Below are 54,468 nucleotides of genomic sequence, written 5' to 3'. Positions count from 1 at the left end.
ACGGCGACGCCAACGGCCGCGTGCTGGCCTCGGTCGTCACGTTCGACGGGAACAACGGGCTCGGCGCCATCCACGAGAGCACGGACGGGGGCGCGTCGTTCATCGAGGTCGGCACCGTGCGCGATCCCGAGGCCGCGGGCGGGCAGGGGCTTTGCTGCTCGACGCTGTACGAACTTCCGCAGCGCATCGGCAAGTTGCCCGCGGGGACGCTGCTGTGGGCGGCGTCGGTCGGGCAGGACGAGCCGAATCGGCGCATGGCCCTGCGGGTCTTCAAGAGCAACGACGTGGGCCGCAGCTGGAGCTACCTGTCCACCATCGCCACGGCGTCCAACGACAAGGGGCTGTGGGAGCCGGAGTTCTCCGTCGACGCCTCCGGGCAGCTCGTGGCGCACTACTCCGATGAGACGGATGCCGCGCACAGCCAGAAGCTGGTGGCCGCGCGCACTGCGAACGGGGTGAACTGGACCGGCCACCACGACACCGTCGCGAGCACGCTCGCCTCGGACCGGCCGGGCATGGCGGTGGTGCGCAAGATGGGCGACGGGACCTACTTCATGTCGTTCGAGATCTGCGCGGCCGCGGGCCAGTTCCAGTGCGTCGTGCACTACCGGACCTCGTCCGACGGCTGGAACTGGGGCTCCACCACATCCCTGGGCATCCGCCCGGAGACCGCCGACGGCAAGTACTTCAAGCACGCGCCGAACCTGGCGTGGGCGCCGCAGGCGGGCAACCCGAAGGGCAGACTCTTCCTCGTCGGCCAGGTCATGTACAACCGCGACGGCAGCAAGGCGGCCGGGAGCGGGCGCACCGTCTGGGTCAACAGTGCGGGTGGCGCCGGAAGTTGGCGGGAGATCCCCGCGCCGGTCGCCGTGGAGTCGACGACCGTCGACTACTGCCCCAACTACAGCTCGAGCCTGCTGCCGTCGGCCGACGGGAACAGGCTCCTTGAGATCGCCACGGACTGGTCGGGCTCGGTCTGCAAGCCGTACTTCGCCACCGGGGCGGTACCCGCCGCCTGAACGTGGACCTGCCGCGCACACCCCGCATCCAGCGGGGTGTGCGCGGCGAGGCGTCGGCCCCGCCGGTGTGCGGCCACACGGGGGAGCCCGCAGCGAGCCTGCGCCGCGCCGGCCTCGGCAGCCGTTACCGAGAGATCATGACCTACGACCCACTCGACGTGATGTTCCGGCGGATCGACCTGACGCAGGCCATGGAAGAGCAATTCGGCATCAGCCGTGACTGGCCCCTGCGCCTGCGTGCCGCTCACGCCCAGCTCGAGCAGTTGCGCGGACTGCTCGGCGACGCCCACTACGAGACGTTCACGCAGAGCGCCGTCGAGGCCGTCCGGCGACACGCGGAGAGCCAGGGCCCCCGCGACCTCCACAGCCAGTACCTCGGTCAAGAGCTCCACGAGCAGGAACAGTTCCTCGGAGAGGACGCCGCACACGTCGCCTGGGGCATCGCCTGCGGGCTCACGGTCCTGCTGGACGACGAGTTGTACGAACAGGTCATCGAGACAGCGGCAGCGGCATGCCGCACCGGCGTGCGGAGGGAGGGAGCACTCACATGAGTGCTCCCTCCCTCCACCGTCAGGTGCCCTGGTTCAGGGCGTTCTGAGGTGCGTCAGTGGCGCGGGCCCTGCTTCCGGTCGCGCCAGCCTTCGCCCTTCGCGCCGCGCTCGCCCTTGGCGTCGTCGAACTCGATCTGTTCCTTGCGCACGGTGTCCGAGACCTCCTGGGTCTCGGTGACCTTCTCGGTCTCCAGGCGGACACGCTCGACCGGCACGGATTCCTTGCTGACCACTGCCTTCTCGGCGTGCAGGGTCACCTCGGTCTGCTCCTCGCCGATGTTGGCGCGGGTGCGGTCGCCGTCGCGGATGGGCTCGCGTACGACACGAACCTCCTCGTGCGAGACGGGGACGGAGGTCTTCACGTCTTCGGTGACGACCACCTTGCGCAGTCGGGCCTGCCCGACCTCCTGCTCTTCCGTCCCGACACGCAGTCGCTCCTCCGAGCGGATCATCTCGTCCCGCTTGGAGTCGTCGCCGACGCCGGAGCGCGTCGCGAACTCGCGCGCGCCCGCGTTGCGCCCGTCGCCCGCGCCCATGCCCATTCCGGCGCCCGCGCCGGCTCCGGCCATGCCCGCGGCACCGCGGTTACCCGCGGCCGGGGCGGAGCGCGGCGTGCCGGTCCGCTTCAGCCCGTAGTGGGTGTAGAGGTCCTGCTCCTCGCTCGGGTCGAGGTGCTGGTCGGCGTCCACGCGCGGAGCGTCCTTGACGGCCTCCTTGGTGGCCGTCACGTGAAGCTCGTCCTGCTGACGGCGGGCTCCGGCGAGCGGCACGAAGCTCTGCTTCATGCCGAAGAGACCGGTCTTGACGGTCACCCACTCGGGACGCCCAGTTCGGTCGTCGAGATACACCTGCTCGACGCTGCCGATCTTCTCGCCGGTCCGGTCGTAGGCCGTAAGGCCCGCGAGCCCATCGGCGCTGGTGAAGGCCTCGCCCTGAGTCATGGGTGATCACTCCCTCGCAGCGCGCGACGGGCGAATCGAATCTCGCCACGGACGCCGCACGCGTCCTCTCCATCCCGCTCCGGACCGGTGGCCGACGCAACCAGGAGAGTCACTGAGCGTGCACGGACGGCGAAGATGAGGACCGTCGGCGGGCTGTTTACGGCGATCGGGGCGATTTGACCCGCTGCTCGCGGGATTAGCCCGTACGAGTGAACCGCTCCGGGGCGGAGCAGGCTAGGGCAGGGCTGCCCGTACCAGGACCTGTTCCGTCTCGGACGGGAAGAAGCCGGTGATTCCCTGCAACAGGCGCAGCGCCGTGTTCACGCGTCGGGGGAGAGGCCGCGGCAGACCCGCCGGAGCGAGGGCCGCCACGCACGGCTGGGTCCGCGCCTGGTCCAGTTCGTGCTGGGCGCGCTGGTCCTCGCCGTTGCGGATGTGGACGAGCGCGCGCCGGACGCTGCCCGATGCCTCTTCCGAGACGCTCAGGAGCGCGGTGATGCCGGACGCGTCAGGATCGGCGGCCGGCCGGGTCAGGGTGGCTGTCGCGGTCTCGGCGAGGGCGGACTCGCGGGCGGCCAGCCGCAGGTGGATGCTTGCCTGGTCCAGGATTTTGACGATCGCGCACAACCGTCCCGTGTCGAACGAGGCCATGGGATGACTCCTCTTCGATGCCGCGTGGGCGAACACGCGCACGAGTAGTTTGTCCTTCAGGCCTATCACCGGTGCGAGCCGTGCCCGAACCCCTACGGGGGGAGCGCACGCGGCGCGCAGGGAGGAACGGACTCGGGCGCGTCGGCCGGTATTTCCGCCCGGGGGCGCACACCCCGCCCACGCCCCACCCCGCTCGCAACCCGCCCTGTCCGTGACCCGGCGCGCCCTGGCCGGGCGGGCCTCAGGACTCGGGCGCGGTGACCGGCACGCGGGCCATCTCCACCGTGAACTGGGCTCCGGCCAGCAGCGCCAGATTCGACATCCAGAGCCACACCAGGAAGACGACCACCCCGGCCAGCGAGCCGTAGAGCTTGCCGTAGCTTCCGAATCCGCTGGCGTACAAGGTGAACAGGCCCGAGGACAGGAGCCACAGCAGCGCGGCGAGGAAACCGCCAGACAGGCTGCGGCGCCATCCGCGCTCCGAGGGCGGCGCGTTGCGGAAGAGCACGAGGACGAGCAGGACCGCCAGACAGACCAGAGCGGGCCATTTCATGACATTCCATACGGTCTGTCCCGCGTCGCCGACCCCGATGCGCCGTCCGACGGCCGGGACGAGAGAGCCGCTCAGCACGAGCAGAAGCGCGCTGGCGGCCAACAGTGCGAGCAGCGCGACGGCGGTCATCAACACGCGGTGCGCCTTGCGCCACACGGGCCGGGTGTCCTTGACGCCGTGCATCGCGTGCAGCGCGCGCCGGAAGACGGCCGCGTAACTGGAGGCGGACCACAGCGCGCTGACCCCGCCGGCGATCACCACCGTCACGGCGGCGGACCGTGCGTCGGCCATCTCGGTGAGCGCCTCGTGCAAGGCGCTGCCCGACTGTGCGGGCGCCCAGTCGGAGACCTCGGCGATGAGCGTCTGGGTGGTGCCGGGACTGACCAGGCTGATCAGGCTGACCGTGACCAGGAGGGCGGGGAGCAGGGCGAGAATCGCGTAGTACGTCAGTGCCGCGGCCCAGTCCGACACGTCGTCGTTCCACATCGCCACCGGCGTGCGGCGCAGCGCGGCGCCCCGCCGCGCCCACGCCGAGGAGGCCCCGGCCCGCCCCGCGGGGGCGCACAGTGCGCCCGACCCGTCCGATACGCGGGCGGAAGCCGCACGCGCAGGCGTCGCGGAACTGTCCATGGGCTACTCCTCGTTGTCTCTGTTGTCGACGGCGCACCGCGCCGTCCTCCCCGCTCGATTCCTTGGACTCCGGTTGCCCGGGCCCGTTACGCGGAAGCGAGCGGAATTCAATCTTCCACTGCCCTCCGCTGCTCTCCCGCAGCCGCCCCGGCATGCGGGCGCCGGGCGGTACACCTCCTGGAGGTGCGTCTTCCCGCGCAGGGCGGATGCAAGGGTGCGCACGGGCCGGGCACCGCCGTTGCCATGCGGTGACATTGCGGACAGGGCTGTGACGGGGGAGAGGGCAACGGACGCGGGGTGTCGCAGGTCGTATGTGGTGTGAGGGTCGGGCAAGCTGACCTTTCGACAACGGGGAGTTGACGATGATGAGCGTTCGCATGAGCCGAGGACTGTGTGCTCTGGGTGCAGCGGTGGCCGTGGCGGGTGTGGTGGCCGGCACGAGCCCGGCGTCCGCCGCCGGATCGCCCCGGTTCCTCGCTCCGGCCGAACTGCCGCCGCACGCGTCGTCGGCGTGGACCGCGGGTCCGGTGACCTCCGGACAGCCCGACCCGCTGCCGATGTGCGTGGGGGAGGCCCTGCCCTCGATCTCCGTGCACCGCGCCTATCGCACGGACCTCGACACCAGCGCCCTCCAGGTGACGGTGGTCGAGCGCAGCGAGCAGCGCGCCAAGGACTTCGCGGCCCTGCTGCGCAAGGACCTGGACGGCTGCGCGAAGAAGGTGATGCAGGAGAATCCCGACATCACCGCGACGCAGAAGTACTACGGCAAGCTGAACGTCGAGGAAGGCGCCCACGTCTACGGCGTCCACACCGAGTCCACCGGGGGATCCTCCGACATCAACATGTTCTCCGTCGGCCGGGACGGCACCACGGTGACGCTCGTCAAGTGGGGACAGATGGGCAACTTCGCCAACGCCCAGGTGGCCGACTTCAAGACCACGACCATCAAGGCGGTCAACAAGCTGTACTGACGGTCCAGCTCCACCGGTGCCGCCCATCGTCTCGGACGATGGGCGGCACTCGTGCGTAACGGGGCTGCTGTGGAGGGTGGTTGAGGGGAAGCGGAGCTGATCGCCGGGGGAGTGGCGTACGCGCTTTCCTCCCGGGTCCGGACCCCTTACTTCCAGCCAGACTAAGGTTAGGCTAACCTTCACGCCGTGAGATCAGGTGAACGCGCAGGTAGCGCAACACGTCCGCGCGGTCACGAACTGTCCGCCGAGCACATGACGGTGTCGTACGACGGCGTCGACGTCGTCCACGACGCCGCCATCCAGCTCAGGCCCGGCGAAGTGACCGCTCTCGTCGGCCCCAACGGGAGCGGGAAGTCGACGCTGCTGCGGTCCGTAGCCCGCCTCCAGGGCGCCCGGCACGGCACGCTGACCCTCGATTCCGGCACGGCCGAGGCCGCCGACGGCTTCGACCTCACCGCCCGCCAGTTCGCACGCCGCGTCGCGCTCCTGACCCAAGGGCGCCCCACACCGGGCGGCCTGACCGTCCGTGACGTCGTGGAGTTCGGCCGCTACCCCTACCGGAGCCGCTGGGGTCAGGCCGACGCGGGAGGCGCCGCCGTGGTCGAGCGGGTGCTCACCATGACCGGCGTCGACGGCTTCGCCGACCGCGCCGTCGACCAGCTCTCCGGCGGACAGCTGCAGCGGGTGTGGCTCGCCAGCTGCCTCGCCCAGGAGACCGGCGTACTCCTCCTCGACGAGCCGACCACCTACCTCGACCTGCGCTACCAGATCGAACTCCTCGACCTGATGCGTGACCTCGCGGACGACGGCGGCATCGCCGTCGGCGTCGTTCTGCACGACCTCGACCAGGCCGCCGCCGTCGCCGACCGGATCGCCCTGCTCGACGCCGGGCGCATCGTCGCCGACGGCGCCCCCGAGGACGTACTGCTGCCGGAGCGCCTCTCCGCCACGTACGGCATCCGCATCGAGGTCGACACCGACCCCCTCACCGGCCGGCTGCGCACCCGCGCGATAGGCCGCCACCACAGCAGAAGCGAAAGGCTCCACACCTCCTCATGAGACGCCCCCTCATCGCCGCGACGGCCGCCACCGCCGTGGCTCTCATCCTGGCCGGCTGCGGCTCCTCCGAGCCCGCGAAGACCAGTGCGGAAAAGAAGTCCGAGCCGATCACCCTCACCGACGCCAACGGCAAGACGGTGAAGCTCGACGGCCCGGCCAAGAAGGTCGTGGGAACCGAGTGGAACGTCGTCGATTCCCTGGTGACCCTCGGCGTCGACCCCGTCGGTGTCGCGGACGTCAAGGGCTACAAGGCGTGGGACTCGGCCGTTCCGCTGAAGAACGACCCCAAGGACATCGGCACCCGCGGTGAGCCGAGCATGGACACCCTCGCCGGTCTCACCCCCGACCTCATCGTCACCACGACCGACATGTCGGCCTCCGCCGTGAAGCAGATGAAGAGGGTCGGCCCCGTCCTCCAGGTCAAGGCCGCCGACGCCTCCGACCAGGTGGGCCAGATGTTCGACACCCTGGACGTCATAGCCAAGGCCACCGGCACGACGGACGAGGCCAAGAAGGCCAAGGAGTCGTACGACGCGAAGGTCGCCGAAGGCAAGAAGGCGCTGAAGGAGGCCAAGCTCGACGGCTCGAAGATCGCCTTCGCCGACGGCTACGCCGCCTCCAACCAGGTCTCCCTGCGCGGCTACACCAGCACCTCCCTGCTCGGCGCCGTCAACGAGGACCTCGGTCTGAAGAACGCCTGGAAGATCAAGGGCGACAAGGACTACGGCCTCGCCACCACCGACGTCGAGGGCCTCACCGCGCTCGGCGACGACGTGCGGTTCGTCTACATCGGCAACAAGGGCGACGACAGCTCCGACGTGTTCACCGACGAACTCGCCGACAACTCCGTCTGGAAGTCGCTGCCGTTCGTCAAGGACGACGAGGTCCACCGACTGGACGACGGCATCTGGATGTTCGGCGGCCCCGGGGCGATGGAGGCGTACATCGACGCCCTCGTCGACACCCTGACGAAGTAGGAGACCGTGGTCGTCACCGCAACGCCCTCAGCCACGCCCGAGCGCGCGGTCGCGTCCCCATCGGGCGCGGTCGCGGTGACGGCCGGTCTCGTTCTTCTGGTCGCCGTCCTCGCCGTCGTCGACATCACGCAAGGCACCGCGTCCGTCGGCCCGGGCGAGGTGTGGCGGGCCCTCACCGGCCAGGCCGAGCGGGGCGACTCCTCCGTCGTCATCGCCTCACGCATGCCGCGCATGGTCGCCGGGATCCTCGTCGGCGTCGCCCTCGGCGCGGCCGGCGCCGCACTCCAGGCCGTCAGCCGCAACGTGCTCGCGGCACCGGACACCCTCGCCGTCAACGCCGGTTCGTACCTCGCGCTGACCCTCCTGGTCGCCAGTGGCGCCACGGCGCCGCTGTTCGCCTCGTCGGGAGTGGCCTTCATCGGCGGCCTCGGCGCCGCCGCCATCGTCCTCGCGCTCGCCGGACGCGGCGGCGGCACCGTCCGCCTCGTCCTCGCCGGCAGCGCGCTCGCCCTGGGGCTCAACGCCATCACCGAGGCGCTGCTCCTGCTGTTCCCCGAACAGACACAGGGGATGTACCAGTGGGGCCAGGGAAGCATCAGCCAGAACGGCTTCGACGGAGTGGCCGAGATGGCACCGGTCGTCCTGGTCGCGCTGGCGGGCCTGCTGCTCATCGCCCGCCGCATCGACGCCCTGGCCCTGGGCGACGACGCCGCGCGCGGCCTCGGCATCCCGGTCCGCGGCACCCGCGTCGCGGCCGTCGTCCTCGCCTCACTGCTCTCGGCGGGGTCGGTGACGCTGGCCGGGCCGATCGCCTTCGTCGGGCTGTGCGCACCGGCCCTGGTACGGCCGGTCGCCGGCCGCGTCCGCGGCCTCCTGCGCCACCGGACCCGCATCCCGGTGGCGGGACTCGTGGGCGCCGCCCTCGTGCTGGGCTCCGACGTGCTGCTGCGCGCCGTGACGTCCTCCCAGGTCGCGGTCACCGTGCCCACGGGCGTCATCACCAGCGTCGTCGGCGCCGTGTTCCTCGTCGTCATGGCGATGCGCACCCGCGACGGCGCCGGTGCCGCGGCGCCGGACAAGCTGCGCATCCCGAGCCGGGCCGCCTACCTCATCACGGTGGTACTCCTCGTGGGCGCACTGGTCGGCGTCACGATCGCCGCGGTGCTCGTCGGCGACAGCACGTTCCTGCTCGGCGACGTGGTCAACTGGGCCCGGGGCCAGTCGGGTCAGGCCATCACCTTCGTCCTCGACACCCGCGTGCCACGGGTGCTCGCCGCGCTCCTCGCGGGTGCCGCACTCGCCCTGTCGGGCACGCTCGTGCAGTCGGTGACCCGCAATCCGCTCGCGGAACCCGGCGTCCTCGGCGTCTCCGGCGGGGCGGCGCTCGGCGCCATCATCCTCGTCACCTCGGCGCCGGGCGCCGGATCGTGGAGCATCGCGGGTGCCGCGTTCGCCGGCGCCGCGGTCAGCTCCGTGGTCGTCTTCGGACTCGCGGCGAAGGGCGGCTTCCAGAACACCCGGCTCGTCCTCGTCGGCATCGGTGTGTCCTCGGGAACGATGGCGCTCATCAGCCTGCTGATCGTGCTCACCGACCGGTTCAGCGCGACCAAGGCGCTGATCTGGCTCTCGGGTTCCACCTACGGGCGGACCGGCACCGACATCCTGCCGGTCGCGGCCGTGCTCGTGGCCGGGGCGGTCGTGGCCCTTTCCCGCCGCAAGGAACTCGACCTCGTGTCGCTCGACGAGGACACCCCGCGCCTCCTGGGCCTCGACCTGGCCCGCGGACGCCTCGGCTTCCTCGTCGTGAGCGTGCTGCTCAGCGCCACCGCGGTGGCCGCGGCCGGCACGATCGGCTTCGTGGGACTCGTGGCACCGCACGCGGCACGCGCGCTGGTGGGCCGACGCCACGTACGGGTCGTCCCGGTGGCGATGCTGCTCGGCGCGTCCCTCGTCTGCCTCGCCGATCTGCTGGGCCGCACGGTGATAGCCCCGGCCCAACTGGGTGCGGGCCTCATGACGGCGGTCGTCGGTACGCCGTACTTCGTGTACCTGCTCGTACGCAGCCGCCGATAGCGACGGTCCCGCCGCGACGGGGGGACGCGGCGGGACCAAGTAGTCGGGTGCCCCGGAAAACGCGGGTCACGCCTAAGAGTTTCGCCGGGGATCCCGGGCCGGAGTCACTGATCGGCGGTATAGATGCATACAGCCCCGTCTCCATACAGCCCCGTCCGCCGGCACCGCGCACGAAGGGACATCGGTCTTGGCCATCGTCGTCACCACCCCGACCGGACACGTCGGCACGCGTGTCGTCCGGCTCCTGCTGCAGGCAGGGGTCCGCCCGCGTGTCATCGTCCGCGACCCCGCCCGACTGGATGCCGCCACCCGTGCCCTGGTCGACGTACGCCAGGGCGATCTGACGGACGCCGACTTCGTCCGCCAGGCGACGGAAGGCGCGCGCACCGTCTTCTGGGTCGACCCCACACCGCACACGGACCCCGAACCGGTGGAGGCCTCACGCGCGGTCGGTGCCGGATACGCGCGGGCGATGCGGGACAACGGCATTGCCCGGGCCGTCCTGCTGAGCAGCATCGGCGCCGAGCGGCGCGACGGAGTGGGGCACATCGACGGCCTGGCAAGGATCGAGGAACAACTGGACGCCACGGGCGCCGATGTCCTCCACCTGCGTTGCGGCTACTTCTTCACGAACCTCCTGTTCGACCTGGATGACCTGGCCCGAGGGGTGCTGGCCAGCACCGCCGACCCGCACGCCGTCATGCCGTGGGTCGACCCCCGCGACATCGGGGACGTGGTCGCCGCCCGACTCCTGAGCGACAGCTGGCGGGGCCGCGTCGTCCAGGCCGTCCATGGCCCGGAGGACCTCACGTACCCGCGCGTCACCGAGATCCTCTCCGGGGTCCTGGACTATCCGGTCAGGCTGGAGACCCGCACCGACGACGATGTACGCGACGCACTCCGCGCGGCGGGGCTGCCGCCCGGCGCGGTGGAGGGGATCGTCGGCATGACCGCCGGATCGCGCGATCTCGTCCCCGAGCAAACACGCGACCTGACGACAACGACCCCCACGACTCTGGGGAGTTGGGCCTACCAGTACGTGCGCCCGAAGCTCCTCGCCGCAGCGGACGAGCCGACCGTCTGACGACGGCGAAGACAGCGACGAGCGATGGCGGTCATTCTCCCGTGCCCACCTCGTTGAAGCGCACGATCTCCTCGATCGTCTTCTGCAGTTCCAGCTCGTCCGGGTCGGAGACAATCGCGTGCCCCACCTTCCCGTACGGCCCGAGCGGCGTATCGGGTGACGAGGAATATTCGATGTCGTCGAAGCGGAAGCGGCGTTCGAAGTCTTCCCGCGTCAGTGTCCCGCCGTCGGATCTGCGGAGAAGTATGTATCCATGCAGTCGCTCCGGTGTGGCGTGCTCCAGGGGCTGAGTGATGTCCTCCCCGAGCGCGAGACTGATCTCCGCATCGAAGAGGTCGACGCCGAAGGTCAGTTGATTGATCTGCGGGGACAGTGCGCCGGGAAGGCGGATGGCGCACTCGCCGAAGGTCAGCCCTGCTTCTTCCGTGAAAGCCTCCATGTGGAAGACGCAGTCGGGTGCGCCGAGACTTCCGAGCACCTGATCGGCGAGTGTCTCCATCTGGTCGAACAGTTCCGGATGCCGCCCTCTGTCCAATAGGTGCGCGGCCAGGATGCTTCCTTGTGCTGCGCTGAGCGGTGACAGGTGATAGCGGGTCATGGACGACCAGCGAAGAGATCCGTCCTGCCAGATGCCGTCCATATAGACTTCCGGCGCATCGATGAAGGACTCGGCGACGATCTCGACATCCGACCGGCCGGAGAACAACTCCAGCGCTCGTGCGTACTCTTGGGGAGAACGGACGATGTTCGTGCGAAGGGATCCGGCTCCGGTGGCCGGCTTGACGACGAAAACCTCCCCCAGATCTCCGGCGAGATCTGTGAAGGATGTGTCGTGTGACGCGTACCGGCAACGCGCGCGCCTCACTTGAGACGGCAGTCGGCTCTTCTGGAGGAACTTGTCCCGGAAGTAGAGCGCCGCCCGGGAATCCGTATTGCCGGGGAGACCGAGTTGCTGCCGCAGGTACGTCGCCCCGAACACGCCCATCTCATGGACGGTGAGGACGCCTGCCGCATCGCCGGTGCGGGCGGCCAGCACGGCACGCAATATCTCCTGGGCGTTCTCCATGTCGGCGACGTGCGTGAATCCACGATCCGCGGGTGGGGCCGATGGTGCCTGCACGATGTAGTGAGGGCTGATGCCCCGGCGTTGCAGTGCCTGGTCGAGATCCGGTCTGTATCCAATGACAACCATGGTCGGCATGCTGTGTCTCCATGAGTTACGGCTTGGATGTGCGCCACCCGCCTCGGGGTCCGTCGTCCGTTGCGGTGATCGAGGTCAACTCGGTGGCATGGTTGCACAACTGCCGTCACGCCAGGGGGACATGACTGCGGATTCGGAGATTGCAGGTTTGATTCCTGCCGAGTGCGCAGCAGAGAATCCCGGGCAGGCCACGTCATCCCCAGCCGCTGTGTCGATGCATCGCTCGGAGCAGGTGAGGCACTGGCCCACGTGGCGCACGGTCGCTTCCCTGTCGGATCTGGGCGTCCACTCGGCAAAGCGGTAGATGCCGCGCGAGGGTCCGCCCGCGCTCATCCGAATGCCTCAGCCGGTAGTTGTGGACCATCCCCGTCGTCGGGATCGTCGTCCTCCGCTTCGTGTCGGGCAGTGCCTGGCTCATGCAGGCCAGGGCGAATCGGAGTTGCTCAGAGTGGCCTTGCCGTCGGTGACCAGCTCACCGACATGGTCGAGCAGGTCGCCCGCCATGCCGAACTGCTCATCGGCGCACACCCGAAGCGCCCCGGAGGGCCACCGCCGGGATCACCGCGACGGCCAACGTGCCCGCGGCCATCGCCAGAAGCGGATAGCCGCCGCCCGCCACCACCAGGCCCGAGGCCATGCCGCCCGTCGCGCCCGCCAAGGACATGCCCACGTCGGCCAGGCCCTGCACCGAGGCACGGCTGTCGGCGGGGGCGGCATCCGTGATCAGGGCCGTGCCGCTGACCAGGGCCAGGTTCCAGCCCACGCCGAGCAGGACCAGTGCACAAGCCAGCAGCGGCACGCTGTCCGGCGGGGCCAGCCCGGCGAGCACACCCGCGCTCAGCAGGACGGCCCCGGACGCAGCCGCCACGGGCAGCCGGCCGATCCGGTCGGCGAGCAGACCACTCAGCGGTGAGGGCAGGAACATCGCGCCCACGTGCAGCGCGATGACGAACCCCGCGGCCTGAGTGCTGTGGCCGTGCCCGGTCATGTGCAGGGGAGTCATCGTCATCACGGCGATCATCACCAGCTGGGCGGTGATCATCACGGTGGCGCCCGTGACGACGCCGGGGGAGAAGCGCTCCGGCGGCCGGGGTGCGCTTGAGGTGGGCGTCGCCGTGTCCTCCGGCACTGGTACGGGTGCGGCCGTGGCGTCGTGCGGCGGCTGGAGGCGGGCCAGGAACAGGGGGTCGGGGCGCAGCCACACGAGCAGCACAAGACCCGCGGCCGTGTAGGCGAGTGCCGCCAGCAGGAAGGGCCCGGCCAGCCGCGGGATGCCGTAGGCGTGTGCGAGCACGCCGGTCGGGCCGACGAGGTTGGGGCCCGCGACCGCGCCCAGCGTCGTCGCCAGCAGTACCGTGCCGGTGGCGCGGCCCCGCCGCTCGGGCGGTGCGAGGTCGGCGCCCGCGTACCGGGCGAGCAGCCCGGTGGCCGTACCCGCCCCGTACACGAAGAGCGACACCAGCAGCAGACCCGCCCACTGCCCTGCGGCCGCCGCCACGACCCCGGTGCTGCCGAGCGCGGCGATGCCATGGCCGAGCGCAAGGCCGGGGCGTCGCCCCAGGCGTTGCGAGACCCGCCCGATGAGCGCGGCGCCCAGGGCCGCGCCCGCGGTGAACAGCGCGGTCGGCAGTCCGGCCAGGCCCGTGGAGCCGAGCAGATCCTCGGCGAGCAGCGCGCCGACCGTGATGCCGGCCGCCATGCCCGCGCCGCCGAGTGCCTGCGAGAGGACGAGTACGGTCAACACACGCCGCAGTACGCGGGGCGACGCCCCCTCTCCGGGCCGCGTAACGGTTGCGGTCATGCCGCTCCCGGCACGGGCGCCTGCTCGCCGACGTCGAGAGCCGCGATCTGCGCCAGGGACAGGTCGAGTTCCTCGTGCAGGAACCGTACGACCGTCCAGTGCGGCAGGGCGTCCTCGTCGAACGGCCCGAATGCGGCGGTGTAGAGGGGGATCCACCGCAGGGCCTCCTCGGCGGCCGTCTCACGCCCCGGGTCCGCCTGGTACGCGTCGTACGAGATGCTGCGGTGGTGGATGAAGTGGCCGCCGGGCAGCCGCTGTTCGCACAGTTCGCGGTACTCGTGGGTCTGCAGGATGAGGTAGTGCCAGATCTCGTCGATGTCCTGCTCGACAGGGAGGAAGAGGCCGCCGAGCCGGTCGGGATGGCGCGAGACCAGGTAGAGATAGCGCAGACACTCACGGACCTGGTGGGTGACGACGGAGGCGGCCGGAGCGCCGGGCTTCGCCGCGAAATGCGCCACCACCTCATCGTGCAGAGCACTGCCGAGCAGCTCGTGGGCGATGGGGGCGGGTGTGGGTGCGGCAGATGTGTGCATGGCGTTGTCCTGTCGGCGCTGCGGGCGGGAATGAGGCAGGAGTCGGACCGGTCCGGTGTCAGGCAGGGCCTGGCGTCGAGAGCCAGGCGTACTTGCCCGAGTGTCCGATCGGCACGTGGGTGCGGTGCTCGACGTGGCACGTGCGGCCCGTCAGGACGCCGACCGATGCCGCCAACTCGCTCCGCTCGCCGGGCGTCAGTGGCGCGCCGTCGAACGTCGTGCACCACAGGCGGCACTCGTTCTCGCCGGTCAGCCGCAGTTGGTGCAGGAAGACGCGGGGGCAGACGGCGGCGATGCGGGCGTCGAGGTCGGCCTGGGCGACGGGGCCGCCGGGCGTGGACAGCAGTTCCTTCTCACGGCCGCAGAAGGAGACGATCTCCTGCGGGTCGGTGGAGCCGTCGCGGGTACGGACGCAGTCGCCGGACCGGTAGCGCACGAGCGGCATATAGGGATTGCGGATGCTGGTGACGATGAGGCTGTGGATGCCACTGCCCGGCTCCACCGGAATCAACTCCACGCTCATGCCGTGCAGATAGGGCTGGTAGCGGCCCTCGGCATCGCTGTAGAAAAGGTAGCCCAGCTCCGTGCTGCCGAAGAGGTCGACCACCGGGCAGTCGAAGTGGGCGCGCAGATGGGCGCGGACGTTCAACGGCGTGTACTCATACGCATGGACGATGCCGGCCGGTTGCGGAAAGCCGTCCCACAGGTCCCACTCGGTGACTTTGCGGACCAGATGCGCCAGGTGATAGCCGGAGCAGTCCAGGAGATACGTGCCGTCGGGGTGTGCGGCGCTGACCTCCCGGATCTCGGCGAGCATCCGCTCGACCTCCGGACGCTCCCAACCGGCAGGGTCCAGGCGCTGGTTGAGGTACAGGGTGCGCTCGTCGAGCCAGCGTTCGCCCGGAGTCCCGCCGGGCTTGCGCGCGTTGACCCGCGCGACGTGCTCGGTGGCCAGGACGGTGGTCAGTGAGATCCGCCGGGCGCCCGCGTGCCAGGTGGCGCCGAGGTCGGGGTGTTCGCTCCACAGGCGGTAGTAGGAGCGGAGCAGGAAGTACGGCGGCCGGATGATCTGCATGCGGGCGTGGTTCGTCCCGGTGGAGAGCACGAACTCGGCCTCGCCCGTCTCCAGGGCGCGGGCCAGCTCGGGGGTCATCCAATTGTCGGGGAAACCCCGGGCGATGTCCGGCTTCTCCAGGACGGGGAAGTCGCCGCGCTCGGCGGAGGCGCGGTAGAGGGGGATGTCGCGTACGCGGTCCAGGACGTCGGCGCTGGGCAGGCGGTTCACGGCGGCTCCGGTGCAGGCGGGGGTGGGGAGCGGGGCGGGGCCGCCACCGCGAAGGGTGCGGCGGCGGCCCCGTGGCATCAGCGGGTCAGGAGATACAGCCGCTCTTGCCGGTGGCGCTGATGCAGCCGCTCTTGGGCGCCGAGCTGATGCAGCCGTCCTTCGCGCCCTGCTCGGCGCCTGTCTGGGCCGAGTTGGTGGCGACCCACTTCTGCCACACGGACTCTTTGGTCATGCGCTTGATGAGCTGCTCCATGCTGGAACCTCCCTATTGGTTCGCTATTTCGAAATAGCTGAGGATTCAGTGAAATCGACAGGAACGAATGGATTACTCAGCTTTCGTCCCCATCCCCTTGAACGTAAAGAGATAGTCAAGAGAGTGTCAAGGGGGGCGGACTGGATGGCGTAAACCGCGTGCGAGTACCCGGCTGTTGCCCGGATGCGGGCATGCCGACGGACCCCGCACCGTCTGCCGCCGGGGCGGGCGGCAGACGGCGATCAGGGGTGGACGCCGGGCGTCCGTGCGGTCAGTGCCAAAGGATCCTCGGCGTTTGTGCAGTCAGTGCCGGAGGATGCCCGGCGTCAGTGCGGTGACCGCGCCTGTTCCTTCGCGGCGGGGCTCTCGGCCCCGGAGGCGGCGACCGGAGACGTCTTCATCCGGACGGCCTCCGTACCGCTGTCGTTGTGCCGCAGCGCCCAGTTCTCCAGCGTCGTACGGCAGGCGTGGTCCAAGTGGCGCACGACGGTCAGGTCCAGCTCTATGGGCCGGTCCTTGGGCAGGGCCTCCAGCGTCTCCAGGATGCGGGGCAGCCGCAGGAACGTCGCGTTGCCCGTGAGGGTCACGACCAGCCGGCCGCCGGTCAGTTCCCGGACGTCCACGTTGATGTGGGAGGTTTCCCAGGCGGACTTGACCACGGCGAGGATCAGGCCGAGTACGACGCCCTCGAACATGTTGGTCACCACGATGGCGATCGCGGTGACGGTCAGGACGACGGCCTCGCCCCGGTGGGCGCGGGCGAGCGGGACGATCTCCTTGGCGGGGATCAGTTTGCAGCCCGCGTGCACCAGGACACCGGCGAGTGCCGCCAGCGGGATGATGCCGAGCGCGGTCGGCAGCAGCACGGCGAACAGCAGCAGCCACGCGCCGTGCAGGATGCGCGAGAGCGGGGTGCGGGCACCGGCCTCGACGTTGGCCGAGCTGCGGACGATGACCGCCGTCATCGGCAGCGCGCCGAGCACACCGCACACCGTGTTGCCGACGCCCTGGGCGACGAGCTCCTTGTCGTACTGCGTGCGGGGTCCGTCGTGCATGCGGTCGACGGCTGCTGCGCTGAACAGCGATTCGGCGGAGGCGATCAGGGTGAACGCCAGGACCGTGCCGAGCACGGCCACACTGCCGAGCGCGGCCAGGTCACCGAACCCCGGCGGCTGAATGGCGTCGACCAGGCCGCGCACCGTCACGTTCGCGACGTCCAGGCCAAGACCGGCGGTCACGGCGGTGGCCAGCGCGACGGCCGCCAGCGGGGCGGGCACCACGCGTGCGGCGGCGGGCAGCTTCGGCCAGAGCATGAGCACGGCGATGGTGCCGAGGCCCACGACCGTGGCGGTCAGCGCCGTGGTGTCGCCCAGCATGTCGACCAGCAGTCCGGGGAGCCCGGCTATCTTGTCGACGCCGGAGCGCGGCTGCTCGGCCCCGGCCATGGTGTAGAGCTGACCGAGGATCAGCACGAGGCCGATGCCCGCGAGCATGCCCTGGACCACGGACACGGAGATGGCGCGGAACCACCGGCCGCAGCGCAGCAGGCCGAGGACGATCTGCAGGGCGCCGGTGAGCAGCACGATGGCGCCGAGCATGCCGAGCCCGAACTCCTGTACCGCCTCGAAGACGAGCACGGTCAGTCCGGCGGCGGGTCCGCTCACCTGCAGGGCGCTGCCCGGCAGGAGGCCGACGACCAGGCCGCCGACGATGCCGGTGACCAGGCCCAGTTCGGCCGGTACGCCGGAGGCGACGGCCACGCCGACGCACAGCGGCAGGGCGACGAGGAAGACGACGAGCGAGGCGAGGAAGTCCTGGCGCGCGACGCCTGGTTCACGCAGCGCGCGGAAGGGGGCGGGGAGGGAGGAGAGGAAGGAGGACATGAGGGTGGGGGGTCCTGTCGTGGGAGCGGGCCGGGCGGTGGGGCGTGGCGGCTCTCACAGCGGACCGAACGCCCGCTGGTCGTCGGACGAGGGGCGATGGGTGGTGACCGTGCCCGTGTGCACCTCGTAGTACCAGGCGTGCAGGGTCAGTGAGCCGTCGTCGACGCGCTCTCTCACGCAGGGGTACGCGCGCAGCCTCTCCACTTGCGCGAGCACGTGTGTCTGGACGGCTTCGGCCACGTCCGCCGCGTCCTCGGAGGACGGGGTCAGGGACCGCAGGGCGGCGTCCGGGGCGACGGAGTGGTCCAGCCAGTCGCGCACGGCCGGTACGGCCGAAAGGTCTTCGCCTCTCACCAGGGCGCCCACCGCTCCGCAGTGCGAGTGTCCGCAGACGACGATGTCGCGGACCCCGAGCACGCACACCGCGTACTCGATGGTGGCCGCCTCGCTCATGGGGCGGTTGTCCGGGCTGACCTCGTCTCCGGAGGGGTAGGGCGGTACGACGTTGCCCGCCGTACGGAGTTCGAAGAGTTCGCCGGGGCGTGCGCCGGTGATCAGGGCCGGTACGACGCGTGAGTCGGAGCACGTGACGAACAGGGCTTCGGGCGATTGCCCGGCCCCCAGGGCCTGGAAGGCCGCCGTGTTGTGCGGGGCCGCGACGTGCGTCGCGGCGAAGGAACGGGCGTTGTCGATCAGGGACTTCATGCTGGCCTGCCTCCTGCGTCTCTGCGGCGGAGCCGGGACGCGGTGTGGTCGGGTCGATGGTGACAGTGAGACGGCGTGGATGGACCGCTGCCGAGTGACAGCGGGCACCGCGTCGCCCCGCGAACAGCCTGTACGGGAGCTGTGACTCCCACTTTGCCATTGCATTAACCTCTGATGACAGAGCAAAAATCTGCCAAAGATTGAGTAATAAACGCCCCTGAACTGCGAGTTGGTCGAATCCTCAACCGTTGGTCAAGGGTTCACGTGGAGATCATGTGAACCACATGCGGCTTTTCCCTTCACAGAGCCTTGCAGTCGCGATGCCTCGGGACGTGGGACGTACGAGGGGGAGCCCCGACGCCGCTGCCGTTCGCGCGTGCTCGGTCCCGAGCGGCAGCGGCGCGCAGGTTGCTACGGGTGGACTGTCGGGCGGAGTACCCGTTCGCACCACTGGCGGAAGTCCGTCGGTGCGGACTCGGGGGTGCTGGGGGCGGAGGCGCCGTAGAAGCCCTGCGTGTTCAAGGCGTCCGTCATGTCGGCGAGGCCCTGTGCCCAGGCTTCGCTCGCGCCGTAACGCAGCATTGTCGCCTTGTAGTCCGCGCTGCTGGTCCGTTGTACGCGTACCGCGTGGCCGAGGACTTCGGAGATGACCTGGGCCATGCCCTTGGGGGACAGGTCGTCCGGTCCGACCAGCGGGACGTCCTCCTGTCCCGTCCAGGAGTCGTCCAGGAGCAGTCGGGCCGCCGCGGCGGCGATGTCGCCGGTCGCGCAGGTACGTAGGACGGCGTCCTCCTCCAGCGCCAGGAAGAACGCACCCGCATCGCGCATCGCATCGGCCTGGCCCAGCAGATTTTCCATCAGGAACGGCGGGCACAGCGCCCGGTAGTGCACGCCCGTGGCCGCGATCGCCTCGTCCATGGCCAGCGACGCCGAGATGAGCCCCGCGTTCTTCGCCACCGAGCGGCCCAGCGTCGAGACGGCGACGACCCGGCGAATGCCCTGGTCTGCGATCGCCTCGCACAGTGGCTCGGTGAAGGCGCGGAAGTGGCCCTCGACGCTGTCGGCCAGAGGCGTCGGGGGCACCAGCCAGAACACGCGGTCGGCGCCCGCGCAGGCCTCCTTCAAGATCGTGGGATCGGCGTGCGAGCCCTGGACGACCTCCGTCTGCGCGCGCACCCGCGCCGGCAGGCGGGCCGGGTCTCGGGCGATCACCCGGATTCCCCCGGTTGCCTGAGGGGAGTCGAGCAGGAGGTCGAGGACCTCGCGGCCGATCTGGCCGGTGGGGGTGGTGACGACGATCATGGGTGACTCTCCAGGGGTTGCTTCACGGGTTCAAGAGTTCAAGGGATTGCTTCGTCAGACGCCCTCGAGCCTGCTGCGTCCCACGCCCGAACTGAAGGATCGATCCGCTCCGGCTTGTTACCCTCAGGGCAATACCCGGGAGTGTGGAGTGGAGGAGGCGAGCGTGGAGTCCCGCCCGCTGCGCTATTTCCTCGCCGTCGCCGAGGAACTCAACTTCGCCCGCGCCGCCGAACGGCTCGGCATCTCCCCGCCACCGCTGTCCCGCGCGATCCGCCAGCTGGAGACGGAACTAGGCGTCACCCTCTTCGAGCGCACCACCCACAGCGTGGCGCTCACCCCGGCCGGCACGGTGCTCCTGGCGGAAGCGAGGATCGCCCTGGACGCGCTGCAAGCCGCCGGGCGGCGGGCCCAGCGGGCGGCGTCCTCCGACCCGAAGCTGGTCCTGGCGGTGAAAGCCGACGGGGACGCGGGACTCCTCGAGCCGATTCTGGCGCGCTTCGCGGCGGAACCGGCCGCCCTGCCCGTGGCCGTCCGGCTGTGCGGCTGGCACGAGCAGCCACGGCTGCTGCGCCTGGGCGAGGCCGACGCGGCCCTGGTCCACGAGCCGTTCGACCGCACCGGCCTGGACGCCGAGACACTGGTCGCCGAATCACGCGTCGCCGCCCTCGCCGCCACCCATCCGCTCGCCGACCGTGACCGGCTCTCCCTCGCCGACCTCGACCTGCGCCCCGGCGATGTGCACCAGTACGTCGAGGACATTCGCACCGAGAGCCGCGACCTGGCCCAACTGCTCACGCTCGTCGGCCTCGGCGGCCCGATCCCGCTGCTGCCCGCCTCGGTCGCCGCCCGCTATCCCCGCCCGGGTGTCGTCTACCGCCCGGTCCAGGACGCGCCGCCCGTGACCCTGGCCATTGCCTGGCCGCAGCAGTCCTGTTCGACGGCCACGGCGGCCCTGGTCCGCGCAGCCGCGTCCGTGGCCGAGGAAGCGCGGGAGGGCGGGGCGGACGCTTAGGGCCGGGCGCTTCCGCCGAGTACCCCGTGCCCCTGCCATCGCACGTGCCACTCTGGTTCCATGGACAGGGAAGTGCGCCCGGCCACGGTCTTCGAGGACGTCCGGGCCGTGCTCGGCCCGAAGTCACCCACCGCCAACGTCTGCTGGTGCCTGAGCCACCGCGTCCCGTCCAAGCTCAACAACGAACTCCGCGGGCCGGACCGCGGCGAGTACGTCGCCGCACTGTGCCGTGCGGAATCCGCGCCGGGGGTGCTCGCCTACGACGGTGACGAACCGGTGGGCTGGGCTGCCGTGGCGCCGCGCGCGGAAACCGCCTTCGCACGCAATCGCAAGATCCCCCACGTCGACGATCTGCCGGTCTGGTCCCTGTGGTGCGTCCGGGTGCGCCCCGGTCATCGGAAGCAGGGGATCTCGCACGCCCTCATCGCCGGCGCGGTCGAGTTCGCCCGCGCCCAGGGCGCACCTGCGGTCGAGGCGTACCCGCTCGACAGCGGCGACGCCAAGGTCGACCTGACGATGGCGTACGCCGGGCTCCGTAAGAACTTCGAGCGCGCCGGATTCACCGACGCCGCCGACACGGCGTCCGTGCTGGCCGGTCATCCCCGGATCCTGATGCGGCTCGACCTGCGCTGACGGAAGACAACCCCCGGTCAGCCCGCGGAGTCCCTCGCGTCGGCGTCACCGTCGATGACATGCACCGCGGCCTCCTCGGCGGAGGCCGCTCCGCCGTCGATGCCCATGTCCTCGCCGACCATGTCCTGTTCGGCGTCGTGCTCCGGGTCCCCGTTCGCCCCTTCGTCCGGGGCGAAGAGGCGCCCGGCGCGGGCGTCTCCCACCTCCGCCTCGTCGATCGGCTCGCCGTCGGTGTCGGTCGTGTCCCCGATGCCGTCGTCGTCCGCGGCCGGATCGGGGACTTCGAGCGTGGGGTCGGGCCGCTCCTCGGAGAGGCGTTCGGCCAGGCTCTCGCCCTCCTGCTGCTCCTGGGCGGTGGTACCGGTGTGGGCCACTCCGAGGGGCCTCTCGGGAGGCGACCAGCCCTCGTCGTACGGATCCGCCCCGCGGTCGCTGAGCGTGTCCTCCGCATCGAGGATGCCCTCGTCCTCACGGACCTCCTCGGCGTCGGGCTGGTAGACCTCGTCGCCCATGACCTCGTCGTCTCCCACGGTGCTCGTCCTCCTTCATGCTTCATGCTTCATGCGCGACTGATGCTGTGTTCTGCCGTGTATCCACCCTGATCCAGAACACACGTTCCGGCACGTGGGGGAGTGCGGCAGAAGCGAAGAGCCGCAGGTCACGGCGTTCCCGGCGGGCGCCACTCCAGGAGCAGGAGGGTGGCGTCGTCGCGCAGTTGGTTGTCCTGCCGGTCGAGGATGGAGTGGATGAGCTGGCGCAGGGCCTCGGGTGCCGGTTCGCCCGCGGCGGTCGCCCGGATGATGCTGTCCGTGAACCGTTCGAGGCCGAACTCGGCGCCGCCGCCGATGCGCAGCTCGGTGACGCCGTCGGTGTACATCAGCACCCGGTCGCCCGGTTCGAGCGCCTCCTCGTGGATCTCCCACGTCACGTCGGCCAGCAGCGCGGGCGTCCCCATGGGCGGCTGGGACGGCCGCTCCAGCGCCCTGTCGAGCACGCGGTGGTCCCGGATCAGCAGGGGCGGCGGATGGCCGCAGTTGCACCAGCGCAGCACCCCGTCGGCCAGGTCGAGCTGGGCGAGGATCCCCGTGCAGAACTGCTCGGGCAGCCACCCGGCCAGCGCGTGCTGGACGGTTTCGACCAGCTCGGGCAGCGGTGCCTCGGCGCGGCGGGCATTGCGGCAGCCCGCCATGGCCACGGCGGTCGTCAGCCCCGACGCGAGGTTGTGGCCCATGGCGTCCAGGATCGCCACGTGCAGGGTCGACGGGGTCAGCGAATGGTCGAAGGCGTCGCCGCCGATCTCGTACGCGGGTTCGAGGACGGCGGTCGAGATCACCCGGGAGTTGCCGATCGTCCTGGGCGGCAGGAAGGCCCGGAGCATCTCGGCGGGAAGCTGCATGGGCTCGGAGCGTGTCCGGCGCGCGAAGCTGTCGCTCGACGCCCGCTTCGAGGTGATCGTCATGGCCAGGACGGAGGCCAGCATGCGGCAGCGGCGCAGCAGCGCGACGTCGATGACCGACGCCGTGGCACCGATCACACCCAGGCGCTCGGCGCCGTCGATCAGCGGCAGCCAGGCGACGATCCTGCCGTGGGGCAGTTCCTCGATCCGCAGCGCGTGCGCCCGGTAGGCCGAACCGGCGACGGAGGTGTCCACACCGAGGCTGGGCGGCCCCTCGCCCAGCGGCACCAGATGGCGCTGCTGGAGGTCCACGAGGTACACGTCGACCCCGTCGAGCCCGACGGCGGCGGCGAAGCGCTGCGCCAGGGCGGGAAGCTCCATCGGCGCCGCCGCGTGCGCCGAAGCCAGCAGTTGCTCGAACAGCTGCTCCCCGGGACCGGGCTGCCGGGGGTCATGCTTCCCGGGGCCGGGGTCACCGGGGCCCGGGGCACCGGGCTCGGGCTCCCTGGGATGGCTCGACATCTGTGATCACCGCCTCACCAGCAGTCTCACATCGGCCCCCGGATCCCGCCCGGCTTCGGGCGGGCGGGGCGCGCATCTCCCGTACACCCGCCGGATTTCCGGCCCACCCGGGCCCTCCCGGGTTCACCGGGGCGGCCGTCTCAGCGGTCGACCCCGGACTGCGGAAGCCCGCACGCGCAGCGTAAGGTCGCGGACCGGCCGCCTGCGGCCGAACTGAACCATTACAGTCACCCGACCAAGGAGCTGCTGGTCATGCCAGCCAATGACGCCGCTGAGGCGCCGATCTACGAAACCCTCGTCCAGGAGCACGGCGACGTCCTCGCGACAGCCCGCAAGGCCGCCGAGGAGACCCAGCAGAGAGCCGAGGCCGTGCTGGACTTCAGGGGACCTGTCGCGGCCATGCCCGACGAGCCCTCCGCCGAACCCGCGGCGTAGGCCCCACCCGGGGGCGGGGAGGGCTCCGGCCCTCACATGCCCCGCCGCCGTTTGTGGGCGACGCTGGAAGCACACGTACGCCGTCGTGGTCCCCGACGGCCGGAGGTGCTGATGGATCCCGTCGAGGCGCTGGAACGGATCGCCTTCCTGCTGGAGCGCGGCCGTGCCCCGACCTACCGTGTGCGGGCCTTTCGCACCGCGGCCGCGGTGGTGGGCGCTCTCGCCGACGGTGAGGCCGCGCGGCGCGTCGCCGACGGGTCCCTGGAGTCGCTCAAGGGGATCGGCCCCAAGACCGCCGGTGTGGTCCGCGAGGCGCTGAACGGCGATGTGCCGGGATATCTGGAGCGGCTCGAGGGCGAGGCGGACGCGCCGCTCGCCGAGGGCGGCGCCGATCTGCGGGCGCTGCTGCGCGGCGACTGCCACCTGCACTCCGACTGGTCCGACGGCGGCAGCCCCATCGAGGAGATGGGGCGCGCGGCCCAGGCGCTCGGCCACGAGTGGGCCGTGCTCACCGACCACTCGCCGCGGCTGACCATCGCGCGCGGCCTGTCGCCGGAGCGGCTGCGCGAGCAGCTTGCGGTGGTGGCCGGCCTCAACGAGCGCTGGGCGCCCTTCCGGCTGCTCACGGGCATCGAGTGCGACATCCTCGACGACGGCTCGCTCGACCAGGAGCCGGAGCTGCTCGACCAGCTCGACGTGGTGGTCGTCTCCGTGCACTCCAAGCTGCGCATGGACGCCGCCGCGATGACCCGGCGCATGGTCGCCGCCGTCAGCAACCCCCGGGCGGACGTGCTCGGCCACTGCACCGGACGCCTGGTCACCGGGCGCGGCAGGCCGGAGTCGCAGTTCGACGCGGACGAGGTGTTCGCCGCGTGCGCCGCCGCGGGCACGGCGGTGGAGATCAACAGCAGGCCGGAGCGGCTCGACCCGCCGCGCCGGCTGCTGCGCCGGGCCGTGGACGCCGGAGTGCTGTTCTCCGTGGACACCGACGCGCACGCGCCGGGGCAACTCGACTGGCAGGTGATCGGGTGCGCGCGGGCCGAGGAGTGCGGGGTGCCCGCCGAGCGCGTGGTGACGACCTGGACGGCGGAGAAACTGCTGGCCTGGACGCGGGAGAAGCGGGCCGCGGTATGACCACCGCGCGTCCTGCACCCCTGCGGGTCAGAGACCGCCCGTCAGCACCCGGTCCGGCGTGAGGGGCAGTTCACGCAGCCGCAGGCCGGTCGCGTGGTGCACCGCGTTGCCGATGGCCGCGGCCGTTCCGACGATGCCGATCTCACCGATCCCCTTGCTGCCCATGGGGTTGAGGTGGGAGTCGTCCTCGTCGATCCAGTGCGCCTCGATCGCGGGCACGTCCGCGTGGGCCGGTACGTGATAGGCGGCGAGGTCGGCCTCCGTGAAGTCGCCGAAGGCCGCGTCCATGGTGCTGCCCTCGGTCAGCGCCATGCCGATGCCCATGGTCATCGCCCCGATGAACTGCGACCGCGCGGTACGGGAGTTGAGGATGTGCCCGGCCGCGTAGACCCCGAGCAGCCGGCGCACCCGGACCTCACCGGACACCGTGTCGACGCCGACCTCGGCGAAGTGGGCGCCGAAGGAGTGCCGGGCGTAGTCGCTGTCCGCGTCGGCCTCCCCCGCGGTGTCGGCGCTGGCGCCGACACCCTCCGGGGGCAGCTGCTGGCCCTGCTGTCCGGCCAGGCGTGTGGCGAGCCGCGTACAGGCCTCGTGGACGGCCCAGCCCCAGGAAGCCGTCCCCGAGGAACCGCCCGCCAGCGGCGCGGACGGCAGGTCGCTGCTGCCGATGTCGGTGCGTACGGAGTCCAGCGGGACGCCGAGCGCGTCGGCGGCGACCTGGGCGAGCACGGTGCGGGCACCCGTGCCGATGTCGGTGGCGTTGACGCGGACCACGAAGCTGCCGTCCGGGTAGGCGTGGGCGCTGGCCTGGGACGGGGCGACGACCACCGGGTAGGTGGCAGCGGCGACCCCGCTGCCCACCAGGACGGGTCCTTCGGCGCGCGAGCGGGGGCGGGGGTCGCGCTCGGACCAGCCGAAGCGCCGGGCGCCCTCGCGCAGACACTCGGCGAGGTGGCGGCTGCTGAAGGGCTTCGAGGTGTCGGGCTCCGTGTGGGTGTCGTTGCGCAGGCGCAGCTCCACCGGGTCGATGCCCAGGGTCGCGGCGAGCTCGTCCATCGCCGACTCCAGTGCGTACATGCCGGGGGCCTCGCCCGGGGCGCGCATCCAGGACGGGCTCGGCACGTCGAGCGGCACCACGCGATGGGTGGTGCGGGCGTGCGCCGAGGGGTACATGACGCGCGTGGCGGCGGCGGCCGTCTCGACGAACTCCTTGACGTGCGAGGTGTGCGTGGTCACCTCATGGATCACCGACGTCAGCCTGCCGTCCCTCTCCGACCCCAGCCGCACCCGGTGCAGGGTCGGCGCGCGGTGGCCCACCACGGCCGCCAACTGGCGCCGCGGCAGCGCGAGTTTGACGGGCCGGCCGGTCACGCGGGCGGCCATGGAGGCCAGCACCACGTGCGGGCGTGGCGTGCCCTTGGAGCCGAAGCCGCCTCCGACGTGCTCGGAGACGACCGTGACCTGCTCCTTGGGCAGAGCGAACAATTTTGCCAGGACGTCGCGGACGGTGGTCGCGCCCTGGCTGCTGTCGTGCACGGTCAGCCGCCCGTCCTGCCACCGGGCGGTGGCCGCGTGCGGCTCCATGGGGTGGTTGTGCAGCGGCGGCACCCGGTAGGAGACGTCGACGCGGGAGGGAGCGGAGGCGAACGCGCCCTCCGCGTCGCCGCGGACGTGTTCTCCCGAGGTGCCGTCCTCGTCCTCCGGAACATAGGCCTCGGGATGATCGGCCTTCAGGGTGACGTCGTGCGGTTCCTCGGCGTAGGTGACGCGGACGGCCGCCGCGCCTTCGCGTGCCGCCTCCAGGCTGTCGGCGACGACGAGCGCGACGTACCAGCCCCGGTGCGGCACCCGCGCGTCCTGCAGTACGGCCAGCGTCGCGTCGTCCGGCTTCTCCAGGCGCGGCGCGTTCAGATGGGTGAGGACCTCGACGACGCCGGGCAGCTCACGGGCCGCGGTGTCGTCGACGGCGGTGACCGCGCCGCGCGCCACCGTGGCGGGCACCGGCCAGGCGTAGGCGCATCCCTCGGGGGTGTGCTCGGCGGCGTACCGGGCGGCCCCCGCCACCTTCTGGGGGCCCTCCCTGCGCTCGGCGGGCGCCCCGAGGGCGCTGACGGTGTCCGGCATGGGGTTCTCCCTGGAAGCGGAGGTCGGGCGGGGGCTGGGTTCAGGACGCGGGGGGCGCTGCCGCGAGGCGCCCGAGGACGTCACACGCGAGGTTGCGGGCGAGGCGCACCTTGAACGCGTTGTCCCGCAGCGGCTCGGCCGCGGCGAGCTCGGCGTCCAGGGCCCGCAGGAACGCCTCGTCGTTGGGCGGGCAGCCCAGCAGCATCTCCTCGGCCTGCCGGGCACGCCAGGGCCGGTGGGCCAGGCCGCCGAACGCGATCCGCACGTGGCGTACGACGGCGTCCTCGACGTCCAGGACCACCGCCACCGAGGCCAGCGCGAAGGCGTACGAGGCACGGTCGCGGGCCTTGCGGTAGGCAGAGGGCAGCCTCGCGGACCCGGGAGGCAGCAGCACGCCGGTGATCAGCTCGCCGGGTGCGAGCTCGGTGTCCTGGTCCGGGCGGCCGCCGGGCAGGCGGTGGAACTCGGCGGCGGGCAGGGTGCGCCGGCCCCGTACGCCGTGCAGCTCCACCTGGGCGTCGAGCGCGGCGAGCGCGACGGCCATGTCGGAGGGGTGCGTGGCGATGCACTGCGGTGAGTGGCCCAGGACCGCGTGATCGCGGTGGACGCCGTCCCGTGCGCCGCAGCCGGTGCCGGGCTCGCGCTTGTTGCACGGTTTGCTCAGGTCCTGGAAGTAGGGGCAGCGGGTGCGCTGGAGGAGGTTGCCGCCGGTCGTGGCCATGTTGCGCAGCTGGCCCGACGCCCCCGCGAGGAGCGCCTGGGAGAGCACGGGGTAGCGGTCCCGTACGAGAGGGTGGGCGGCGAGATCGCTGTTGCGCACCGTCCCGCCGGCCATGACGGACCCGTCGGGCAGCTCCTCCACCGTGTCCAGCGGCAGCCTGCTGACGTCGATCAGCGTCCCGGGGCGTTCGACGCCCAGCTTCATCAGGTCGACGAGATTGGTGCCGCCGCCCAGATAGCGGGAGCCGGGGCGGCCCGCGTGGGCGGCGGCCGCCTCTTCGATGCTGTAGGCGCGCACATACCGGAAGGGCTTCACGGCTTCACGTCCTCGACGGCCTCGACGATGTGCGGATAGGCGCCGCAGCGGCACAGGTTGCCGCTGAGCCGCTCACGGATCTCGTCCCTGGTCAGCTCCACGGGGGCACCGGTGTCCGCGCCCGGATCCGTCACGTGCGATGCGTTGCCCGCCGCGGCCTCCGCCAGGGCGCCGACGGTCGAACAGATCTGGCCGGGGGTGCAGTAGCCGCACTGGAAGGCGTCACGCTCCAGGAAGGCACGCTGTACGGGGTGCGGGCCCCTGCCGTCCTCGGCGTGCAGCCCTTCGACGGTGGTGATCTCGCACCCTTCGTGGGCGACGGCAAGCAGCAGACAGCTGTTGGCGCGGCGGCCGTCGACGAGGACGGTGCAGGCACCGCACTGGCCGTGGTCACAGCCCTTCTTGGCGCCGGTGAGGCCCAGCTGTTCGCGCAGGACGTCCAGCAGCGTCGAACGGTTGTCGACGGTGGGGCGGCACGGCGTGCCGTTCACCGTCAGGGGCACTTCCGAGCGGAACACATCGGTCCCCATGGTGCTGCTCCCTTGTCGACGCGTGGTCTGCGGTGTGACCGCGTAACCAGCCTGAGCCAGGACACACGTTCCGGCATGCCGGGCGCGTGCAGGCGGGGCGGCCCCGCGAGCCCCGGGCCCGCGAGACCGCCCCGTCACGGCGTCACGACGTCAGGCCATCACGGCTTGCGGGCGAGGCCGCCGTGTTCGCCGATGGGGTCCTGGGCGGGGGCGTCGGGGGCCGGGCGCCAGAGGGGGACCGAGACGACGCCGGGGTCCAGGAGTTCCAGGCCGTCGAAGAACGCCTCGATCTGGTCGACGGGTCGGAGGAAGTAGGGGACCGCACCGGTTTCGTTGTAGGCGTCCTGGGCCTGTTCGTAGTCGGCGTCGGTGCCCCGCGAGCCGTCGTTGATGGAGAGGTAGCTGCCGGAGGGCAGGCCCTCCATCAGGCGGGTGACGATGGCGCGCGCCTGGTCGTAGTCGGCGACATGGCCCAGGATGTTGCTGAGGATCAGCGCGGTGGGGCGGGAGAGGTCGAGCGTCTCGGCCGCGGCCGCCAGGATGCGGTCGGGGTCGGACAGATCGGCGTCGACGTACGCGGTCGCGCCCTCGGGCGTGGAGGTGAGCAGGGCGCGGGCGTGCGCGAGGACCATCGGGTCGTGGTCGACGTACACGATCCTCGTCGAGGGATCGAGCTGCTGGGCCACCTCGTGGGTGTTGTCCACGGTCGGCAGACCGGTCCCGATGTCCAGGAACTGACCGATGCCCGCCTCGGAGACCAAATAGGTGATGTTGCGGCGCAGGAAGGCGCGGCTGCTGCGGGCGACGGTGACGATGCCGGGGAAGACGGAGCTGTAGGCGTCGCCCGCCTCCTCGTCGACGGGGTAGTTGTCCTTCCCGCCCAGCCAGTAGTTCCAGATGCGGGCCGAGTGCGGCACCGAGGAGTCGATCTTCTGCTGCGCCGCAGGTCCGGGCGTCGTGGCGTGGTCGGTCATGGGTAGCGTCCGTCTTTCCACCGAGGCGTGCGTGACTGTTCAACGCACAACCTACGTCCCAACGGTCCGGACGCGTACACCAGTTCACGCGCTCGGCGCGTTCCCCGGTCGCGGCCGAGCGGAGCGGAGCTACTTGTTCCGGCTCTCCCGCCACGCCAGCAGGATCCCGATCACGATGAGCAGAAGGATCGGGATCATCAGCCATGTCGGCGTGCTTTCCACGCCCTTGTACGCGAGCGCGGCCATGCCGTCGGGAACCTGCATGGATCCTCCCGGGATTCGGTTGCTCCTCCGGGTGCCCACGGTGGCGGGGGACACTCCTTGGTACCGGGAGTCGGCCGTCTACTGGTGAACTGTCTACGGCCGGGCAGCGACCGCTGGGCCGATGCGGGAGAGGGCCGTCCGGACCGCTGGCGGTACGTCGCGCCGAGGGGATGGCGGGACCTCGGGGCCTCCGCGAGGATGACCCCCTTCGCGAGAGGGGTACGGCGGGCCTCGCGCGGCCGGGAGGAAGGGCATCGCGATGGGAACACACGCGGCGGCGAAACGACGCAGGCCGGTCGTGTTCGCGGCGCTCGGCACCACACTGCTCGCCGCCCTGCTGTCCATCCCGAGCGCGGGGGGAGCGCCGCAGCCGGCCGACGCCTGCGGCAGCGCCGGCACCGAGCTGCCGCGCGGCGACTGCGGGCCGTTCTGGCAGGTCGTCGCCGAGGACTTCAACGGCGACCGGGTGCCTCTGGGCGCGTTCAGCGACTGCGACCATCACGCCGACACCTCGGCCGCGTACTGCGATGGTCTCAAGGGCTCCTACCGCGACAACTGGTGGGCCTACCCCACCGGTTGGCGCGACACGTCCAACGACCGGGGCCGTGACGTCGTCGGCGTCTACCACCCCGAGGACACCGTGAGCGTGGGCCCTGCGCAGGACGGCGACGGCCGGATGCGCATACGGATGTGGCGGCCGTCCGACGGAGGCCCGGTCCACGCCGCCGCGGTCGTACCACGCGCCGTCATGCAGATGAAGTACGGCAAGTACAGCGCCCGCATCAAGGTGACCAAGCCGGCCCCCGGATACAAGTCGGCCTGGCTGCACTACGGCGGGGGCTGCGAGATGGACCACCCCGAGGGCAACTGGGCCGGATCCCTGACCGCCTTCCACCATCCCTGCGGCGGCGGCGAACAGGGCTCGTTCCGCGGCGCCGACGAGTGGACCGAGTGGCACACGGTGTCGACGGAGTGGACCCCGGGGCGGGTGCGCTTCTTCGTGGACGGACAGGAGACAGGACAGGACACCCGGGGCGTGCCGGACCAGCCACTGTCCTGGGTCCTGCAGAACGAGAGCGCGCTGGAGGGCCCGGGGGCGGCGCCCGGCAGCAGCGCGCAGCTGGAGATCACCTGGGTCGCCGCCTACGCGTACAACTGGAAGTAGGGCCGCTGGACCGGTGTGCCGCCGGAAGACGGCCGGAGGTGACCCGAGTGGCCCCGCGTGGCGTGGGCAGCAGACTCACGTGTCCGCTGACGGTGATGTTTCAGCGGGAGCCGTTCGGCAAAGCGTACAAATATGGTGCAAATCGGCTACACGATGATGACCGAGCAGGCGGGCCCCCGAGCCCTCGTCGACGACCTGGTCGCGGCGGAGCAGGCGGGGTTCGACTTCTCCGTCACCTCTGACCACTACTTCCCCTGGCTCGACTCGCAGGGCCACGCGCCCTACGCGTGGAGCGTCCTGGGCGCGGCGGCGCAGGCCACCTCACGGATCCCGCTCATGACGTACGTGACCTGCCCGACCGTCCGCTACCACCCCGCCGTGGTGGCGCAGAAGGCCGCGACGATGCAGCTTCTCTCCGAGGGCCGCTTCCGGCTCGGCCTCGGCTCGGGCGAGAACCTGAACGAGCATGTGACCGGCGAGGGCTGGCCCTCACCGCAGGTCCGCCTCGACATGCTCGAGGAGGCGGTGGAGATCATCCGCGCGCTGTTCACCGGCGACAACGTCAACCACCAGGGCACCCACTTCGACGTGGCGAACGCCCGCCTGTGGGATGTGCCCGACGAGCTGCCGCCCATTGGAGTGGCGGTCTCCGGAGGGCGGTCCTGCGCGCTGGCCGGGCGCCTCGCCGACCTGGTCATCGCGACCGAGCCCAAGGCCGACCTGATCGAATCCTTCGACCGGCACGGCGGTACCGGCAAGCCGCGCGTCGGCCAGCTGCCCGTCTGCTTCGACACCGACAAGGACGCGGCCGTCGCCCGCGCGCACGACCAGTTCCGCTGGTCGGTCGGCGGCTGGCCCGTCAACTCCGAACTTCCCGGTCCTTCCGGCTTCGCGGGCGCCACCCAGTACGTCACCCGCCAGGACATCGCGGACCAGATCCCGTGCGGCGACGACGTCGACGCCTTCGTGGACGCCGTACGCCCCTACGTCGACGCGGGCTTCACAGAGGTCGCCCTCGTCCAGGTGGGCGGTGACCAGCAGCGCCCCTTCATCGACTGGGCGGAGAAGAAGCTGCTGCCCGCGCTGCGCGAGCTCTGAGAGCCGCTGCGACCTTGAGGTGCTGTTGCCGGCCGCCCTCTGAGATACCTGCCCCCACATCGGGTACCCGTGATCACACATCAGGCCCCGCGAACCCACTGGAGCACAGCGTGAACGACACACCCGACCCGACCGCCCCCACCGCACAGTCCGACTCCCCGGACCTGGTGCAAGTGGTCCTCGGCGAGTGTTCCGCGGCCGACGCGGACGCCGTCTTCGGGGTGCTGCGGGCCCACTTCCCCTCCGACCGCGGGGAGGAGGCGCCCCACCGGACGGAGCAGCCCCGTCCCGCCGTCTGGACCGGAGCCTTCATCGCCGCCGAGAGCACGGGGCCGGTCCGGGGGGTGCTGCTGGCGGGGCCGGTCACCGCCGACCTGCAGGGCAGTCCGGTGGCGGTGGACCGCCTGCGTGCCACGCTCGAATCGGCTTTCGTCGTCTCGGCCAACGGCACCGCGTCCGGGGACCAGGAAGTACAGCTCCAGCTGCGCCTGACCGGCGCAGAACACGGCGAGCCGCCGCTGCCGGGCCACTGAGGCCGTGTGCCGGGGGCTACTCGCCTCCGGTGAACATGGTGATCAGGCCATGGGGCGCGTCCTCGCCGAAGAGGAGCTCATGGAGCTCGGCGCCGTCGGCGGCGGCCGCGGCGCTGCGGGGGAACATGGCCTGTTCGTACGCGGTCAGTGCGGCCTCGATGCCGTCCGGGTGCGTGGCGATGGCCTTGCCGAGGTCGGCGCCGTCGTACATGGCGAGGTTGGCGCCCTCGCCGTTCGGGGCCGCGACGTGGGCGGCGTCGCCGAGCAGGGTCACACCGGGCACGCGGTCCCACCGGTGCCCGGTGGGCAGGGCGTTGAGGGTGCGCAGCACCGGTGCGGTCTCGCCGTCGGTGATCAGCGCGGTGAGCTCCGGCGCCCAGCCCTCGAATTCCTGCGCGATCCGCGCGGTGGCCGCCGCGGCATCGGTGAAGTCGATGGCGGCGAACCAGTCCTGCGGCTTGGTGAGCGCCACATAGGTGTGCAGGGTCCCGCCGCTCTCCCGGTGGGCCTGGATCCCCTTGCCCGGTGCGAGCGCGAACAGCGACCCGCCGCCGACTGCTTTCGCGCCGGCCGGGTGCCGGGCGTCCCCGTCGAACAGATAGGTCTCGACGAACGATCTGCCGATGTACTCGGGCTTGGCGTCGGAGAGCAGCGGCCGGACTCGCGACCAGGCGCCGTCCGCGCCGATCAGCAGGCTCGTGACGGCAGTGGTGCCGTCGGCGAAGGCCACTTCGTGGCGGCTGTCGCCGAGGGTGCGGACGCCGCTGACCTTGTGGGCCCACCGGACGGTGCCGGCCGGAAGTGAGTCGAGCAGCAGCCGGCGCAGGGCGCCGCGCTGCACCTTCACGGCCGCGTGCGCGCTCCTGAACTACATCCTCGGCGTGGGCGGACAGAACGCGGCCGACGCCCGCGCCCACCAGGCGCGTCGGCCGGACACGGGCCGCACCGAGTTCCTCGACGCCGCCGCGACCGCGTGGGCCGAACTCGACGCCGGCGAGTACGTGTTCCTCCGCAGCGTCGCCGACCGGCTACGCGATCACGACGACCGGACGGAGTTCCTCGGCGGCATCGACCTCATCCTGGCCGGCATCAGCGCCGGCCGGCACCGTCCCTAGCCGGCGTACTCAGCCCTTCGCTTCCGACGGGCCGAACCACACCGTCGTGGCGTTGCAGAACTCGCGGATGCCGTGGCCCGCCAACTCCCGTCCATAACCGGAGCGCTTGATGCCGCCGAAGGGCAGGCCGGGGTGGGAGGCGGTCATGCCGTTGAAGAAGACGCCGCCCGCCTGGAGGTCCCGCACGCAGCGTTCGATGTCCGCGTCGTCGCGGGTCCACACATTGGAACTGAGCCCGAACGGCGAGTCGTTGGCCAGCGTCACGGCTTCGTCCAGGTCCGCCACGCGGTAGAGCGTGGCCACCGGGCCGAACGCCTCCTCCCGGTGGATGCGCATCTGCTCGGTCACGTCGGCGAGGACCGTGGGGGAGTAGTACCAGCCCCGCTCCTGCTCCTTGGGCCGCTGTCCGCCGCACAGCGCGGTGGCGCCGCGGGCGAGCGCGTCGTCGACGAGTTCCTCCAGGTCACTGCGGCCCTGTTCGGTGGAGAGCGGGCCGACGTCGGTGTCCTCGCTCGCCGGGTCACCGACGGTCAACTCCCGCATGCCCGCGACGAATCGGTCGCGAAAGTTGTCATAGACGTCGGTGTGCACGATGAAGCGCTTGGCGGCGATGCAGGACTGCCCGCTGTTCTGCACCCGGGCGGTCACCGCGGTCGCGGCGGCGCGCTCGACGTCGGCGCTCGGCAGCACGAGGTAGGGGTCGCTGCCGCCCAGTTCCAGGACGGTCTTCTTGATCTCGTCGGCGGCGGTGGACGCCACCGAACGGCCTGCCGGTTCGCTGCCGGTGAGGGTCGCCGCGGCCACCCGCTCGTCGCGCAGGATGCTCTCCACGGCGCCCGAGCCGATCAGCAGTGTCTGGAAGCAGCCCTTGGGGAACCCGGCGCGGCGGAAGAGGTCCTCCAGGTACAGCGCGGTCTGCGGCACGTTCGACGCGTGCTTGAGCAGGCCGACATTGCCCGCCATGAGGGCGGGCGCCGCGAACCGTACGACCTGCCACAGCGGGAAGTTCCACGGCATCACGGCGAGCACCACGCCGAGCGGGCGGTAGCGGACGATGGCCCGGCTCGCGCCGGAGTCCTCCACGTCGGCCTGCGCGGGGTGCTCGTCGGCGAGCAGCTCCTCGGCCCGCTCGGCGTACCAGCGCATGGCCTTGACGCACTTGGCCGCTTCGGCCCTGGCCGCCTTGATGGGCTTGCCCATCTCGGTGGTCATGGTCCGGGCGATGAACGCGTTGTCCTCTTCCAGCAGGTCGGCCGCCCGGTTCATGAACCGGGCACGCTCGGTGAAGGTGCTGGTGCGGTACTCGCCGAACGCGGTGTGGGCCGCCGCCACACGGCGCTTGACCTCCGCGTCCTCAAGCGGCTCGAAGGTTTCGAGCGTCTCACCGGTGGCGGGGTTGACCGTGGCGATGGGCATGCCGTTCCTCCTCGGGACGCCTAGCGCGACTGCGGAGGGCCGCCGTGGGGCTCCTCCCAGGAATCCGCGCGCGGCTGGGGCTCCTGCGGTGGGTTGGGGCGTCGGGTGACCTGTCGCCGTCCGAACCAGAAGAGAGCGAGCAGTCCGACGACGATCACCACGCCGACGATCAGCATCAGCGACGTGGTTCCGCTTGCGGCGAGGGGCATGTACGGCCTCCAGTAGGGCCCGAGGCCGGCAGCCCCGGGGCGTAGCGGGCCCCGGCATTCACCCTAGAGCGACACTCCCGGGTAGGCATGCGCAGGACCGGACGGATCTAGCGAGTGCCCGGACATCCGGAGCGCACACGTCCACTGGCGGAGGTTTCCGGATCGGGGCCGATGGCCGCGGCCGGTTTTGAGCGGCACGGACGGGGGCTCCCCGTGCCGCTCCCCGTGCCCCTCAGAGGATCTCCAGCGGCTGCTTGCGGGCCGGCGCAGGGAACGCGGCGTCCAGGGCCTCGAGGTCCTCGTCCGTCAGGGTGATGTCGAGGGCGGCGTGGTTCTCCTCCACGTGCGCCGTCGTGGAGGCCTTGGGGATGGCGATGACGTCGTCGTGCCGCAGCACCCAGGCGAGCGCCACCTGCAGCGGCGTGCTCCCGTGCGCCGACGCCACGGACTCCAGGGCCTGCCGGCCGAGGAGGCGCCCCTGCTCCAGCGGCGAGTAGGCCATCAGCGGCACCGAGCGTGCGCGGGACCACGGGAACAGGTCGTACTCGGGGCCGCGGCGGGTGAGGTTGTACAGGACCTGGTTCGTCTGCGGGAGGGCGCCATCGGGCAGGTCCTCCAGGTCGTCGACGTCGAGGTTGCTCACGCCCCAGGCGCCGATGCTGCCGCGGCTCACCAGCCCTTCGAGGGCCTCGACGGTCTCCGAGAGCGGCACACCGCCCCGCCAGTGCAGCAGGTACAGGTCGATCCGGTCGGTGCCCAGGCGGCGCAGGCTCGCGTGGCAGGCGTCGACGGTGCCGCGGGCGTCGGCGTTCGACGGCAGCACCTTGCTCACCAGGAACACCTCGTCACGCCGCCCGCGGATCGCCTCGCCGACCAGTTCCTCCGCGGCGCCGCTGCCGTACATCTCGGCCGTGTCGATCAGCGTCATGCCCAGGTCCAGGCCCCTGCGGAGCGAGGCCAGCTCCTCGGCGCGGCGCGAACGGTCGTCGCCCATGTGCCAGGTGCCCTGGCCCAGGGCGGGCACGCTCACACCGGAGGGGAACGTCACTGTCTTGGCCGCTGCCATCGGGGATCCCTTCTCGTCTCTCTGCGTGTGCGGTCCGCGCACGACAGCGCAGGTGCCCGGATTCATCCGTGCCCATGCCGCGCGGTCACGCCAAGAACATCACCACGCCCTCGTGCCTTCGCACAACCGATCAAGATCACCACCAGTACGCGGGATAGCGCGGCGCACTGGGACGGGCACACGAAACGGCCCACCCCGCGAGGACGACCACGACGACCGCCCCGGCGAGCAGGGGCACGAAGGTCATGGGCCGAGGATGGTGCAGGACGATCACGACGGCGGTGGCGCAGGCCGGCGAGTGCGGGGTGCGCGCCACGGTCATCACGGCCAGGCCGATGCCCGCCGCCAGCGCCGCGGCCCACGGGGCGCCGCCCAGCGCGCCGAGGACCGCGTAACCGACCCCGGCGCACAGCAGATGGCCCGCGATCACGCTGCGCGGCTGGGCCAGCGGCAGCCGCGGGACGCTGTGCACGATCGCCGCGGATGCCGCCAGCGGGGGTATCAGGACCGGCTCGTGCACGACGGAACCGACCGCGACCAGGGCCAGCAGTACGGCGGTGACGGCGCTGATGTTGTGCAGGGCGGTGCCCGTCGGCGGCGGAGCGGGGGCGCGGCCCACGAGGCGGGGCAGGACGCGGGTGCGGACGGGGCGAAGCGGACGTGGGTGGGCGGGCGCGGGTGGCGCCTCGATGATTTCGTCGGTGCTCAAGAGAAGGACGTTCCGGACTTCAGCCGCCGGGAGACCCGGACGGCGGGGTGACAGAGGGCAGGAGTTGCCACGGTCGCCCGTGCGGTCGGCAGGGGCGCGGGCAGCATCGGCGGCCCGGGGTCTGGGCGTCCGCGTACTCACCCACGATCTTACGAAGCCCGGTCGTGCGGGCTGCGACCAGGTCTGATGATCACCGTTCTGACCAGCTCTGATGCAGCTACTGCGGGGCTCACACCCCGGTGGTGACGGCGGATCCGGACGGGTCGGCCGGGGGTGTTTCCGCCTCCGTCAGGTCCAAGGAGGCGTGTGGGGCGGGCGAGGGGCTGGTGCTGCCCGCCCCGCGCAGGAGGGCGAGGGAGAAGAGGCCCGCCGTGGCCATGACCGTGGCCGCGCCGATCGCGGCGTAGCCCATCCCGTGGGTGAAGGCGTCACGCGCGGCCGTCAGCACGGTGTCCGCTGTCGCGGCGGGGAGGTGCGCGGCCACGGTCGTCGCCCCGCCCAGGGTTTCGCGTACCGCGTCGGCCTGCGGAACCCCGGCCGGGAGCCTCTCTCATGTCGCGGCCGTACACCGCCGCGCCGACGGAGCCCAGGATCGCCATGCCCAGGGCTCCGCCCAGCTCGATCTGGAGCTGAGTACGCTCTTCGAGTTCGGTCTCGAGCGGTTCCTGGACGGCGTCGAGGTACTCATCGCACAGACACGATCCCGCGGAGCGTCCCGGTCCGGGAAGTGAAGGATGCGCACCGCGGCCGTCACCGCACCAGGCAGGGACGCTTGTTGTCGAACTGCCAGTCGGGTATGAGGTAGCGCATGCCGGTGGCGTCGTCGCGTGCGCCCAGGGCCTTCTGCCGGTAGAGGTCGTGGGCCGCCAGGAGACGGTCCATGTCGAGCTCGACGCCCAGGCCCGGGGCGTCGGGTACGGCGATCTCCCCGTCGACGATGCGGGGCGGGGCGGTGGTGAGGCGCTCCAGGCCCTCCTGCCAGATCCAGTGGGTGTCCAGGGCGTTGTAGTCACCGGGGGCCGCGGCCCCGCAGTGGGTGACCATGGCCAGGGAGATGTCGAAGTGGTTGTTGGAGTGACAGCCCCAGGTGAGTCCCATCGCGTTGCAGAGCTGCGCCACGCGTACGGAGCCCTGCATGGTCCAGAAGTGCGGGTCCGCCAGGGGGATGGAGACGGACTGCAGGGCCAGGGCGTGAGTGAGCTGCCGCCAGTCGGTGGTGACCATGTTGGTGGCGGTCGCGAGACCCGTGGCGCGGCGGAACTCGGCAAGGACCTCGCGGCCCGAGTAGCCGCCCTCGGCGCCGCAGGGGTCCTCGGCGTAGGCGAGCGTGTCGGTCAGGGGGGCGCACAGGTCGATCGCCTCGCGCAGGGACCAGGCACCGTTGGGGTCGAGGGTGATGCGGGCCTGGGGGAAACGGGCCTTCAGGGCGCGGACGGCCGCGACCTCGTCGGCACCCTCCAGGACGCCGCCCTTGAGCTTGAAGTCCCGGAACCCGTAGCGGTCGTAGGCGGCTTCGGCCTGCCGGACGATCGCCTCGGGGGAGAGGGCCTCTTCGTGCCGGACGCGGTGCCATTCGACGGGGGATCCCGGTTCGCGGACGTAGTCCAGATCGGTGCGGTCGGGATCGCCGACGTAGAAGAGGTAGCCGAGGACGCGGACGGAGTCGCGCTGCTGTCCGTCGCCGAGCAGCGCCGCGACGGGCACCTCCAGGTGCTGGCCGAGGAGGTCGAGCAGCGCGGACTCGACGGCGGTCACGGCGTGGACGGCGGTGCGCAGGTCGAAGGTCTGGGCGCCCCGCCCGCCCGCGTCACGGTCGGCGAAACGGTCGCCGATCTCCCGCAGGACGCGCTTGTAGTCACCGACGCGGGCGCCGACGACGAGGGACTCGGCGTCGCGCAGGGTCCGGGTGATCTTCTCGCCGCCCGGCACCTCGCCCAGGCCGGTGCGGCCCTCGGAGTCCTTCAGGACCACGATGTTGCGGGTGAAGTAGGGGCCGTGGGCGCCGGAGAGGTTGAGCTCCATGCAGTCCCGGCCGGCGACCGGGTAGACGCTGAACGCGGTGACGGTCGGCTGCCTGTTCATGATCAGAGATTCCTTGGGTTAGGGACATGCGAGTTGAAGAGACGCCGAAGGGACGTCAGAGGCTGAGGACGTCCAGGGCCCACTCCACCGCGAGGACGCCGCCGAGGCCGAGGATCGCGAGCACCGTCGTATAGGTGGTGCGGACCTTGATGGCCTCGATGACCGAGAGGTTGAAGTACTCCTTGAACAGCCAGAACCCGGGGTCGTTGACGTGGGAGAAGGCGATCGATCCGCAGGAGACGGCGAGCACGAGGATCTCGGGGTGCACGCCGCTGCCCGCCAGGAGCGGCAGTACGACGCCGGAGGCGGTGACGACGGCGACCGTGGCGGAGCCCAGGGCGATGCGCAGGATCACCGCGATGAGCCACGCGAGGATGAGCGGTGAGATGGCCCAGCTGTCGGTGGTGTCCTTGATGTGGTCGGAGATGCCCCCTTCGACGAGGACGTTCTTGAAGGCGCCGCCCGCACCGATCACCAGCAGGATCATCGCCATGGCCTGGGCAGCCGACGTACAGGACGCGCTGACGTCGGACAGGCTGCGGCCGATGCGCGGCCCGAACGCCCAGACCGCCAGGAAGAGGGTCAGCAGCAGGGCGATCGGTGCCGAGCCGATGAAGGCGACGAAGTGCAGGAACGGGCTCTCGCCCGACGTGGCCATCTCGGTGACCGATGCACCGGCGATCAGTACGACGGGGAAGAGGGCCACGGTCAGCGACCAGCCCAGGCCCGGCATCTCCGCGTCGGTGAACTCGCGCTCGCTGACCAGGCCCTTGGGGATGGAGGGATTCATCGCCCTGATGAACGGAAGCCTCGGCCACACCAGGGCGATCAGCGCGCCGGCGGGTATCGCGATGAACAGGCCGTAGACCAGCGTCAGACCGACGGAGGCGTGGAACGTCGCGGCCACGGCGGTGGGGCCGGGATGCGGCGGCAGGAAGCTGTGCATCGTGGAGAGCGTGATGGACATCGGAAGCCCGATCCACAGCAGCTTCGCGCCGGTGACGCGTACGAGGGTGAACGCGATGGGCACGATGATGATGAAGGCGACTTCGTAGAACATGGTGACGCCGATGAGCATGGACGTGACGACCATGGCCACTTGGACCCAGCGCGGTCCGAACGCGTCCAGCATCTTGTTGGCGATGCGCTGGGCGGCACCGGAGTCCCCCATGACGCGGCCGACCATGGCGCCGAGCCCGATGACGAGCATCGTGTCGCCGATCTGGCCGCCGATGCCCTCCGAGAGGACGTCCGGGATCGTGGCCACCGGAATCCCCTGCACCAGCGCGACTCCGACGGCCACCACGAGGAGGGCGGCGAAGCCGTTCAGTTTCAGGCGGGTCATGAGGAACAGCAGGATCACGACGCTGACCCCGACTACGACGAGCGGCATTTCAGTTCCCCTTTGAACTGTGGAGCAAGTGGCTCAGAGCGTTCGGGAGACGGTTCAGGCCCTGTGTCGCGGCGCCGAGACGAGATCCAGTCCGGCGTTGAGCACCTTCTCCAGGTCGGCGACGTCGCCGGGGCGGGGGTCGGTGAGGGGAGCGCGCACCGGGCCGACCGGCAGGCCGCGCAGCCGGGCGGCGGCCTTGACGAGCGAGACGGCGTATCCCGGTGCGCGGTCGCGCAGCTCGACCAGCGGGACGTAGAACTCCCTCAGGAGCCGGTCGACCGCCGCGTCGTCCTGCTCCCGCAGCGCGGTGAGGAAGGCGCCCGCGATCTCGGGGGCGAAGGCGTGGACCGCGGACGAGTAGGCGGGGACGCCGACGGTGGCGTAGGCGCGGGCCTGGATCTCCGCGGTGGCGGCGCCGTTGAAGAAGAGGAAGCCGTCGGGGGCGGCGAGGGTCAGGCGCTGCAGCCGGTCGAGGTCGCTGTGCCCGTCCTTGAGGCCGATCACGGAGGGGATGTCGGCGATCCGCCGCAGGGAATCCGCGGTGAAGGTGACCTGACCGCGCTGATAGGCGATGAGGGGCAGCGCGGTGCCGGCGGAGATGCGGCGCAGCTGTTCCACCAGACCGTCCTGCGAGGCCTCGACCAGGTAATGGGGCATCACCAGCAGGGCGTCCGCGCCCTCCTCCTGCGCGATCCGGGCGAACCGCAGCGACTGGGCCCACCCGTATCCGGTGCCCGCCACCACGGGCAGCCGGCCGTCGGCGACCTCGACCGTGACCCTGACGACCTCGCGGTACTCCTCCTCGTCGAGCGAGAAGAACTCGCCGGTTCCGCAGGCGGGGAACACCGCCCCCGGCTCCGTCGCCAACTGGGCCGTCAGATAGGCCCGGTAGGCGTCCGCATCGAGGCTTCCGTCACTCCTCATGCTCGTGAGGGGGAACGACAGCACGCCGCGTGCCATGCCCTCCCGCAGCCGCTGGGCAACGTCCTGGGGCGTCGTACTCGTGCTGAGCTTGTTCATGAATCTCATCTCTATATGCAGATGGCGTCCACGTATGAGAATGGAGGCTAGAGTCATGAACGAAGGGGGTCAATGGCCCGGACGCCGCGGATCTACGATGGGCGCATGTCGGAGAGCGGAACGGACCGCGGGGCGGGCGCGGGTGTTCGCGGGGTGAAGTCGGCGCTGCGCACCGTCGCGCTGCTCGAACTGCTCGCCGAGCGCGCCGACCGGCCGGCCCGCCTGGACGAGCTCGCCGAGGAGTTGGGCGTACCGCGCAGCAGCATGTACCAGCTCCTTCGGACCCTGACCGACTGCGGCTGGGTACGCACGGACACCACCGGATCCCTCTACGGCATCGGGATCCGCACCCTGCTCACGGGCACGAGCTACCTGGACGGCGACGAGCGGGTGCGCGCCATCCGCCCGTATCTGGACGAGGCCTCGGACGCCCTGGGCGAGACGATCCACCTGGCACGGCTCGACGGTCCGCACGTCGTGTACCTCGCGACCCGGGAGTCGCACGAGTACCTGCGCACCATCAGCCGGGTCGGCCGCCGCGTCCCCGCGCACGCCGGAGCCCTGGGGAAGGCGCTGCTGGCCGAACGCCAGGACAGTGAACTCCCGCTACCCGAAGGCCCGTTGCCCGCCTTCACGCAGAGCACACACACCGACCGGGCTGCCCTGCTCACCGACCTCGCACTGGTACGTGAACGCGGCTACGCCATCGACCGCGAGGAAACGGTGACCGGCATCGCGGGCTTCGGCTTCGCCCTGCGATACGACACCCCGGCCGTCGACGCCATCAGCTGCTCGGTGCCGGTGGCCCGCCTCACCGACGCACACCAGAGCCGCGTCGTGTCCGTCATGCGGGAGATCCAGACAAAGATCGAAACCCTCCTGACCCCCGCCCCCGGCGCCCCTGACTGGCGCTGACCGGGACCCTCCGGCCTGGGGCTGTCCCGGCAGGCGGTCTTCCAGCACCTGGCCGTGCTGGAAACCGCCGGACTGGTCCGTTCGCGACGCGAGGGCCGCTACAAGTTCCACGACCTGAACACCGAACCGCTTGAGGTCATCGTGACCCGATGGCTCAGGCCCGAAGCACCGGAGCGCACCTCATGAGAATCCACCTGACCAGCGTTTTCGTCGATGACCAGGAGAAGGCGGCGCGTTTCTACACCGACGTGCTCGGCTTCGTGAAGAAGCACGACGTCCCCATCGGGGACGACCGGTGGCTGACCGTGGTCTCGCCGGAGGATCGGGAGGGAACTGAACTGCTGCTTGAGCCCTCCGGTCACCCCGCGGTCCAGCCGTACAAGACGGCGCTGGTCGAGGACGGCATCCCGGTGACCTCCTTCGCCGTGGACGACGTGGCAGCGGAGTTCGAGCGGCTGCGCGCGCTCGGAGTGAAGTTCACCCAGGAGCCGCTGGAGATGGGCCCCGTCACCACCGCGGTGTTCGACGACACCTGCGGCAACCTGATCCAGATCCAGCACAGCAAGTAGGAACGCCCGGCCGCGAAAGTCGGTGGCGCGCCGGGTCCTCACCCGCGACCATGTCCCGCATGAGCGACCAACCCGAACGATGGAGTCAGGCGACCACCTACCCCGACATGTGGGCGGACCCGGACGACGACCCCCGCAACAGCGACGGAGTCAGCCCGGACGGCGAGTTGGCGACGCTGCAGGACTTCCTGACGAGCTACCGCCTGACCCTGAAGATGAAGTGCGAGGGCCTGGACGCGGAGCAACTGGCCCGGCGGTCGGTTCCGCCGTCGACGATGTCCCTGCTCGGCCTCGTGCGCCACCTCGCCGAGGTGGAACGGGACTGGCGCAACTGGATCAGGAACGGCGAGCCGCTGCCGAAGCTGTACGGCGAGCGCGACGCGGACTTCAACGGGGCGGTCGGCGACCCGGCCCTGGTCGATGCCGCATACGCCGACCTGGCACGCGAGCAGGCGGCGCTGGACGACGAACTGGCCGGACATCCGGATCTGGGCGAACGCCTGGGCAAGGAGGGCTTCGCAGTCCGGGAACTGATGGTGCACAGGATCGAGGAGTACGCCCGGCACTGCGGGCAGGCCGACCTGTTGCGCGAGTGCATCGACGGCCGGGTGGGCCAGTGACGACTGCCCGGGTCACGAACTGACGGCACGGCCCTACTCGTAAACCTTTCCGGTACGCGCCCCTCGCGGGCGTTCCCGCCCACGCCTTGCCCGCACCCCGACCGCACCCGCCGCCCGGCAGCAGCCCGCCGACCTCTACGGTCGGCTACCGAGTGGTGTGTGCGTTGTGCGAAGATCCGGAGACCGTACGACGACCACGGTGGCGGAACCGCCGCGGAAGTCGACGGTCGGCAACGGCCGCATGGCCAGGCGGACTTACCGGGTGGGGAAGGCGGGAGAAGAGCGGTGGCGTCACAGCCATGGACTTCCGGCATGCGTTCAGCCATTGAGAGTGACGCCGCGACGGCCCGGCAGCTGCCGCCGCCGCTGGTACTGCTGGTCGAGGACGACCCCGGCGACGCCCTCCTGGTCGAGGAACTCGTCGCCGACAGTGCGCTGAAGATGCGTCTGCAATGGGTGCGTTCCATGGCCGAGGCGCGAGCGGCGCTGGCCCTGGAGGTGCCGGACTGCGTGCTGCTCGACCTGCACCTGCCGGACGCCCAGGGCCTTGAAGCGGTGTCCATGATCCGTTCCCACGCCGAGCAGGTCGCGGTCGTGGTACTCACGGGCCTCGCCGAGGAGGAGACCGGCTCCGCCGCCGTGGCGGCGGGGGCCCAGGACTACCTCGTCAAGGGCCGCGTGGAACCGGAGCTGTTCGGCCGGGCCGTGCGCTACGCGATCCAGCGCAAGCAGGGCGAGCAGGCGGCCGTCGCCCTGCAGGCCAGCCAGATGCAGGCCCAGGAGAACGCCCGGCTCGAACGGGGGCTGCTGCCGAGGCCGCTCCTCAACAGCGCGGGCGTGAACGTCGTGGCCCGCTACCGGCCCGGCCGCGCCCAGGCCCTGCTGGGCGGCGACTTCTACGACATCGTCCAGAGCGCGGACGGCACCGTGCACGCCCTCATAGGGGATGTCTCCGGTCATGGACCCGATGAGGCGGCGCTCGGCGTGGCACTGCGCATCGCTTGGCGCACGCTGGTGCTCAGCGGTGTCACCGGCGCCGAACAGGTGGGCCGGCTCGAGGAGATCATGCTGGCGGAGCGCGTGAAGCCGTACGTCTTCGCCACCCTGACGAGCCTCTCCGTCCCGGCGGGGGCACAGCACGTGCGGCTGATACGCGCAGGCCACCCCGGGATGCTGCTGCGCACCGCGGAGGGCGGCGTCGAGTGGATGGAGGCGGCCGGCGGGCCTGCCCTGGGCGTCGCCCCAGGTGTTCCGCTCTGGCCGGTCGAGGAACTGCCGCTGCCCGCGGGGTCGGCGCTGGTGCTGTTCACCGACGGCCTCTTCGAAGGGCACATCGGCAAGGGCCGTGAGCGGCTCGGCGAAGCGGGTCTCCTCGCCCTCGCGCGCGAGCTGGGTCGCCTGGCACCGGCGGCCTTCGTCGACACGCTGATCCAGCGGGCCGAGGGCCTCGCCGAGGAGCAGGGCGGTCTGGCCGACGACGTGGCCGTCGTGCACCTGCACTGGCACGGCGACGGAGAAGGGCCGACCAGAGCCGTGGCCGAAGGCCGCTACAAGAGCAGCATCGGAAAGAGCAGCATCGGAGAACAACGCCGTGGTTGAGACGACGAGCAGAGCATGGATCGGCCGTCGGCTGACGGTCCAGGGCTGGTTCCAGCTGGTACTGGTCCTGATGGTGCTCCTGGTGGTGGCGGGCACCGTGGTCGGCGCCCGGCTGCTGGGGCAGACCGCTGACGTGACCGACCAGCTGGCCGACCGCCTGCAGCCGGCCCGCACGCAGACCTACCGCCTGCAGGCCGCTCTGGTGAACCAGGAGACCGGCGTCCGGGGCTACGCCATCACCGCCGACCACCAGTTCCTGGAGCCCTATGTCCAGGGCAAGCGGGACGAGGCCCGCGCCGCCGCCCGGCTGCGCGACCTCATAGGGGACCGGCCCCGGCTGCTCGCGGACCTCGAGGCGGTGCAGCGGGAGGCGGCGGACTGGCGCCGCGCGTACGCCGAACCGCTGGTGGAGAAGGTCACGCCCGGTGAGCCGAAGGCCGTCGCCGAAACGAATGTGCAGCGCGGCAAGAAGGTCTTCGACCGGATCCGCACCGTGTGGGCCGCGCAGAACGCCGACCTGGCCGAGGCCGTCGACGACGGCAGGGCCGAGCTGGACAGCACCCGCACGGTGCGCACCGTGGTCCTCGGCTCCATGGTGGCGGTCTTCCTGCTGGCCGGCGTCGTCCTGGCGTTCCTGGTGCGTGCGCTGGTGGCCCGGCCCCTGGAAGCGCTGCGTGCTTCCTCCCGGCAAGTGGCACGCGGAGACTTCGACCACGTCATCACGATCGACGGCCCCTCGGACCTCAGGGCGGTGGCGGCGGACGTCGAGGGCATGCGGCAGCAGATCGTGGAGGAACTCGGGGCCTCGCGCCGCCAGCGGGACATACTGACCCAGCAGGCGGCCGAACTCGACGCCCAGGCCGTGGAGCTGCGCCGCTCCAACGCCGAACTGGAGCAGTTCGCCTATGTCGCCTCCCACGATCTCCAGGAGCCCCTGCGCAAGGTCGCCTCCTTCTGCCAGCTTCTGGAGAAGCGGTACGGAGACACACTCGACGACCGCGGCAAGCAGTACATCGACTTCGCGGTCGACGGCGCCAAGCGCATGCAGATCCTCATCAACGACCTGCTCACCTTCTCCCGTGTCGGGCGCCTCAACGACGCCCGGGTGCCCGTCGACCTCGACCAGGCGCTGTCCAAGGCGCTGGCCAACCTGGACACCTCCGTCCAGGACACCGGCGCGATCGTCGAACGCCCCGAGAAGCTCCCTGAGATCATCGGCGACCCGACGCTCCTGACGATGCTCTGGCAGAATCTCGTCGGCAACGCCGTCAAGTTCCACCACCCCGAACGCACCCCGCGGATCCGCATCACGTGCGAGGAGGACGAGGGCTCCGGCACCTGGAGCTTCAGCGTCACCGACAACGGCATCGGTATCCCCGAGGAGTTCGCGGAGAAGGTATTCGTGATCTTCCAGCGCCTGCACGGCCGGGATGCCTACGGGGGCACCGGCATCGGCCTCGCCCTGTGCAAGAAGATCGTCGAGCATCACGGCGGCCACATCTGGATCGACAGCGGCCGGGCCGAGGGCACGCGCCTCTGCTTCACGCTGCCGTCCGACACCGGCACCGGCACCGACACCGACACCGGCACTGAAACCGGCACTGAAACCGACACGGCTGCGGCCACCCCATCCCGCACCGAGGAAGAGGCCCTGACATGACCAGCCCTGATGCCGCGCCGATCAACGTGCTTCTCGTGGAGGACGACCCGGGCGACGAGCTGATGACGCGGGAGGCGTTCGAGGACAACAAGATCCGCAACACGCTGCACGTGGTCCGGGACGGCGAGGAAGCGCTCGACTTCCTGTACCAGCGCGGCGAGTACACGGCGGCGCCGCGTCCCGATCTCATCCTGCTCGACCTCAACCTGCCCAAGTACGACGGGCGTCAGGTCCTGGAGAAGGTCAAGTCGGACCCGGATCTGCAGGACATTCCGGTGGTGGTGCTCACCACGTCGGCGGCGGAGGAGGACATCCTGCGCAGCTACAAACTGCACGCCAACGCCTACGTCACCAAGCCGGTCGACCTGGACCAGTTCATCGCCGCGGTACGCCAGATCGACGACTTCTTCGTCCAGGTGGTACGCCTGCCGCGACGTCAGGTCTGAGACGCGAAGGCTGTTCCGGCGCGGCGCCGCCGGGAGGGGGAGGGGGCAAGGGCCGGAGCGGCGGGCGTGGACTAGATTCCTCGCTCGTGACTGACATGACTGAGACCTCCTCCCACCTGTCCGCGACAGCGGATGCCTACGACTCCGTCGCCGTCCTCTACGACGAACTGTCGCGCGGCGCGCTCGACGCGTTCCCGCTGGACCGCGCGGTGCTCGCCGCGTTCGCCGAACTCGTGTCGGCAGGTGCCGGACCGGTCGCCGAACTGGGGTGCGGCCCCGGCCGGACGACGGCGTACCTGCGGGACCTGGGTCTCGACGTCTTCGGCATCGACCTGTCGCCCGCGATGATCGAGCTCGCCCGGCAGAACCACCCGGACCTGAGGTTCGAACTCGGCTCGATGGACGCCCTGGACCTGGCCGACGGCAAGCTGAACGGCATCGTGTCCTGGTACTCGCTCATCCACACCCCGCCGCAGGATCTGCCGCCGTACTTCACGGAGTTCCGGCGGGTCATCGCGCCCGGCGGCCACATCCTGCTCGGGTTCTTCGAGGCGGACGGCGGACCGGTCACGCCGTTCGACCACAAGGTCGTGACCGCCTACCGCTGGCCGGTCGACGGCCTCGCGGAGCTGGCCCGCGAGGCCGGGTTCGTGGAGGTCGGCAGGATGCTGCGCGAGCCGCACGAAGGCGAACGGTTCCGGCGCGGCCATCTGCTGATGCGCGCGGGCGAGTGACTCAGGCGCGGGCCGTACGGCGGGGTTCGCGGCGCATCGGCCACAAGGTCGGCCCGCCGCCGGGCAGTTGCGCCTCGCCGAGCACCTCGAAGCCGAAGTGCTCGTACACGGGGAGGTTCGCGGGCTTGGAGGATTCCGGGTAGACGGGCAGGTCGTCCGCATCCGCCTTGGCGAGGCCCGAGCGCAGGAGGGCCGCTCCGTGCCCCTGGCCCTGGGCGGCGGGGTCCGCGCCGACCACGGCCAGGTACCAGTGCGGCTCCTGGGGGCCGTGCTCGACGGCCGCCGCGGTGGCCTCCTGGAACAGCGGGGCCCGGTCGCCGAGTATCTCCACGAGCGCCGCGACGGTCTCCGCGTCGGGAACGGCCTTGTCCTGGGCGCCCGGCGGCACCCAGTAGGCGGCCGCCGCCGCGGTGTGCTCGCAGACGCCGTGGTGGACGTACTGCCGGGTGAAGAGCGTGGCGAAGTAGCGGGCGTGCCCCGCCTCGCGGGTGGCGTCGGCGGGGAAGAACCAGCGCATCATCGGGTCGTCGTCGAAGGCACGGGCCAGGATGCGGCCGATCTGCGAAGCATCGTCGATCGTGGCCTTCTGGGGAGTATTCGTCATCGACATACGGGTCATTCCGCACCCGATGATCTTGGATGGCGGGCCGCTCGCGGCGGTACTGGGTCTTCGGTCCGCGGCGGCCCTGGGCACTTCGGTCCACGGCGGCCCTGGGCCCTCGGTCCGCGGTGAAATGAACTCGCCTCCGCCGGGCGATGTCCATATTCTCGGCGGAGCGGGATCGCGCGGTCCCGCAGGTTGCGGCGCCGTGGCAGAGCGGCCCATTGCGATCGGCGTGCGGGAAGCCCCTCGCACGCCGACTGACGGGAGCCGGGCGGGCCTTGCCCTTCCCTGTCCGCGGGTTCGAATCCCGCCGACGCCGCAGCCGATCCGTACGAGATACAAGACACGAAATACGTGAGTCGCTGACTGGAGTCCGTATGAGCACGCCCGTCCCCGCCGCTCCGGTGTTCGTCGGAGCGGAAGAGACCGCGGCCCTCGGGCGAGGGCCGATCAGCGTCCTGTGGTCGCTCGTCGACCGTACGAGGGATCTGGACGCCGACGTCGTCCGGCTGGCCCCGGGCGCGAGCATCGGCGAGCACACGGAGGAACAGTGGGGGGTCCTGTTCACTGTGCTGGCCGGCACCGGTGAACTCCGCACCCCGGACGCGACCTTGCGGCTCGCACCCGGCGCCCTGGCCTGGCTTCCCACCGGCATCACCCGCTGCGTGGACGCGGGGGAGGAGGGGCTCGTCTACACGACCGCCCACCGCCGCCCGGCCCTCGCCGCGGGTTCAGCCGACGGGCCCGACGCGGGCGAACCGGTCTGCCTGCTCGACCGCGTCTGCCCCGAATGCGGCCGGCTCGCCGCCGAACGCGATGCCCGCTACTGCGCCCGCTGCGGAACGCCGTTGGGCGACGGCTGACGCAGACCGCCCGTGTCCAACGGTTCTCGGCGCACGACCACTCGGCCCCAGACAGGAGCTCCTCACGATGTCCGAAGCGAAGACGGGTCACGCCGGTGCGCACCCAGGGGCGCATCCCGGAGCGCAGGACGTCCTGGCCGGTGACCACCGCTCCGCGCACCTCCTCGCCGAGAACGTGCACTGCGTGCTCGGGGACCGGATGGTGCTGCGCGACGTGTCGCTGAAGGTCTCACGAGGCGAGCGGGTGGGCCTGATCGGCGAGAACGGCCGGGGCAAGTCGACGCTGCTGCGCGCCCTCGCCGGTGAACTGCCGCTGCAGCGCGGTCAGGTCGTACGAGCGGTCGCGGGGCAAGTGGGGTTCCTGCCGCAGCAGCCCGGCTTCCCGGACGGAGCGACCATCGAGACCGTCGTCGCGCGGGCGACCGCCGAGTTCGCCGACATGGCCGAACGGATGCGAGCCGCCGAGGAGTTGATGTCGTCCGGCAAGGATGACGACCTGAGCGAGGTGCTCGCCGAATACGGCCGCCTCCAGGACGAGTTCGCGCGACGCGGTGGCTGGGAGCTCGACGCCCGCATCGGCGAGGTGCTCGACGTCTTCGGCCTCGGCGGCCTGGACCGGCGGCGCCCCACCGGGACGCTGTCGGGAGGCGAGCGGTCCCGCCTGGCGCTCGCGGAGCTGGTCCTCACCGAACCCGCGGGGCTGCTCCTCGACGAGCCGACGAACCACCTCGACGACCGTGCGGTGGACTGGCTCGTCCAGTGGCTGGCCCAGTACCAGGGGCCGTGCCTCATCGCGTCGCACGACCGGCTGCTGCTGGACACCGCCGTCACCGCCATCGTCGACCTGGACGGCTCGCATGGCTCCACCGTGCGTTACGGCGGCGGCTACCGCGACTACCTCGACGAACGCGCCGCGGCCCAAGAGCGTTGGTGGCAGCAGTACCGCGACTGGCGCCAGGAACTGGTCGAGGCACGGCGGCGGCTCGACAGGGCCGGCAGGTCCGGCCGCACCTTCGGTGCGATGCGGGACAGCGACAAGCTCTCCTACAACCTCGCCGGGGGCGGTGCCCAGGCCGCCGCGTCCCGTGCCACCCGCGCGGCCCGGCAGCAACTGGCGCGGCTGCTGGACGAGGAGGTGCACCGCCCGCCCGAGCCGCTGTCCTTCCAGCCACCGTTCCAGGCGTCGGAGAGTGGGGAGCCGCCAGACGGCGTGCTGCTCCGGGCCGAGGGGCTGGTCGTCGGCGATATGGTGCGGGGTGTGGACCTGGCGCTCTCCCCTGGTTCACTGCATGTGATCACCGGAGCGAACGGCGCGGGCAAGACCACGCTCCTGTCCGTACTGGCAGGCCTCCGGGAGCCCGACGCGGGCACGGTGGTACGTGAACCGGGCCTGCGCATCGGTTACTTGCCGCAGGAGAGCCACTTCGCCCAGGAACAGCGCGGCGTGCTGGACACCTTCGCCGCCCACCGCGCTGTCTACGTCGAGGACGCCGCCAGGGAGTTGACCAGGTTCGGCCTGTTCGCGGCCGCGGAGTTCGATGTGCCGGTGAACCGGCTGTCCGTGGGCCAGCTGCGACGACTCGAACTCGCGCTGCTGTTCTCGCGGCGCCCGCATCTGCTGCTGCTCGACGAGCCCAGCAATCACCTGAGCCTTGCGCTGGTCGAGCAACTGCAGGAGGCGGTCGAGCAGTTCATGGGCCCGGTCGTCATGGTCACTCACGACCGGGCCCTGCGCGAACACCATCAGGACAGGCTGCTGGAGCTGTCCGAGGGGCGGCTCGTCGAGCGAGGCTGAGGGCGGGCGGCCGACGTCAGTTGTCCACGTCTCCGTACGTCGTGCCGACCTTGAGCCCGTCGATCCAGTTGATGACGCGCTTGTCCTGGACCTCGGAGCCGTAGGAGCCGAAGCGGGTGTCATTGCCCAGGTCGTCCCAGGTGCGGCCGGAGAACTCGGCGACCTTGGTGCCGTTGTAGAAGGCCGACACCCAGCCGGTGGACGCGTCGGACGAGGTGTGGATGCCGAGCACGATGCGCTTGTACGTGCTGGTCGTGACGGGCGTGGACCACTTCAGGGTCCACTTCTCGCCGACCTCGATATGGAACAGCTTGAGCTCGCCGCCCTCGACCTTCATCAACACCGGGTAGTTCTGCTGGTGTTGATCGTTGGTGCCGTACGACTTCCACTGGAAGATCGTGCCCGCGTCCGGGGTGTTGGTGGAGGTGTCCCAGCCGATCCAGTACGTCGAGTTGTTCTTGAAGGTGTACCGCGACCCGCCGACGCTGATCCCGTGGGCCTCGCAACGCTCAAGGCCGAGCGGCTTGTTGAACTTGAAGACCTGGCCGCGGCCGTCGCCGTTGTCCTGGGCGGAGACGCTGCCGGGCGAGTCGCACAGCGTCGATGAGAACACGCCGGTGCCGCCGGAGGCGTCCCCGTTCCAGATGACGGAGGCGTCGGCGGGTGCGGCGGTGAGCAGGACCAGGGAGGCGGCGGCCGTGAGCGTGCCGGTTCGCTTGCGCATGGGGGCTCCTTGCGAGTGGGGGGAGGGGCTCGCTTGGCTGTATGTCCGCCCGTGCGACGGATGGACAGTAAGCGGTTTCTAGCATGGGCGCGGTTGAACGCTCAAGGGGTAGGCGTGAGTTGGGCGCCGAGATGTAGAAACCGTTGTCCGTGATGGATCAGCCGAGGACGAGCGGGAGCCTCGCAGCCAGGTCGCCCAGTTCGGTCCTCTCCGCGTCGGTCGGGGCGCGCCGGCCGGTGCCGACCAGCAGCGCCTGCGTGTCGGAGAACGACGCGGGGAAGACGGCGCCGGCGATCTGCTCCAGCATGTCCCGGCTACGGGCGAGGCCTTCCGCGGGCGGCCCGGCCACGTCCGGGAGGTACGCGATCAGGTCGAGGTGGTGCAGCGTCCATTCCATGACGTACGTGGTGAGGTAGTCGCCCGTGGTGAGGACCTCGTCGCGGGTGCTCACCCGGGCGCCCAGGTCGGCGAGTCCGGCGGCGCGGCCGGCGGCCGAACCGACGTCGTCGAGGTGGAACTTGAGCAGCCAGGGCTCCTCGTACGCGGCGGCCAGCCGGACGGTCAGCGCGTCGAGCGGGTCCTCGCCGGTCGGCGGCGTCGCGCTGACGTCCCAGTACGTCAGCGCGTCGTGGGTCGGCTCCGCGTCGGAGGGCGTCACGAGGGTGATCAGGACGTCCTGGGCATCGACGATCAGATGGCACACCAGGTCCCGCACGAGCCAGCCGGTGCAGCCGGAGGGCTGCGCGAAGGCTTCGTCGGGGAGGTCGGCGACCGCCGTGCGCAAGGCCGTCCAAGAGCGCGAGAAGAGATCCACGGCGCCACGGTAGTGCGGTGCCGCAAGGGGGGACAAGCGCATTTGAGCGGTTCGGGCGCTGCGGCGGTCCCGGCACTGTGACACCCCCGCCACCGTGGCCGTACCGGACGCGGCGCTGTCGCCCCACGTGACGCCGGACCCCCTCGGCACCGGCGCCGCGTCCGGTGGGGCCGCCGGCGCGGCCCCGGCCCGACGCGCTATGCCAGCGGCGTGGCCCGGATCGCGGAGATGTCGAACTGCAGCCGGACCTTCTCGCTCACCATGGCGCCGCCCGTCTCCAGGCGCTGGTTGTAGACGAGGCCCCAGTCGGTGCGGTCGATGGTGGTGGTGCCGTCGAAGCCGGCCCGCTCGAAGCCGAACGGGTCCACGACCGAACCGAGGTAGTCCAGCTGCAGCTCGACGGGCCGGGCGACACCTCGAATGGTCAGTTCACCGGCCATGCGGAAGGTCTCCCCGCCCTCGTGAACCGTGGAGGTGCTGCGGAACGACATCTCCGGGTGGCGGCGCGCGTCGAAGAAGTCGCCGCCGACGAGGTGCGCGTCCCGCTGTTCCACGCCCGTGTCGACGCTGCCGACCCGGATGACGATCTCGGCCCGCGACTCGGAGGGCCGGGCACCGTCGAAGTACAGCGTGCTGTCGTAGTCACCGAAGGCACCTCGCACCGTCGTGACCATCGCGTGCCGTACGGAGAATCCGATGCGGCTGTGCGGGCGGTCGATGGTCCACTCCCCGGTCAGCGCACGCAGGGCCGGGTCGAGTTCGGCACCGGCGGTCGCCGAGAAGGAAGTGCTGGGGCCGACCGCCGATATCGGCTCGAGGGTCGTGGTCTGGCGACGGCTGAAGATACCCATGATGTCGCGTCGTCTCCTTCGGATCTGATCACTCCGTGTTATCACGCCGATGGCGGCAGCCACCCAGCAAGATGGGACGTCTCGTCCGGGTTCGACGCCAGGGACTGGAAAGATGCACAAGATCGGCACGGATGTGGAGGCACGATTGCGTTGCCTGGAGTCACGCACCGTCACGTTTGGCCTGCGTATCGCGCGCTGGTGCGGCCTATTCGACTGCCCGGCCGCTCAATGGGGATCGGCGGGGTCGGCGCCAAAACTGTCATCGGTGGTCATCGGGTGCATACTTGAAATAATTCTGAGGGTCGGAGGCGCAAATGATCGCACTCGGAATCATCCTCCTCATCATCGGCCTATTGGCCGGCATCTCCATCCTGTGGACCATCGGCGTCATCCTCGTCGTCATCGGTTTGGTCCTGTGGATTATGGGTTCCGTCGGTCACGCGGTAGGCGGGCGAAAACACTATTGGTAGGCGCGGCCAACGGCCTCCTCGAAGCGCACTGCGGGTCCTTCGCGGCCCGCAGCGCGCATGCGGACGGCTCCTCCGGGTAGCAGGCTGAACTCGATCATCTGCTGAAACGGAATGGAGTCGGTGCATGGCCGGCAAGGGCGGAGGGCAGCGGACGGAAGCCGCGGCCCAGGGGTGGTTCGACCGTGTGCGCCCATGGTGGCGGCGGGCCTGGGACACGCCGGGCTATGAGCGCCACACCCTGCTCCTGGTACTCAAGAGCACCTTGGCCGCGACCCTGTCCTGGATGGTCTCCTACTACGTGCTCAACGCGCCCTCGCCGGCGTTCGCGCCGTTCTCCGCGGTGCTGATCATGCAGGTGACGGTGTACCAGTCCCTGCTGCAGTCGCTGCGCTACCTGGGGGCGGTGGCCGTCGGCGTGGCCATGGTGGCGGGCCTGGGATTCCTGGGCGGCCCCGACCTCTTCACG

55 protein-coding genes and 3 pseudogenes (2 of these 58 running past the window's edge) are annotated in these 54,468 nt (G+C 70.9%); 27 read left to right on the top strand and 31 right to left on the bottom strand.

Going from position 1 to position 54,468, the window contains the following annotated elements; translation table 11 throughout:
• Both AB0E78_RS11420 and AB0E78_RS11415 read left to right on the top strand, forming a co-directional pair.
• Positions 1 to 1,019, top strand: the 3' portion of a protein-coding gene (locus AB0E78_RS11420; protein ID WP_361830671.1) for a sialidase family protein. It extends 181 nt beyond the left edge of the window; only the last 1,019 of its 1,200 coding nucleotides appear in the window; its start codon lies beyond the left edge, outside the window; its stop codon occupies positions 1,017 to 1,019.
• 137 nt (positions 1,020 to 1,156) lie between these two features.
• A complete protein-coding gene (locus AB0E78_RS11415) occupies positions 1,157 to 1,570 on the top strand; it encodes a hypothetical protein (RefSeq protein ID WP_361830669.1) in 414 nt (137 codons plus the stop codon).
• 53 nt (positions 1,571 to 1,623) lie between these two features.
• On the opposite strand, the gene AB0E78_RS11410 is transcribed toward AB0E78_RS11415, so the two are convergent.
• The 3 genes from AB0E78_RS11410 to AB0E78_RS11400 all read right to left on the bottom strand — a co-directional run bounded on the left by AB0E78_RS11410 (position 1,624) and on the right by AB0E78_RS11400 (position 4,345).
• Complete coding sequence (locus tag AB0E78_RS11410) at positions 1,624 to 2,511, bottom strand: PRC and DUF2382 domain-containing protein (protein WP_361830667.1); 888 nt, start codon at positions 2,509 to 2,511, stop codon at positions 1,624 to 1,626.
• A 234-nt stretch (positions 2,512 to 2,745) separates the two neighbouring features.
• On the bottom strand, positions 2,746 to 3,162 hold the full coding sequence (locus AB0E78_RS11405) for a hypothetical protein (RefSeq protein ID WP_361830665.1): 417 nt from the start codon (positions 3,160 to 3,162) through the stop codon (positions 2,746 to 2,748).
• 241 nt (positions 3,163 to 3,403) lie between these two features.
• The gene (locus tag AB0E78_RS11400) at positions 3,404 to 4,345 is read right to left on the bottom strand and encodes a YihY/virulence factor BrkB family protein (RefSeq protein ID WP_361830664.1); all 942 of its coding nucleotides are present in this window, start codon (positions 4,343 to 4,345) and stop codon (positions 3,404 to 3,406) included.
• Between the two features lie 377 nt (positions 4,346 to 4,722).
• On the opposite strand from AB0E78_RS11400, the gene AB0E78_RS11395 reads away from it, so the two are divergent.
• The 5 genes from AB0E78_RS11395 to AB0E78_RS11375 all read left to right on the top strand — a co-directional run bounded on the left by AB0E78_RS11395 (position 4,723) and on the right by AB0E78_RS11375 (position 10,509).
• Positions 4,723 to 5,316, top strand: a complete 594-nt coding sequence (locus tag AB0E78_RS11395; RefSeq protein WP_361830662.1) for a hypothetical protein — start codon at positions 4,723 to 4,725, stop codon at positions 5,314 to 5,316.
• Between the two features lie 186 nt (positions 5,317 to 5,502).
• Entirely contained in the window at positions 5,503 to 6,375 is an 873-nt protein-coding gene (locus AB0E78_RS11390) for an ABC transporter ATP-binding protein (protein ID WP_361830661.1), read from the top strand.
• Positions 6,372 to 7,352, top strand: a complete 981-nt coding sequence (locus AB0E78_RS11385) for an iron-siderophore ABC transporter substrate-binding protein (RefSeq protein WP_361830660.1) — start codon at positions 6,372 to 6,374, stop codon at positions 7,350 to 7,352. Before AB0E78_RS11390 ends, AB0E78_RS11385 begins: the two co-directional genes overlap by 4 nt.
• Before the next feature lie 6 nt (positions 7,353 to 7,358).
• Positions 7,359 to 9,425: an iron ABC transporter permease gene (locus AB0E78_RS11380; RefSeq protein ID WP_361830659.1), complete on the top strand. Its 2,067-nt coding sequence runs from the start codon at positions 7,359 to 7,361 to the stop codon at positions 9,423 to 9,425.
• A 187-nt stretch (positions 9,426 to 9,612) separates the two neighbouring features.
• On the top strand, positions 9,613 to 10,509 hold the full coding sequence (locus AB0E78_RS11375) for an NAD(P)H-binding protein (RefSeq protein ID WP_361830657.1): 897 nt from the start codon (positions 9,613 to 9,615) through the stop codon (positions 10,507 to 10,509).
• 31 nt (positions 10,510 to 10,540) lie between these two features.
• On the opposite strand, the gene AB0E78_RS11370 is transcribed toward AB0E78_RS11375, so the two are convergent.
• From AB0E78_RS11370 to AB0E78_RS11335, 8 genes are all read right to left on the bottom strand, one after another.
• Positions 10,541 to 11,710, bottom strand: a complete 1,170-nt coding sequence (locus tag AB0E78_RS11370; protein ID WP_361830655.1) for an ATP-grasp domain-containing protein — start codon at positions 11,708 to 11,710, stop codon at positions 10,541 to 10,543.
• Between the two features lie 514 nt (positions 11,711 to 12,224).
• Entirely contained in the window at positions 12,225 to 13,511 is a 1,287-nt protein-coding gene (locus AB0E78_RS11365; protein ID WP_361830653.1) for an MFS transporter, read from the bottom strand.
• Complete coding sequence (locus AB0E78_RS11360; protein ID WP_361830651.1) at positions 13,508 to 14,044, bottom strand: hypothetical protein; 537 nt, start codon at positions 14,042 to 14,044, stop codon at positions 13,508 to 13,510. The genes AB0E78_RS11365 and AB0E78_RS11360 overlap by 4 nt, the downstream gene beginning before the upstream one ends.
• A gap of 58 nt (positions 14,045 to 14,102) precedes the next feature.
• Complete coding sequence (locus AB0E78_RS11355) at positions 14,103 to 15,329, bottom strand: hypothetical protein (protein WP_361830649.1); 1,227 nt, start codon at positions 15,327 to 15,329, stop codon at positions 14,103 to 14,105.
• An 85-nt stretch (positions 15,330 to 15,414) separates the two neighbouring features.
• Positions 15,415 to 15,582 (bottom strand): hypothetical protein, encoded by a 168-nt coding sequence (locus tag AB0E78_RS11350; protein WP_361830647.1) that lies wholly within the window; start codon positions 15,580 to 15,582, stop codon positions 15,415 to 15,417.
• Between the two features lie 326 nt (positions 15,583 to 15,908).
• Positions 15,909 to 17,465: a SulP family inorganic anion transporter gene (locus AB0E78_RS11345; protein WP_361830646.1), complete on the bottom strand. Its 1,557-nt coding sequence runs from the start codon at positions 17,463 to 17,465 to the stop codon at positions 15,909 to 15,911.
• Positions 17,466 to 17,519: 54 nt separating this feature from the next.
• Positions 17,520 to 18,170 (bottom strand): carbonic anhydrase, encoded by a 651-nt coding sequence (locus AB0E78_RS11340; RefSeq protein ID WP_361830644.1) that lies wholly within the window; start codon positions 18,168 to 18,170, stop codon positions 17,520 to 17,522.
• 411 nt (positions 18,171 to 18,581) lie between these two features.
• Positions 18,582 to 19,472, bottom strand: coding sequence for an NAD(P)H-binding protein (locus tag AB0E78_RS11335; RefSeq protein ID WP_361830642.1), 891 nt, complete (start codon positions 19,470 to 19,472; stop codon positions 18,582 to 18,584).
• Positions 19,473 to 19,635: 163 nt separating this feature from the next.
• On the opposite strand from AB0E78_RS11335, the gene AB0E78_RS11330 reads away from it, so the two are divergent.
• Positions 19,636 to 20,484, top strand: coding sequence for a LysR family transcriptional regulator (locus AB0E78_RS11330; RefSeq protein ID WP_361830641.1), 849 nt, complete (start codon positions 19,636 to 19,638; stop codon positions 20,482 to 20,484).
• 60 nt (positions 20,485 to 20,544) lie between these two features.
• Positions 20,545 to 21,117 carry a GNAT family N-acetyltransferase gene (locus AB0E78_RS11325; protein ID WP_361830639.1) on the top strand — a complete coding sequence of 191 codons (573 nt, stop codon included), beginning with the start codon at positions 20,545 to 20,547 and terminating at the stop codon, positions 21,115 to 21,117.
• Positions 21,118 to 21,134: 17 nt separating this feature from the next.
• Here the strand turns inward: AB0E78_RS11325 and AB0E78_RS11320 are convergent, their stop codons facing one another.
• Positions 21,135 to 21,629 carry a DUF5709 domain-containing protein gene (locus AB0E78_RS11320; protein ID WP_361831724.1) on the bottom strand — a complete coding sequence of 165 codons (495 nt, stop codon included), beginning with the start codon at positions 21,627 to 21,629 and terminating at the stop codon, positions 21,135 to 21,137.
• 146 nt (positions 21,630 to 21,775) lie between these two features.
• Positions 21,776 to 23,035, bottom strand: coding sequence for a PP2C family protein-serine/threonine phosphatase (locus AB0E78_RS11315; protein ID WP_361830637.1), 1,260 nt, complete (start codon positions 23,033 to 23,035; stop codon positions 21,776 to 21,778).
• A gap of 252 nt (positions 23,036 to 23,287) precedes the next feature.
• Here AB0E78_RS11315 and AB0E78_RS11310 point away from each other — a divergent pair, with 252 nt between their 5' ends.
• Both AB0E78_RS11310 and AB0E78_RS11305 read left to right on the top strand, forming a co-directional pair.
• Entirely contained in the window at positions 23,288 to 23,470 is a 183-nt protein-coding gene (locus AB0E78_RS11310) for a hypothetical protein (protein ID WP_361830635.1), read from the top strand.
• Positions 23,471 to 23,581: 111 nt separating this feature from the next.
• The gene (locus tag AB0E78_RS11305) at positions 23,582 to 24,604 is read left to right on the top strand and encodes a PHP domain-containing protein (RefSeq protein ID WP_361830633.1); all 1,023 of its coding nucleotides are present in this window, start codon (positions 23,582 to 23,584) and stop codon (positions 24,602 to 24,604) included.
• 27 nt (positions 24,605 to 24,631) lie between these two features.
• Here the strand turns inward: AB0E78_RS11305 and AB0E78_RS11300 are convergent, their stop codons facing one another.
• The 5 genes from AB0E78_RS11300 to AB0E78_RS11280 all read right to left on the bottom strand — a co-directional run bounded on the left by AB0E78_RS11300 (position 24,632) and on the right by AB0E78_RS11280 (position 29,532).
• On the bottom strand, positions 24,632 to 26,728 hold the full coding sequence (locus tag AB0E78_RS11300; protein ID WP_361830632.1) for a xanthine dehydrogenase family protein molybdopterin-binding subunit: 2,097 nt from the start codon (positions 26,726 to 26,728) through the stop codon (positions 24,632 to 24,634).
• Positions 26,729 to 26,768: 40 nt separating this feature from the next.
• A complete protein-coding gene (locus AB0E78_RS11295) occupies positions 26,769 to 27,764 on the bottom strand; it encodes a xanthine dehydrogenase family protein subunit M (RefSeq protein ID WP_361830630.1) in 996 nt (331 codons plus the stop codon).
• Positions 27,761 to 28,294 carry a 2Fe-2S iron-sulfur cluster-binding protein gene (locus AB0E78_RS11290; protein WP_361830628.1) on the bottom strand — a complete coding sequence of 178 codons (534 nt, stop codon included), beginning with the start codon at positions 28,292 to 28,294 and terminating at the stop codon, positions 27,761 to 27,763. Before AB0E78_RS11290 ends, AB0E78_RS11295 begins: the two co-directional genes overlap by 4 nt.
• Before the next feature lie 158 nt (positions 28,295 to 28,452).
• The gene (locus tag AB0E78_RS11285) at positions 28,453 to 29,268 is read right to left on the bottom strand and encodes an SAM-dependent methyltransferase (protein ID WP_361830626.1); all 816 of its coding nucleotides are present in this window, start codon (positions 29,266 to 29,268) and stop codon (positions 28,453 to 28,455) included.
• A gap of 129 nt (positions 29,269 to 29,397) precedes the next feature.
• On the bottom strand, positions 29,398 to 29,532 hold the full coding sequence (locus tag AB0E78_RS11280) for a hypothetical protein (RefSeq protein WP_361830624.1): 135 nt from the start codon (positions 29,530 to 29,532) through the stop codon (positions 29,398 to 29,400).
• Positions 29,533 to 29,791: 259 nt separating this feature from the next.
• On the opposite strand from AB0E78_RS11280, the gene AB0E78_RS11275 reads away from it, so the two are divergent.
• The 3 genes from AB0E78_RS11275 to AB0E78_RS11265 all read left to right on the top strand — a co-directional run bounded on the left by AB0E78_RS11275 (position 29,792) and on the right by AB0E78_RS11265 (position 32,328).
• The gene (locus AB0E78_RS11275; protein WP_361830622.1) at positions 29,792 to 30,697 is read left to right on the top strand and encodes a glycoside hydrolase family 16 protein; all 906 of its coding nucleotides are present in this window, start codon (positions 29,792 to 29,794) and stop codon (positions 30,695 to 30,697) included.
• A gap of 132 nt (positions 30,698 to 30,829) precedes the next feature.
• On the top strand, positions 30,830 to 31,795 hold the full coding sequence (locus AB0E78_RS11270; protein WP_361830620.1) for an LLM class F420-dependent oxidoreductase: 966 nt from the start codon (positions 30,830 to 30,832) through the stop codon (positions 31,793 to 31,795).
• Positions 31,796 to 31,905: 110 nt separating this feature from the next.
• Positions 31,906 to 32,328, top strand: coding sequence for a hypothetical protein (locus AB0E78_RS11265; RefSeq protein WP_361830618.1), 423 nt, complete (start codon positions 31,906 to 31,908; stop codon positions 32,326 to 32,328).
• 16 nt (positions 32,329 to 32,344) lie between these two features.
• On the opposite strand, the pseudogene AB0E78_RS11260 reads toward AB0E78_RS11265, so the two are convergent.
• Positions 32,345 to 33,172, bottom strand: a pseudogene (locus AB0E78_RS11260) (FAD-dependent monooxygenase); the annotation flags it as partial.
• Here AB0E78_RS11260 and AB0E78_RS11255 point away from each other — a divergent pair.
• A pseudogene (locus tag AB0E78_RS11255) lies at positions 33,171 to 33,443 on the top strand (TetR/AcrR family transcriptional regulator); the annotation flags it as partial. The pseudogenes AB0E78_RS11260 and AB0E78_RS11255 overlap by 2 nt on opposite strands.
• A gap of 9 nt (positions 33,444 to 33,452) precedes the next feature.
• Here the strand turns inward: AB0E78_RS11255 and AB0E78_RS11250 are convergent.
• The 8 genes from AB0E78_RS11250 to AB0E78_RS11215 all read right to left on the bottom strand — a co-directional run bounded on the left by AB0E78_RS11250 (position 33,453) and on the right by AB0E78_RS11215 (position 41,338).
• On the bottom strand, positions 33,453 to 34,859 hold the full coding sequence (locus tag AB0E78_RS11250; RefSeq protein ID WP_361830616.1) for an NADP-dependent succinic semialdehyde dehydrogenase: 1,407 nt from the start codon (positions 34,857 to 34,859) through the stop codon (positions 33,453 to 33,455).
• Positions 34,860 to 34,879: 20 nt separating this feature from the next.
• Positions 34,880 to 35,068 (bottom strand): DUF6479 family protein, encoded by a 189-nt coding sequence (locus AB0E78_RS11245; RefSeq protein ID WP_361830614.1) that lies wholly within the window; start codon positions 35,066 to 35,068, stop codon positions 34,880 to 34,882.
• 232 nt (positions 35,069 to 35,300) lie between these two features.
• Positions 35,301 to 36,134, bottom strand: coding sequence for an aldo/keto reductase (locus AB0E78_RS11240; protein WP_361830612.1), 834 nt, complete (start codon positions 36,132 to 36,134; stop codon positions 35,301 to 35,303).
• 136 nt (positions 36,135 to 36,270) lie between these two features.
• Positions 36,271 to 36,843: an HPP family protein gene (locus AB0E78_RS11235; protein ID WP_361830610.1), complete on the bottom strand. Its 573-nt coding sequence runs from the start codon at positions 36,841 to 36,843 to the stop codon at positions 36,271 to 36,273.
• Positions 36,844 to 37,072: 229 nt separating this feature from the next.
• Positions 37,073 to 37,327: a hypothetical protein gene (locus tag AB0E78_RS11230; protein WP_361830608.1), complete on the bottom strand. Its 255-nt coding sequence runs from the start codon at positions 37,325 to 37,327 to the stop codon at positions 37,073 to 37,075.
• A gap of 266 nt (positions 37,328 to 37,593) precedes the next feature.
• Entirely contained in the window at positions 37,594 to 38,925 is a 1,332-nt protein-coding gene (locus AB0E78_RS11225) for an enolase C-terminal domain-like protein (protein WP_361830606.1), read from the bottom strand.
• Between the two features lie 55 nt (positions 38,926 to 38,980).
• Positions 38,981 to 40,318 carry a gluconate:H+ symporter gene (locus AB0E78_RS11220; RefSeq protein ID WP_361830604.1) on the bottom strand — a complete coding sequence of 446 codons (1,338 nt, stop codon included), beginning with the start codon at positions 40,316 to 40,318 and terminating at the stop codon, positions 38,981 to 38,983.
• Between the two features lie 54 nt (positions 40,319 to 40,372).
• On the bottom strand, positions 40,373 to 41,338 hold the full coding sequence (locus AB0E78_RS11215; protein WP_361830602.1) for a 5-dehydro-4-deoxyglucarate dehydratase: 966 nt from the start codon (positions 41,336 to 41,338) through the stop codon (positions 40,373 to 40,375).
• Between the two features lie 105 nt (positions 41,339 to 41,443).
• Between AB0E78_RS11215 and AB0E78_RS11210 the strand changes: the two genes are divergently transcribed.
• From AB0E78_RS11210 to AB0E78_RS11175, 8 genes and pseudogenes are all read left to right on the top strand, one after another.
• Positions 41,444 to 42,253 (top strand): IclR family transcriptional regulator, encoded by an 810-nt coding sequence (locus AB0E78_RS11210; protein WP_361830600.1) that lies wholly within the window; start codon positions 41,444 to 41,446, stop codon positions 42,251 to 42,253.
• A 12-nt stretch (positions 42,254 to 42,265) separates the two neighbouring features.
• Positions 42,266 to 42,439 (top strand): annotated as a pseudogene (locus AB0E78_RS11205) (helix-turn-helix domain-containing protein); the annotation flags it as partial.
• Positions 42,436 to 42,822 carry a VOC family protein gene (locus tag AB0E78_RS11200; RefSeq protein WP_361830598.1) on the top strand — a complete coding sequence of 129 codons (387 nt, stop codon included), beginning with the start codon at positions 42,436 to 42,438 and terminating at the stop codon, positions 42,820 to 42,822. The pseudogene AB0E78_RS11205 and the gene AB0E78_RS11200, both read left to right, overlap by 4 nt.
• A gap of 50 nt (positions 42,823 to 42,872) precedes the next feature.
• A complete protein-coding gene (locus tag AB0E78_RS11195) occupies positions 42,873 to 43,442 on the top strand; it encodes a DinB family protein (RefSeq protein ID WP_361830597.1) in 570 nt (189 codons plus the stop codon).
• Between the two features lie 312 nt (positions 43,443 to 43,754).
• Complete coding sequence (locus tag AB0E78_RS11190) at positions 43,755 to 45,041, top strand: SpoIIE family protein phosphatase (protein ID WP_361830595.1); 1,287 nt, start codon at positions 43,755 to 43,757, stop codon at positions 45,039 to 45,041.
• Between the two features lie 70 nt (positions 45,042 to 45,111).
• On the top strand, positions 45,112 to 46,701 hold the full coding sequence (locus AB0E78_RS11185; RefSeq protein ID WP_361831722.1) for a CHASE3 domain-containing protein: 1,590 nt from the start codon (positions 45,112 to 45,114) through the stop codon (positions 46,699 to 46,701).
• Complete coding sequence (locus tag AB0E78_RS11180) at positions 46,698 to 47,147, top strand: response regulator (RefSeq protein ID WP_361830593.1); 450 nt, start codon at positions 46,698 to 46,700, stop codon at positions 47,145 to 47,147. The genes AB0E78_RS11185 and AB0E78_RS11180 overlap by 4 nt, the downstream gene beginning before the upstream one ends.
• Before the next feature lie 95 nt (positions 47,148 to 47,242).
• Positions 47,243 to 47,881: a class I SAM-dependent methyltransferase gene (locus AB0E78_RS11175; protein ID WP_361831720.1), complete on the top strand. Its 639-nt coding sequence runs from the start codon at positions 47,243 to 47,245 to the stop codon at positions 47,879 to 47,881.
• 1 nt (position 47,882) lies between these two features.
• Here AB0E78_RS11175 and AB0E78_RS11170 read toward each other — a convergent pair whose 3' ends face one another.
• On the bottom strand, positions 47,883 to 48,491 hold the full coding sequence (locus AB0E78_RS11170) for a GNAT family N-acetyltransferase (RefSeq protein ID WP_361830592.1): 609 nt from the start codon (positions 48,489 to 48,491) through the stop codon (positions 47,883 to 47,885).
• 371 nt (positions 48,492 to 48,862) lie between these two features.
• Between AB0E78_RS11170 and AB0E78_RS11165 the strand changes: the two genes are divergently transcribed.
• Positions 48,863 to 49,348, top strand: a complete 486-nt coding sequence (locus tag AB0E78_RS11165; RefSeq protein WP_361830591.1) for a cupin domain-containing protein — start codon at positions 48,863 to 48,865, stop codon at positions 49,346 to 49,348.
• A 67-nt stretch (positions 49,349 to 49,415) separates the two neighbouring features.
• The gene (locus AB0E78_RS11160) at positions 49,416 to 51,143 is read left to right on the top strand and encodes an ABC-F family ATP-binding cassette domain-containing protein (RefSeq protein ID WP_361830589.1); all 1,728 of its coding nucleotides are present in this window, start codon (positions 49,416 to 49,418) and stop codon (positions 51,141 to 51,143) included.
• Between the two features lie 16 nt (positions 51,144 to 51,159).
• On the opposite strand, the gene AB0E78_RS11155 is transcribed toward AB0E78_RS11160, so the two are convergent.
• From AB0E78_RS11155 to AB0E78_RS11145, 3 genes are all read right to left on the bottom strand, one after another.
• Entirely contained in the window at positions 51,160 to 51,867 is a 708-nt protein-coding gene (locus AB0E78_RS11155) for a hypothetical protein (RefSeq protein ID WP_361830587.1), read from the bottom strand.
• A 157-nt stretch (positions 51,868 to 52,024) separates the two neighbouring features.
• Entirely contained in the window at positions 52,025 to 52,681 is a 657-nt protein-coding gene (locus AB0E78_RS11150) for a maleylpyruvate isomerase N-terminal domain-containing protein (RefSeq protein ID WP_361830585.1), read from the bottom strand.
• Positions 52,682 to 52,878: 197 nt separating this feature from the next.
• Positions 52,879 to 53,532: a YceI family protein gene (locus AB0E78_RS11145; RefSeq protein ID WP_361830584.1), complete on the bottom strand. Its 654-nt coding sequence runs from the start codon at positions 53,530 to 53,532 to the stop codon at positions 52,879 to 52,881.
• A 314-nt stretch (positions 53,533 to 53,846) separates the two neighbouring features.
• Between AB0E78_RS11145 and AB0E78_RS11140 the strand changes: the two genes are divergently transcribed.
• Both AB0E78_RS11140 and AB0E78_RS11135 read left to right on the top strand, forming a co-directional pair.
• Entirely contained in the window at positions 53,847 to 54,002 is a 156-nt protein-coding gene (locus AB0E78_RS11140; RefSeq protein ID WP_361830582.1) for a DUF6131 family protein, read from the top strand.
• Between the two features lie 124 nt (positions 54,003 to 54,126).
• On the top strand, positions 54,127 to 54,468 hold the start of the coding sequence (locus AB0E78_RS11135; protein WP_361830581.1) for an aromatic acid exporter family protein. The gene runs 870 nt beyond the window's last position; 342 of the gene's 1,212 nt are visible here — the first part of the coding sequence; it begins with the start codon at positions 54,127 to 54,129; its stop codon lies off the right edge, out of view.

The sequence above is a fragment of the Streptomyces sp. NPDC032198 genome (assembly GCF_040636975.1).
Classification (GTDB): Bacteria; Actinomycetota; Actinomycetes; order Streptomycetales; family Streptomycetaceae; genus Streptomyces.
The sequence above is the reverse complement of the archived record's forward strand: the minus strand, read 5'-3'. Positions and strand labels throughout refer to the sequence as shown.

Excerpts from the sequence above, each read along its gene's own strand:
- AB0E78_RS11415 (WP_361830669.1), top strand. The coding sequence starts at position 1,157 with ATGACCTACGACCCACTCGACGTGATGTTCCGGCGGATCGACCTGACG.
- AB0E78_RS11410 (WP_361830667.1), bottom strand. The coding sequence starts at position 2,511 with ATGACTCAGGGCGAGGCCTTCACCAGCGCCGATGGGCTCGCGGGCCTT.
- AB0E78_RS11405 (WP_361830665.1), bottom strand. The coding sequence starts at position 3,162 with ATGGCCTCGTTCGACACGGGACGGTTGTGCGCGATCGTCAAAATCCTG.
- AB0E78_RS11400 (WP_361830664.1), bottom strand. The coding sequence starts at position 4,345 with ATGGACAGTTCCGCGACGCCTGCGCGTGCGGCTTCCGCCCGCGTATCG.
- AB0E78_RS11395 (WP_361830662.1), top strand. The coding sequence starts at position 4,723 with ATGAGCCGAGGACTGTGTGCTCTGGGTGCAGCGGTGGCCGTGGCGGGT.
- AB0E78_RS11385 (WP_361830660.1), top strand. The coding sequence starts at position 6,372 with ATGAGACGCCCCCTCATCGCCGCGACGGCCGCCACCGCCGTGGCTCTC.
- AB0E78_RS11370 (WP_361830655.1), bottom strand. The coding sequence starts at position 11,710 with ATGCCGACCATGGTTGTCATTGGATACAGACCGGATCTCGACCAGGCA.
- AB0E78_RS11365 (WP_361830653.1), bottom strand. The coding sequence starts at position 13,511 with ATGACCGCAACCGTTACGCGGCCCGGAGAGGGGGCGTCGCCCCGCGTA.
- AB0E78_RS11360 (WP_361830651.1), bottom strand. The coding sequence starts at position 14,044 with ATGCACACATCTGCCGCACCCACACCCGCCCCCATCGCCCACGAGCTG.
- AB0E78_RS11350 (WP_361830647.1), bottom strand. The coding sequence starts at position 15,582 with ATGGAGCAGCTCATCAAGCGCATGACCAAAGAGTCCGTGTGGCAGAAG.
- AB0E78_RS11345 (WP_361830646.1), bottom strand. The coding sequence starts at position 17,465 with ATGTCCTCCTTCCTCTCCTCCCTCCCCGCCCCCTTCCGCGCGCTGCGT.
- AB0E78_RS11340 (WP_361830644.1), bottom strand. The coding sequence starts at position 18,170 with ATGAAGTCCCTGATCGACAACGCCCGTTCCTTCGCCGCGACGCACGTC.
- AB0E78_RS11335 (WP_361830642.1), bottom strand. The coding sequence starts at position 19,472 with ATGATCGTCGTCACCACCCCCACCGGCCAGATCGGCCGCGAGGTCCTC.
- AB0E78_RS11325 (WP_361830639.1), top strand. The coding sequence starts at position 20,545 with ATGGACAGGGAAGTGCGCCCGGCCACGGTCTTCGAGGACGTCCGGGCC.
- AB0E78_RS11320 (WP_361831724.1), bottom strand. The coding sequence starts at position 21,629 with ATGGGCGACGAGGTCTACCAGCCCGACGCCGAGGAGGTCCGTGAGGAC.
- AB0E78_RS11315 (WP_361830637.1), bottom strand. The coding sequence starts at position 23,035 with ATGTCGAGCCATCCCAGGGAGCCCGAGCCCGGTGCCCCGGGCCCCGGT.
- AB0E78_RS11310 (WP_361830635.1), top strand. The coding sequence starts at position 23,288 with ATGCCAGCCAATGACGCCGCTGAGGCGCCGATCTACGAAACCCTCGTC.
- AB0E78_RS11305 (WP_361830633.1), top strand. The coding sequence starts at position 23,582 with ATGGATCCCGTCGAGGCGCTGGAACGGATCGCCTTCCTGCTGGAGCGC.
- AB0E78_RS11300 (WP_361830632.1), bottom strand. The coding sequence starts at position 26,728 with ATGCCGGACACCGTCAGCGCCCTCGGGGCGCCCGCCGAGCGCAGGGAG.
- AB0E78_RS11290 (WP_361830628.1), bottom strand. The coding sequence starts at position 28,294 with ATGGGGACCGATGTGTTCCGCTCGGAAGTGCCCCTGACGGTGAACGGC.
- AB0E78_RS11285 (WP_361830626.1), bottom strand. The coding sequence starts at position 29,268 with ATGACCGACCACGCCACGACGCCCGGACCTGCGGCGCAGCAGAAGATC.
- AB0E78_RS11280 (WP_361830624.1), bottom strand. The coding sequence starts at position 29,532 with ATGCAGGTTCCCGACGGCATGGCCGCGCTCGCGTACAAGGGCGTGGAA.
- AB0E78_RS11275 (WP_361830622.1), top strand. The coding sequence starts at position 29,792 with ATGGGAACACACGCGGCGGCGAAACGACGCAGGCCGGTCGTGTTCGCG.
- AB0E78_RS11270 (WP_361830620.1), top strand. The coding sequence starts at position 30,830 with ATGGTGCAAATCGGCTACACGATGATGACCGAGCAGGCGGGCCCCCGA.
- AB0E78_RS11250 (WP_361830616.1), bottom strand. The coding sequence starts at position 34,859 with ATGCCCATCGCCACGGTCAACCCCGCCACCGGTGAGACGCTCGAAACC.
- AB0E78_RS11245 (WP_361830614.1), bottom strand. The coding sequence starts at position 35,068 with ATGCCCCTCGCCGCAAGCGGAACCACGTCGCTGATGCTGATCGTCGGC.
- AB0E78_RS11240 (WP_361830612.1), bottom strand. The coding sequence starts at position 36,134 with ATGGCAGCGGCCAAGACAGTGACGTTCCCCTCCGGTGTGAGCGTGCCC.
- AB0E78_RS11225 (WP_361830606.1), bottom strand. The coding sequence starts at position 38,925 with ATGAACAGGCAGCCGACCGTCACCGCGTTCAGCGTCTACCCGGTCGCC.
- AB0E78_RS11220 (WP_361830604.1), bottom strand. The coding sequence starts at position 40,318 with ATGCCGCTCGTCGTAGTCGGGGTCAGCGTCGTGATCCTGCTGTTCCTC.
- AB0E78_RS11215 (WP_361830602.1), bottom strand. The coding sequence starts at position 41,338 with ATGAACAAGCTCAGCACGAGTACGACGCCCCAGGACGTTGCCCAGCGG.
- AB0E78_RS11210 (WP_361830600.1), top strand. The coding sequence starts at position 41,444 with ATGTCGGAGAGCGGAACGGACCGCGGGGCGGGCGCGGGTGTTCGCGGG.
- AB0E78_RS11200 (WP_361830598.1), top strand. The coding sequence starts at position 42,436 with ATGAGAATCCACCTGACCAGCGTTTTCGTCGATGACCAGGAGAAGGCG.
- AB0E78_RS11195 (WP_361830597.1), top strand. The coding sequence starts at position 42,873 with ATGTCCCGCATGAGCGACCAACCCGAACGATGGAGTCAGGCGACCACC.
- AB0E78_RS11190 (WP_361830595.1), top strand. The coding sequence starts at position 43,755 with ATGCGTTCAGCCATTGAGAGTGACGCCGCGACGGCCCGGCAGCTGCCG.
- AB0E78_RS11185 (WP_361831722.1), top strand. The coding sequence starts at position 45,112 with ATGGTGCTCCTGGTGGTGGCGGGCACCGTGGTCGGCGCCCGGCTGCTG.
- AB0E78_RS11180 (WP_361830593.1), top strand. The coding sequence starts at position 46,698 with ATGACCAGCCCTGATGCCGCGCCGATCAACGTGCTTCTCGTGGAGGAC.
- AB0E78_RS11175 (WP_361831720.1), top strand. The coding sequence starts at position 47,243 with ATGACTGAGACCTCCTCCCACCTGTCCGCGACAGCGGATGCCTACGAC.
- AB0E78_RS11170 (WP_361830592.1), bottom strand. The coding sequence starts at position 48,491 with ATGTCGATGACGAATACTCCCCAGAAGGCCACGATCGACGATGCTTCG.
- AB0E78_RS11165 (WP_361830591.1), top strand. The coding sequence starts at position 48,863 with ATGAGCACGCCCGTCCCCGCCGCTCCGGTGTTCGTCGGAGCGGAAGAG.
- AB0E78_RS11160 (WP_361830589.1), top strand. The coding sequence starts at position 49,416 with ATGTCCGAAGCGAAGACGGGTCACGCCGGTGCGCACCCAGGGGCGCAT.
- AB0E78_RS11155 (WP_361830587.1), bottom strand. The coding sequence starts at position 51,867 with ATGCGCAAGCGAACCGGCACGCTCACGGCCGCCGCCTCCCTGGTCCTG.
- AB0E78_RS11145 (WP_361830584.1), bottom strand. The coding sequence starts at position 53,532 with ATGGGTATCTTCAGCCGTCGCCAGACCACGACCCTCGAGCCGATATCG.
- AB0E78_RS11140 (WP_361830582.1), top strand. The coding sequence starts at position 53,847 with ATGATCGCACTCGGAATCATCCTCCTCATCATCGGCCTATTGGCCGGC.